54 protein-coding genes (1 of these 54 only partly in view) are annotated in these 50,899 nt (G+C 40.0%); 1 reads left to right on the plus strand and 53 read right to left on the minus strand.

The genetic code is table 11. From position 1 onward, the window contains the following. The 9 genes from lepA to dnaB form a co-directional block, all read right to left on the minus strand. A protein-coding gene (gene lepA, locus DW640_RS05750) for a translation elongation factor 4 (protein WP_008765513.1) crosses the window boundary here: on the minus strand, positions 1-471 show its beginning. Its footprint begins 1,311 nt before the window's first position; 471 of the gene's 1,782 nt are visible here — the first part of the coding sequence; its start codon is at positions 469-471; its stop codon lies off the left edge, out of view. A 128-nt stretch (positions 472-599) separates the two neighbouring features. Beyond that, positions 600-800, minus strand: coding sequence for a winged helix-turn-helix domain-containing protein (locus DW640_RS05755; RefSeq protein WP_008761257.1), 201 nt, complete (start codon positions 798-800; stop codon positions 600-602). 156 nt (positions 801-956) lie between these two features. After that, positions 957-1,415, minus strand: a complete 459-nt coding sequence (locus tag DW640_RS05760; protein WP_008765511.1) for a C-GCAxxG-C-C family protein — start codon at positions 1,413-1,415, stop codon at positions 957-959. Positions 1,416-1,429: 14 nt separating this feature from the next. Further along, positions 1,430-2,191 (minus strand): exodeoxyribonuclease III, encoded by a 762-nt coding sequence (locus DW640_RS05765; protein ID WP_016267370.1) that lies wholly within the window; start codon positions 2,189-2,191, stop codon positions 1,430-1,432. 30 nt (positions 2,192-2,221) lie between these two features. Then, positions 2,222-3,475 carry an Nramp family divalent metal transporter gene (locus tag DW640_RS05770; protein WP_054958806.1) on the minus strand — a complete coding sequence of 418 codons (1,254 nt, stop codon included), beginning with the start codon at positions 3,473-3,475 and terminating at the stop codon, positions 2,222-2,224. A gap of 164 nt (positions 3,476-3,639) precedes the next feature. After that, positions 3,640-3,885 (minus strand): TIGR03905 family TSCPD domain-containing protein, encoded by a 246-nt coding sequence (locus DW640_RS05780; RefSeq protein ID WP_008761253.1) that lies wholly within the window; start codon positions 3,883-3,885, stop codon positions 3,640-3,642. Between the two features lie 7 nt (positions 3,886-3,892). Continuing rightward, positions 3,893-4,636 (minus strand): YebC/PmpR family DNA-binding transcriptional regulator, encoded by a 744-nt coding sequence (locus tag DW640_RS05785; protein ID WP_008761252.1) that lies wholly within the window; start codon positions 4,634-4,636, stop codon positions 3,893-3,895. A 35-nt stretch (positions 4,637-4,671) separates the two neighbouring features. Then, entirely contained in the window at positions 4,672-7,134 is a 2,463-nt protein-coding gene (gene pheT, locus DW640_RS05790; protein ID WP_048692290.1) for a phenylalanine--tRNA ligase subunit beta, read from the minus strand. A gap of 321 nt (positions 7,135-7,455) precedes the next feature. Beyond that, the gene (gene dnaB / locus DW640_RS05800) at positions 7,456-9,009 is read right to left on the minus strand and encodes a replicative DNA helicase (RefSeq protein WP_008761250.1); all 1,554 of its coding nucleotides are present in this window, start codon (positions 9,007-9,009) and stop codon (positions 7,456-7,458) included. Between the two features lie 198 nt (positions 9,010-9,207). Between dnaB and ispE the strand changes: the two genes are divergently transcribed. Further along, on the plus strand, positions 9,208-10,032 hold the full coding sequence (gene ispE / locus DW640_RS05805) for a 4-(cytidine 5'-diphospho)-2-C-methyl-D-erythritol kinase (protein ID WP_008765506.1): 825 nt from the start codon (positions 9,208-9,210) through the stop codon (positions 10,030-10,032). A gap of 232 nt (positions 10,033-10,264) precedes the next feature. On the opposite strand, the gene galE is transcribed toward ispE, so the two are convergent. The 44 genes from galE to DW640_RS06010 all read right to left on the minus strand — a co-directional run bounded on the left by galE (position 10,265) and on the right by DW640_RS06010 (position 50,522). Further along, the gene (galE, locus tag DW640_RS05815; protein WP_008765129.1) at positions 10,265-11,299 is read right to left on the minus strand and encodes a UDP-glucose 4-epimerase GalE; all 1,035 of its coding nucleotides are present in this window, start codon (positions 11,297-11,299) and stop codon (positions 10,265-10,267) included. Positions 11,300-11,557: 258 nt separating this feature from the next. After that, positions 11,558-12,130, minus strand: a complete 573-nt coding sequence (rsxA, locus tag DW640_RS05820) for an electron transport complex subunit RsxA (RefSeq protein ID WP_008761247.1) — start codon at positions 12,128-12,130, stop codon at positions 11,558-11,560. 22 nt (positions 12,131-12,152) lie between these two features. Beyond that, positions 12,153-12,737 (minus strand): electron transport complex subunit RsxE, encoded by a 585-nt coding sequence (gene rsxE, locus DW640_RS05825; RefSeq protein WP_008761246.1) that lies wholly within the window; start codon positions 12,735-12,737, stop codon positions 12,153-12,155. 17 nt (positions 12,738-12,754) lie between these two features. Beyond that, positions 12,755-13,468, minus strand: a complete 714-nt coding sequence (locus DW640_RS05830) for an RnfABCDGE type electron transport complex subunit G (protein WP_032813361.1) — start codon at positions 13,466-13,468, stop codon at positions 12,755-12,757. After that, complete coding sequence (locus DW640_RS05835) at positions 13,465-14,457, minus strand: RnfABCDGE type electron transport complex subunit D (protein ID WP_008761244.1); 993 nt, start codon at positions 14,455-14,457, stop codon at positions 13,465-13,467. Before DW640_RS05835 ends, DW640_RS05830 begins: the two co-directional genes overlap by 4 nt. Positions 14,458-14,463: 6 nt before the next feature. After that, positions 14,464-15,801: an electron transport complex subunit RsxC gene (rsxC, locus tag DW640_RS05840; protein WP_008761243.1), complete on the minus strand. Its 1,338-nt coding sequence runs from the start codon at positions 15,799-15,801 to the stop codon at positions 14,464-14,466. A gap of 24 nt (positions 15,802-15,825) precedes the next feature. Continuing rightward, entirely contained in the window at positions 15,826-16,707 is an 882-nt protein-coding gene (locus tag DW640_RS05845) for a Fe-S cluster domain-containing protein (protein ID WP_008761242.1), read from the minus strand. A 6-nt stretch (positions 16,708-16,713) separates the two neighbouring features. Further along, the gene (locus DW640_RS05850) at positions 16,714-17,139 is read right to left on the minus strand and encodes a SoxR reducing system RseC family protein (protein ID WP_008765125.1); all 426 of its coding nucleotides are present in this window, start codon (positions 17,137-17,139) and stop codon (positions 16,714-16,716) included. Between the two features lie 230 nt (positions 17,140-17,369). Next, positions 17,370-17,462: a smalltalk protein gene (locus DW640_RS23535; protein WP_008765124.1), complete on the minus strand. Its 93-nt coding sequence runs from the start codon at positions 17,460-17,462 to the stop codon at positions 17,370-17,372. 34 nt (positions 17,463-17,496) lie between these two features. Continuing rightward, positions 17,497-18,018 (minus strand): HU family DNA-binding protein, encoded by a 522-nt coding sequence (locus DW640_RS05855; RefSeq protein WP_008761240.1) that lies wholly within the window; start codon positions 18,016-18,018, stop codon positions 17,497-17,499. Positions 18,019-18,174: 156 nt separating this feature from the next. Next, on the minus strand, positions 18,175-20,613 hold the full coding sequence (locus tag DW640_RS05860; RefSeq protein ID WP_117577564.1) for a tyrosine-protein kinase: 2,439 nt from the start codon (positions 20,611-20,613) through the stop codon (positions 18,175-18,177). A gap of 11 nt (positions 20,614-20,624) precedes the next feature. Then, on the minus strand, positions 20,625-21,422 hold the full coding sequence (locus DW640_RS05865) for a polysaccharide biosynthesis/export family protein (RefSeq protein ID WP_117577566.1): 798 nt from the start codon (positions 21,420-21,422) through the stop codon (positions 20,625-20,627). 18 nt (positions 21,423-21,440) lie between these two features. Beyond that, positions 21,441-22,517 (minus strand): GDP-L-fucose synthase, encoded by a 1,077-nt coding sequence (locus DW640_RS05870; RefSeq protein ID WP_117577568.1) that lies wholly within the window; start codon positions 22,515-22,517, stop codon positions 21,441-21,443. A 2-nt stretch (positions 22,518-22,519) separates the two neighbouring features. Then, on the minus strand, positions 22,520-23,608 hold the full coding sequence (gene gmd / locus DW640_RS05875; RefSeq protein ID WP_117577656.1) for a GDP-mannose 4,6-dehydratase: 1,089 nt from the start codon (positions 23,606-23,608) through the stop codon (positions 22,520-22,522). Positions 23,609-23,759: 151 nt separating this feature from the next. Further along, entirely contained in the window at positions 23,760-24,005 is a 246-nt protein-coding gene (locus DW640_RS05880) for a hypothetical protein (protein WP_117577570.1), read from the minus strand. Positions 24,006-24,108: 103 nt separating this feature from the next. After that, on the minus strand, positions 24,109-25,392 hold the full coding sequence (locus tag DW640_RS05885) for a DegT/DnrJ/EryC1/StrS aminotransferase family protein (protein WP_117577571.1): 1,284 nt from the start codon (positions 25,390-25,392) through the stop codon (positions 24,109-24,111). Positions 25,393-25,413: 21 nt separating this feature from the next. Further along, positions 25,414-26,067, minus strand: coding sequence for a sugar transferase (locus DW640_RS05890; protein ID WP_117577573.1), 654 nt, complete (start codon positions 26,065-26,067; stop codon positions 25,414-25,416). Positions 26,068-26,179: 112 nt separating this feature from the next. Beyond that, positions 26,180-26,665, minus strand: coding sequence for a hypothetical protein (locus DW640_RS05895; protein ID WP_117577575.1), 486 nt, complete (start codon positions 26,663-26,665; stop codon positions 26,180-26,182). A gap of 448 nt (positions 26,666-27,113) precedes the next feature. After that, on the minus strand, positions 27,114-28,106 hold the full coding sequence (locus tag DW640_RS05900) for a glycosyltransferase family 2 protein (protein WP_310593564.1): 993 nt from the start codon (positions 28,104-28,106) through the stop codon (positions 27,114-27,116). After that, the gene (locus DW640_RS05905; protein ID WP_158562589.1) at positions 28,103-28,507 is read right to left on the minus strand and encodes an acyltransferase; all 405 of its coding nucleotides are present in this window, start codon (positions 28,505-28,507) and stop codon (positions 28,103-28,105) included. Before DW640_RS05905 ends, DW640_RS05900 begins: the two co-directional genes overlap by 4 nt. A gap of 100 nt (positions 28,508-28,607) precedes the next feature. After that, positions 28,608-29,708 (minus strand): glycosyltransferase family 4 protein, encoded by a 1,101-nt coding sequence (locus DW640_RS05910; protein WP_158562590.1) that lies wholly within the window; start codon positions 29,706-29,708, stop codon positions 28,608-28,610. Positions 29,709-29,773: 65 nt separating this feature from the next. Further along, on the minus strand, positions 29,774-30,748 hold the full coding sequence (locus DW640_RS05915) for an SDR family oxidoreductase (RefSeq protein ID WP_117577581.1): 975 nt from the start codon (positions 30,746-30,748) through the stop codon (positions 29,774-29,776). Positions 30,749-30,834: 86 nt separating this feature from the next. Then, positions 30,835-32,103 carry a nucleotide sugar dehydrogenase gene (locus DW640_RS05920; RefSeq protein ID WP_117577583.1) on the minus strand — a complete coding sequence of 423 codons (1,269 nt, stop codon included), beginning with the start codon at positions 32,101-32,103 and terminating at the stop codon, positions 30,835-30,837. A 136-nt stretch (positions 32,104-32,239) separates the two neighbouring features. Beyond that, entirely contained in the window at positions 32,240-32,413 is a 174-nt protein-coding gene (locus DW640_RS24375; protein ID WP_117577585.1) for a transposase domain-containing protein, read from the minus strand. Beyond that, positions 32,380-32,595 carry a transposase gene (locus DW640_RS24380; RefSeq protein WP_117577586.1) on the minus strand — a complete coding sequence of 72 codons (216 nt, stop codon included), beginning with the start codon at positions 32,593-32,595 and terminating at the stop codon, positions 32,380-32,382. The genes DW640_RS24375 and DW640_RS24380 overlap by 34 nt, the downstream gene beginning before the upstream one ends. Beyond that, entirely contained in the window at positions 32,534-32,713 is a 180-nt protein-coding gene (locus DW640_RS23680) for a hypothetical protein (RefSeq protein WP_181989006.1), read from the minus strand. The genes DW640_RS24380 and DW640_RS23680 overlap by 62 nt, the downstream gene beginning before the upstream one ends. A gap of 130 nt (positions 32,714-32,843) precedes the next feature. Continuing rightward, complete coding sequence (locus DW640_RS05935; RefSeq protein ID WP_147326373.1) at positions 32,844-33,095, minus strand: hypothetical protein; 252 nt, start codon at positions 33,093-33,095, stop codon at positions 32,844-32,846. Between the two features lie 124 nt (positions 33,096-33,219). After that, positions 33,220-34,464 carry a group II intron reverse transcriptase/maturase gene (ltrA, locus tag DW640_RS05940; RefSeq protein ID WP_117577590.1) on the minus strand — a complete coding sequence of 415 codons (1,245 nt, stop codon included), beginning with the start codon at positions 34,462-34,464 and terminating at the stop codon, positions 33,220-33,222. Positions 34,465-34,982: 518 nt separating this feature from the next. Next, a complete protein-coding gene (locus DW640_RS24295; RefSeq protein WP_255420902.1) occupies positions 34,983-35,108 on the minus strand; it encodes a hypothetical protein in 126 nt (41 codons plus the stop codon). Between the two features lie 75 nt (positions 35,109-35,183). Next, positions 35,184-35,363, minus strand: a complete 180-nt coding sequence (locus DW640_RS05945) for a hypothetical protein (protein ID WP_117577592.1) — start codon at positions 35,361-35,363, stop codon at positions 35,184-35,186. A gap of 102 nt (positions 35,364-35,465) precedes the next feature. Continuing rightward, the gene (locus tag DW640_RS05950; protein WP_117577594.1) at positions 35,466-36,611 is read right to left on the minus strand and encodes a glycosyltransferase; all 1,146 of its coding nucleotides are present in this window, start codon (positions 36,609-36,611) and stop codon (positions 35,466-35,468) included. Beyond that, positions 36,611-37,183 carry a DapH/DapD/GlmU-related protein gene (locus tag DW640_RS05955; protein ID WP_117577596.1) on the minus strand — a complete coding sequence of 191 codons (573 nt, stop codon included), beginning with the start codon at positions 37,181-37,183 and terminating at the stop codon, positions 36,611-36,613. The genes DW640_RS05950 and DW640_RS05955 overlap by 1 nt, the downstream gene beginning before the upstream one ends. 73 nt (positions 37,184-37,256) lie before the next feature. After that, the gene (locus DW640_RS05960; RefSeq protein ID WP_117577598.1) at positions 37,257-38,345 is read right to left on the minus strand and encodes an EpsG family protein; all 1,089 of its coding nucleotides are present in this window, start codon (positions 38,343-38,345) and stop codon (positions 37,257-37,259) included. Between the two features lies 1 nt (position 38,346). Then, positions 38,347-39,600: a glycosyltransferase gene (locus DW640_RS05965; RefSeq protein WP_117577600.1), complete on the minus strand. Its 1,254-nt coding sequence runs from the start codon at positions 39,598-39,600 to the stop codon at positions 38,347-38,349. Continuing rightward, positions 39,597-40,628, minus strand: coding sequence for a polysaccharide pyruvyl transferase family protein (locus tag DW640_RS05970; RefSeq protein WP_118036811.1), 1,032 nt, complete (start codon positions 40,626-40,628; stop codon positions 39,597-39,599). Before DW640_RS05970 ends, DW640_RS05965 begins: the two co-directional genes overlap by 4 nt. Positions 40,629-40,638: 10 nt before the next feature. Then, positions 40,639-41,622 (minus strand): hypothetical protein, encoded by a 984-nt coding sequence (locus DW640_RS05975; protein ID WP_117577604.1) that lies wholly within the window; start codon positions 41,620-41,622, stop codon positions 40,639-40,641. A gap of 4 nt (positions 41,623-41,626) precedes the next feature. Continuing rightward, on the minus strand, positions 41,627-43,381 hold the full coding sequence (locus tag DW640_RS05980; RefSeq protein WP_117577606.1) for a thiamine pyrophosphate-binding protein: 1,755 nt from the start codon (positions 43,379-43,381) through the stop codon (positions 41,627-41,629). Next, complete coding sequence (locus DW640_RS05985) at positions 43,374-44,252, minus strand: SDR family NAD(P)-dependent oxidoreductase (RefSeq protein WP_117577608.1); 879 nt, start codon at positions 44,250-44,252, stop codon at positions 43,374-43,376. The genes DW640_RS05980 and DW640_RS05985 overlap by 8 nt, the downstream gene beginning before the upstream one ends. 29 nt (positions 44,253-44,281) lie before the next feature. Beyond that, positions 44,282-45,772 carry a lipopolysaccharide biosynthesis protein gene (locus tag DW640_RS05990; RefSeq protein WP_117577610.1) on the minus strand — a complete coding sequence of 497 codons (1,491 nt, stop codon included), beginning with the start codon at positions 45,770-45,772 and terminating at the stop codon, positions 44,282-44,284. 126 nt (positions 45,773-45,898) lie between these two features. Continuing rightward, positions 45,899-47,245, minus strand: a complete 1,347-nt coding sequence (locus DW640_RS05995; protein WP_117577612.1) for a nucleotide sugar dehydrogenase — start codon at positions 47,243-47,245, stop codon at positions 45,899-45,901. Positions 47,246-47,311: 66 nt separating this feature from the next. Next, positions 47,312-47,479, minus strand: coding sequence for a hypothetical protein (locus DW640_RS23540; RefSeq protein ID WP_158562591.1), 168 nt, complete (start codon positions 47,477-47,479; stop codon positions 47,312-47,314). 125 nt (positions 47,480-47,604) lie between these two features. Next, a complete protein-coding gene (locus DW640_RS06000) occupies positions 47,605-49,530 on the minus strand; it encodes a nucleoside-diphosphate sugar epimerase/dehydratase (protein ID WP_117577614.1) in 1,926 nt (641 codons plus the stop codon). A gap of 51 nt (positions 49,531-49,581) precedes the next feature. Beyond that, positions 49,582-49,935 carry a UpxZ family transcription anti-terminator antagonist gene (locus DW640_RS06005; RefSeq protein ID WP_117577615.1) on the minus strand — a complete coding sequence of 118 codons (354 nt, stop codon included), beginning with the start codon at positions 49,933-49,935 and terminating at the stop codon, positions 49,582-49,584. Beyond that, positions 49,935-50,522, minus strand: coding sequence for a UpxY family transcription antiterminator (locus tag DW640_RS06010; RefSeq protein WP_117577617.1), 588 nt, complete (start codon positions 50,520-50,522; stop codon positions 49,935-49,937). Before DW640_RS06010 ends, DW640_RS06005 begins: the two co-directional genes overlap by 1 nt. Positions 50,523-50,899: the final 377 nt, after the last annotated feature.

Genomic DNA, 50,899 nt, shown 5'->3' on the forward strand with positions numbered 1-50,899 from the left:
ACGGATAATCTCATCACGCTTGCAGCCCAACAGTTCTACGATTTCGTCCTCTACCTCTTCGGGCATGGCACTTGCCATATCACATTTATTGATAATGGGGATAATTTCGAGATCATGTTCGATAGCCATATACAGATTGGAGATGGTCTGTGCCTGCACTCCCTGCGATGCGTCTACGATAAGCAGCGCACCTTCGCAAGCGGCAATGGAACGGGATACCTCATACGAAAAATCCACGTGCCCCGGAGTGTCAATCAGGTTAAGGATATACTTTTCACCTTTGTAGTTGTACTCCATCTGGATAGCGTGGCTCTTGATGGTGATACCTCTCTCCTTCTCCAAATCCATATCATCAAGCATCTGCCCGTTAGTCACCTGAATAGTGTTGGTAAACTCCAGCAAGCGGTCTGCCAGGGTTGATTTACCGTGGTCAATGTGGGCAATGATGCAGAAATTTCGTATATTCTTCATTCTGAATTCTTATTATTTTGTCTTTTTGGTGTGCAAAGATACGTAAATGGCGGAATATAAAAAAATGCGTTGATAACATTATAATCATGTACCAACGCATTTTTTTATTGCTTAAGTGAGTTACTCGCTTAGATCAATTTGATGAAGAGTTCACCTTCTACTTCTTCAGCAGAAACTTTATCTTCTCTCAATAACCAGCCAAGGCCGAGGAACAAATCTTTGTCAACCAATTTAGTTGCTTTTTTCAGTTGCTTGGCAGTCATTCCTTCTGTTTCATTCAGTGCATTCCAGATATTACCTGCGATTACACCTGCTTTTTCTTTCAACATTTGCTTTTGAAATTATAGTTAGACATGCTTTAAAAATCATCCGGCCCGAAAGCTTTCAGATTTTATTTCGGGGACAAAGATAGTTATTTTTATGTTATATAACACTTTATTGAATCTTTTTTTGCTGATTTTGTAATAAAAAAGCATTTTATCCCCTTATTTAGGGTGTTTTTCGAGGTATTCTACCCAGATTCTTGCCGCTTCTTCCACCATTTTAGCACACGGACGTTTGCTATAATATTGAGTATTACGTTCTTCGGGAACAGTCGAAATCGGCTCTTTTTTCTTTAATCCCAACAATTCTCCGCAAATCAACGACCCGTTGCGTTTTTTAAATTCGGCAGCCAATTCCTGCACTACCGCATAGTTTGCAGCTTTTCCTTCACGATCTGTCGCTTCGGTAGCTCCGGTTTCCAGTCCGGCTATCAGGAACAGTCCGCAAGCAGCCCCGCATGTCTCACGCATCCGCCCGATTCCTCCGCCAAAAGAGGCTGACATACGCACTGCCTGCTCCTGTGTGAAACCATACATATCGGCAAATGCAGCTACTACAGACTGCGAGCAGTTATATCCGCTCTTAAAAAGTTCTACAGCTTTTTGTATTCTATCTTCCATGCTATTTTCTATTTTTATTCTATTTCCAAAGCCATTGGACAATGATCTGAATGTACGGCATCGTTCAGTATGCTGGCACTTTTCAGCATCGGACGTACCGGCTCACTGGTCATGCAATAGTCAATCCGCCAGCCTTTATTCTTGGCACGCGAATTAAAACGATAGCTCCACCACGTATACTCCTGTTTCTCCGGATAGAGCAGACGGAAAGAATCAATAAATCCTGCAGAAAGGAAACGAGTCATCCATTCCCGTTCTTCGGGCAGGAAGCCGCTGTTCGTGGCATTCCGGACAGGATCATGAATATCAATCGGCTCATGACAGATATTATAGTCACCGCAAAGGATAAGGTTCGGACGAGTCTTGCGCAGCTCTGTCACATATTTCTGAAAGTCTTCCAGCCACACCATTTTAAATGCCTGCCGTTCGTCTCCGCTCGTTCCCGAAGGATGATAAACACTGACTACGGACAAGTCGCCAAAATCCGCACGGATAAAACGCCCTTCATTGTCATAAGCTTCTATCCCCATACCATATTCCACATGATCGGGTTCCTGCTTAGTAAGGATCGCCACACCGCTGTATCCCTTCTTTTGTGCAGAATAGAGATAAGCCTTGTAACCCAAAGCTTCAAATACTTCTGCCGGATATTGGTCCGGCTGTAGTTTTGTCTCTTGCAGACAAAGAATATCCGGATTCTCCTGCACCAGCCATTCCGGCAAACCTTTAGAAACGGCAGCACGAAGCCCGTTCACATTATAAGTAATAATCTTCATCATTTTATAGTTTATAGATTTATGTTCGTTTTATGAAAACAGCAGCATTATATTCAATGCCGAAACAATGACTGCAATAGCATATAATACAAAAGTACTCCAACGGCTATTGACATAATTCCCCATTACCTTTCGGGATGAAGTCAACCCTACTTGCAGGAATACCGTGAAAGGCAACTGAATACTCAATATCATCTGCGAAATCAGTAATCCCTTGAATGGATCGCCAATAAAGAAAATCAGCAACAGCGCAATTCCCAACGAAAGGATTACTCCTACCTGCGAGTGACTGTCTTTAATATGATATGACTCTCCAAAGATACCTGCAAAGATAGAACCTGCCGCCATTCCGCTTGTTATAGTGGACGAAATACCTGCCATCAACAGAGCCAATGCGAATACGATTGCCGCATTACTTCCCAACAAAGGTTCAAGCAGTGATTTGGCTTGTTGCAATTCTTCCACCTGAATGCCGCTTTTAAAGAAAGTAGCAGCAGCCAGCAGAATCATAGCACTGTTAATTGCCCAGCCAACGATCATCGAGAAAAGCGTATCGAACAACTCGTATTTCAATACTTTCTTGATAGACGCATCGTCTTTCTTATTATACTCGTGACTCTGTATTACTTCCGAATGCAGAAACAGATTATGAGGCATCACAACCGCTCCCAGCACACTCATAATAATCAGCATACTACCCTTCGGGAAAGCAGGCGTCACCCAACCCATCGTCGCAGCCGGCCAGTCTATTTCTACCAGAAACAATTCATAAATAAATGAAAGACCGATCACCGAGACAAAAGCAATAATGGAACGTTCTATCTTTTTATAGGAGTTGGTAAAGAGCATGATGGAGACAAAAAGTGTGGTCAGCACCGCCCCCCACATAATAGGCATATCAAACAGCATCTCCAATGCGATGGCTCCTCCCAGAATCTCAGCCAATGAAGTAGAAATAGACGCCAATACCGCCGTACCCAAAATAGGACGGGATACCCATTTAGGAGTATATTTCGTAGCGGCTTCCGAAAGGCAAAGCCCCGTAACAATCCCCAAGTGAGCAACATTATGCTGGAGGACAATCAACATGATAGTGGATAAGGTGACCACCCAAAGAAGTGAATAGCCGAACTCGGAACCTGCGGCAAAATTTGATGCCCAGTTGCCCGGATCAATAAATCCGACAGTTACCAAAAGTCCGGGACCAATATATTTAAAAACATCCAGTCCGCCCAGATAACGTTTATGATCTTTCCGTTTTAAGTCTTGAAAAATATTCTTCATCATTGCATAATAGTTTATTCAGCACAAATATACTTATAAATAACGACCGAAGGTCGATTTTGGTTCAAAATACCGACAAATAGGGAAAGGTACGGCACAATAAAAAACCTCCGGCAAAATGAATTGCCGGAGGCCAGTGTATATTTTATAAAGGGAGACTTCCGTTAATATCCCATTTCATGCAGTGCATGGCACAACTGATCGGGACAGGACGTCGGTCTGCCACTGCAACGTACTCCTTCAAGTTTCTTGATAACCTCTTCTACCTTCATTCCCTTTACCAGACGTGAAAGTCCTTGAAGATTTCCGTTACATCCTCCCCAAAAGGCAACTTCCTTCACAACTCCATCTTCTACATTCAGTTCGATGTTTGTGCTGCAAGTACCCTGGGTTCTATAAACATATTCCATAATCCGCTTACTCCTCGTTTCCGCCTTCTTCCGGCTTCATGTTTGTATAAACAGTCTGCACGTCATCAAATTCTTCAAGACGTTCTATCATCTTATCCAAAGTTTCGCGTTGTTCCGGAGTTACCTCTTTCAGATCGTTCGGGATATAAGTAAAATCACCGCCGACATCCTCGAAGCCACACTCTTCAAGATGTTTCTGAATAGCGGCATAGCTCTTAGGATCACCGTAGATAGTGATTGTTCCTTCTTCGTCATCCTGTTCGTACTCATCTTCTACGTCGTAATCAATCAGATCAAGGATCAGTTCTTCCATATCCATGCCGTCCTTTATCTTGAAAGTGAACATACATTTATGGTCGAAAAGGAAAGCCAATGATCCCATTGTTCCGAGGTTACCACCAAATTTATTGAATACAGAGCGTACATCGGCTACCGTACGAGTCGTATTATCAGTCAGCGTATCTACAAAGACAGCAATTCCGTGAGGACCGTATCCTTCGTAAGTCATGCTCTTGTAGTCGCTCTGGTCCTTACCCATTGCATTCTTAATCGCACGTTCGATATTGTCCTTCGGCATATTCTCACGCTTACAAGTAGCGATGACCGAACGCAGTGTCGGGTTATTTTCCGGTTCCGGACCACCCGCCTTCACGGCAATAGCGATCTGTTTACCCAGTCTTGTAAATGTTTTAGCCATGTGGCCCCATCTTTTCAGCTTTGCGGCTTTTCTATATTCAAATGCTCTTCCCATTGGTTTGTATTAATTTTGAATTGTGAATTTTAAATTTATCTCAATTTTGCATTCAGCTTATCTTCCAGATTCTTCACCAGTTTAGACATGATCTTATCGATCATCTTATCGTTCAGCGTCTGAGTTTCATCCTGAAGCAGGAAGCTGACCGCATACGATTTCTTACCTGCTTCGATGTTCTTACCTTCGTATACATCGAAGAGTTCCACTTCTTTCAGCAGTTTCTTTTCTGTATCGTAAGCGATTTTTTCGATTTCGGCAAACTGTACGTTCTTGTCGAGCAACAATGCCAAGTCACGCTTCACAGCAGGGAATTTGGAAATTTCCTTGTAGCTGATCTTCACTGAACGGATAGCCTTCATCAGTTCTTTCCAGTTCAAGTCGGCATAATACACCTCATTATCTATATCGAATGCTTTCAGCAGTTTCTTCGTCACAACACCGAAAGAGGCAAGACGCTTCCCCCCCTTGGTATGAACAGAAAGTGCGGTAGCGAAAATATCGTCAGTCAGATTGCCAACTACCAGGTTGTGCAAATCCAGTCCCAGGCGCTTCAATATATTCTCTACATAAGCCTTCAATTCGTATACCGAACTGTTTTCATCCGGGTGTGCCCATGAGTTGGCTACTTTCTTTCCAGTCACCCACAAACCCAAGTGATAGTCTTCCGAATAGGTAGCCAGTACTTTTTCTGGATTCTTCTTGTCCGCATCGAAGTAATAGCAATTACCGAATTCGAAGAATTTCAAATCGGCATTCTTGCGGTTTGCATTGTGAGCGATGCTTTCCAGTCCACCGAACAGCAATGTCTGACGCATACAGTTCAGATCGGCACTCAGTGGATTCAGCAGCATCACCAGATGGTTGGATGGATAGTTCTCCAGACCGTCGTAGTAAGCGGCACGAGTCAGAGAATTATTCAGTATTTCATTGAAGCCACAGCCAACCAACTGTTCTGCAACCAGATTCTGTAATTTGTTTGATTTATCATGCTCACCCTTGGTTGTCAGACTGGAGTTCAGCGTAGTCGGGATTTCTACATTATTATATCCGTAGATACGTAGAATATCTTCGATCACATCGCAATCACGCTGTACGTCTACACGATAAGGAGGAACGGCTAATGTCAGTCCGTCAACTGTCTCATTCATGATTTTCATTTCCAGGCTGGTAACAATGCTCTTGATCGTTTCCACGGGAATCACTTTACCAATCAGCGAATTTACTTTCTCATAAGAAAGTTCTACCATAAAGTCTTGTGGAGCTGCAACGCAAACATCCTTAATTTCGGATGAGATAGTGCCACCGGCCAGTTCTTTCACCATCAGAGCAGCCAGTTTCAGACAATAGATTACTCCGTTCGGATCGATGCCACGTTCGAAACGGAAAGAAGCATCCGTATTCAGACCGTGACGACGGGCAGTCTTACGCACCCATGTAGGATGGAAATAAGCGCTTTCGATAAATACATCTGTCGTAGCTTCCGTAGAACCGGAATCCAGTCCGCCGAATACACCGGCAATACACATCGCTTCTTCTTTGTTGCAGATCATCAGATCGCGTTCGTTCAACTTGCGTTCCACTTCATCCAATGTGACGAATGGAGTGCCTTCCGGCAATGTCTTGACAATTACTTCATTGCCTTTTATCTTTCCGGCATCGAAACAATGCAATGGCTGACCGAAAGCATGAACGATATAATTAGTAATATCCACTACATTATTAATAGGACGTACACCGATCAGGCGCAATTTATTCTGCAACCATTCGGGGCTTTCCTTCACAGTAACGCCTTTCACCGTAACGCCGGCATAGTGAGGACAGGCTTCGCTGTTTTCAACCACTACTTCGATATCCAAATCATGATTTTCCACCTTAAATCCATCTACAGATGGACGTTGCAAAGTAGCCTGCTTGCCATTCTGAATCAGGTAAGCATACAAGTCGCGAGCCACACCATAGTGTGAGCAAGCGTCTGCACGGTTAGGAGTAATATCTACTTCGAGTACGTAGTCACTCTTGATATTATAATAGTCTTTGGCGAGAGTACCCGGAACAGCTTCAGCCGGCAACACGATGATTCCTGCATGATCAGTACCAATACCGATTTCGTCTTCTGCACAAATCATCCCTGTAGATTCTACACCACGGATTTTTGACTTCTTGATAGTAAAGCATTCATCACCGTCATAAAGTTTGGTACCCAAAGTGGCAACCACTACTTTCTGTCCGGCAGCTACATTCGGAGCACCGCATACAATCTGTACAGGTTCGCCGTCTCCCAGATTGACGGTAGTGATATGCAAATGGTCGGAATTCGGATGTTCTTCGCAAGTCAGCACTTCACCGATTACGAGTCCTTCCAAACCACCCTTAATGGTTTGCACTTCTTCTACACCACCTGTTTCCAAGCCGATTGAGGTCAGCGCAGCAGCCGTTTCATCGGGGGTCAAATCAAAGTTGACATACTCTTTCAGCCAGTTATAAGAGATATTCATATAATTAAATTTTTATTGTTTCTCAAAAAGTTTCGCAAAGTTAATAAGATTTTTCGGTTGACATAGAACGATTTGAGAGAAAAATGTCAAGAGAAGCTAAACTAACAAGGACCTGACTGTATTATTCCCCAATAAATTCATGGTTGGTGACAAAGTGGCAAAAAACAAAGGGGTATTCTTTGTCATTTTTGCCACCTATCCCTATCAGAATACAACTTGGCTATACTCTATAAAAAATAATCGACCGCTCGATTGGAGTAAATCGAGCGGTTATTTTCATCTGACTAAGCGGTCATTCTATTCAACCCAAAAGATGTTTTTTTAGAAAGGTAACGGTCCTTCCGTTGCACCGAACGGATTATTTCCCTGCGGAACAAAGTCCGGTTCCGGCGGAGGCGGAGGCATAGCACCGGCATTCAGTTTAGACCCCAGCATGGCACCTGCAGGTTCACCCGGCATCGGTATAACCATATCATCTTCCGGATTAGAGAATCGTGTAAACTCACCTTTGAATCGGAGCAAGACTTCACCTACCGCACCATTACGATGCTTGGCTATCACAATTTCCGCCATACCGCGCAGGTCGTTACCACGATCATCCTGATAAATCTTATAATATTCCGGACGGTGAATAAAACACACCATATCGGCATCCTGCTCGATGGCTCCGGATTCACGAAGGTCACTCAACTGAGGGCGTTTACCGTCAATACCTTCACGACTCTCCACACCACGATTCAACTGCGACAAGGCTATAATGGGAATGTTCAACTCCTTCGCCAATCCTTTCAACGAACGGGATATCGTACTAACCTCTTCCTGACGGCTACCGAATGCCATACCACTCGCATTCATCAATTGAAGGTAGTCAATAATAATAATTCTCACCCCATGTTCACGCACCAGACGACGCGCTTTGGTCCGGAGTTCAAACACAGACAAAGACGGAGTATCGTCCACATAAAGCGGAGCATCCAGCAGATCTTTCAGTTTGTAGTCCAACTGTTGCCACTCATAGCTTGCCAATTGTCCACTTTTGATCTTCTCACTCGGAATCTCACAAACATTGGTGATAAGACGGTTGACCAACTGGACGTTACTCATTTCAAGAGAGAACAACGCTACCGGATTCCGATAATCAACAGCAATATTTTTAGCCATAGAAAGTACGAAAGCTGTCTTACCCATGGCAGGACGGGCAGCGATTATAATAAGGTCGGAGTTCTGCCAACCGGAGGTCATCTTGTCCAGTTTCGTAAATCCACTTTCAAGACCACTCAGACCGTCCGTTCGTGCAGCCGCTTTCTGAATCAGCTTATACGCTTCGTCAATTACCGGATTAATCTGCGTATAGTCTTTCTTCATATTCTGCTGGGAAATCTCAAACAACTTGCCTTCCGCCTCCTGCATCAAGTCGTCCACATCCAGTGTCTCATCAAAAGCCTTGCTTTGAATATTACTGGTAAACGTTATCAATTCGCGCGCCAACGATTTTTGTGCAATAATACGGGCGTGATATTCGATATGTGCGGAAGAAGCAACCTTACTGCTCAACTGAGTAATATAGAACGGTCCACCGACCTCTTCCAACTCACCTCTTTTGCTCAACTGCTCTTTGACCGTCAGAATGTCCACCGGCTTCTGATTAACGGCAAGATCAGTAATGGCAGCATAAATCAACTGATGACGATGCTCATAAAATGACTCCGGGCGAAGAATCTCACTCACCAGCGAATAAGCATCCTTCTCAATCATCAAAGCACCCAACACCGCCTCTTCCAGCTCCGGTGCCTGAGGTTGGATACGACCATAATCATTGACCGGTTGTACTTTAGTTGATTTTGTGTTACGGGAATTTCTTCTTTGTTCAGCCATCTGCTTATATACAATTTTATGATTTACAATTTATGATCCCCGGCTTTTATACATAGTAAAATCCGAAAGGGATGACAAAGATAGAATATAATAATGAAGAAAAGATAAGGAAAAATGAAGATTTTAGTAACTTTGTCACCAATAGCATAAATTCGCAACCCATAATTTAAAATTCAAAAATAATAATTCAGAACGAATATGATCACTTTCCCAAACGCAAAAATAAACCTGGGACTCTCTATTACCGAGAAGCGTCCGGACGGATATCACAACCTCGAAACCGTATTCTACCCCGTCGCTCTCGAAGATGCGCTGGAAATCCGGACCAGCCCCGAAGCGGACAAAAAGTTCTCCCTGCATCAGTACGGAATGGAGATATCTGGTAATCCGGAAGACAATTTAGTGGTGAAAGCATATCTGCTATTAGATAAAGAGTTTCACCTCTGTCCTATCGAGATCCATCTGTACAAACACATTCCTTCCGGTGCCGGACTGGGAGGAGGCTCATCAGACGCGGCTTTCATGCTGAAATTACTCAACGAACACTTTCAGCTGAATTTATCCGAAGATCAGCTGGAAATATATGCCGCAACTTTGGGAGCAGACTGCGCTTTCTTTATCAGAAACGCCCCGACCTTTGCCGAAGGAATCGGTAACATATTCTCCCCCATTCCACTATCCTTAAAAGGATATCAGATTCTGATCATCAAACCGGATGTATTCGTATCAACGCGGGAAGCTTTCGCCAATATTCACCCTCATCATCCCGAATACTCGATCAAAGAAGCGATCAAACGCCCGGTAAATGAATGGAAAGAGATATTAATCAATGATTTTGAAGACAGCGTATTCCCCCAGCATCCGGTGATCGGAGAAATTAAAGCCGAGCTATACAGGCAAGGGGCTGTTTATGCCTCTATGAGCGGTTCCGGTTCTTCCGTATATGGATTGTTCGAGCCGGAAGGGACTTTACCTGAAACCGATTGGGGAACTAACGTATTCTGTTTTAAAGGCAGGCTGTAAAAGAGTAACAAAAAACGGTACCACGACTCCCGTCGTAGTACCGTCACAACACAAACACAAAATAAAACACGACAAAACTACTATGCAATCATACCTGTCTATGCCGGAGAGGCATAAGTACCATTTACTCATATTCACATACTCACAAACAGATCAAGCTGATTAGCATCTAATAAACAAATCGCATGAACGATTTGTTTAAACTTTTATGTTAATTAAAACAAATATCTTTTTACTGAATGCCTCTTTCACGGAGTTTCAGCTGCCAATTCCATGCAGAGCGTAAAGTATCTTCTAATGTTTCTACCGCTTTCCAACCCAGTTCCTGGTTTGCATAATCGGGATTAGCCCATACCTTTTCAATATCACCTGCGCGACGGCCTACAATCTGATAATTCAATTTAACGCCGGTAGCTTTTTCAAAGCCATTAATCAGTTCCAATACTGAAACGCCGCGTCCTGTACCGATATTGAATACTTCTACTTTTTCTTTCTGTTTTTGCTCCAAAATACGGCGGATTGCAATCACGTGTGCTTTAGCCAAGTCAACAACGTTGATAAAGTCACGGATACAAGAACCGTCAGGAGTATCATAATCGTCACCGAATACACTTAGTTTTTCACGGATACCCATCGCTGTCTGAGTCAGATAAGGAATCAGGTTTTGAGGAACACCGTTCGGAAGTTCACCCAACAATGCTGTAGGATGTGCGCCAATCGGATTGAAATAACGCAGCAAAATAGCATTGATCGGGGCACCGGAAGCTACTGTATCACGGATAATTTCTTCATTAATCTGTTTTGTATTTCCATAAGGAGATTCCGCTTTCTTGATCGGAGCCTTTTCCGTTACAGGCAACTCATCCGGTTGACCATATACTGTACAGGAAGAAGAGAACACTATGCCTTCTACTCCATGTTTAGGCATTAACTCCAGAAGGTTGATTAAAGAAACCAGGTTGTTACGATAATAAAGCAACGGCTTCTCTACCGACTCTCCTACTGCTTTGCTTGCTGCGAAATGAATAATCGCTTTAATTCCTTTATATTTGGCAAATACGGCATCAAGGCCAGCAAAATCAAGACAATCCAGTTTCTCAAAAGCTGGGCGGATACCGGATACTTTCTCTATATTGTCAACAACGTCAGCACTCGAATTTGATAAATTATCGATAATGATTACTTCGTATCCACTGTTTTGTAGTTCTACAACGGTATGAGACCCAATATAGCCTGTTCCTCCCGTTACTAAAATTCTTTCTTTCATATAATTTTAAAATATGGTTAGTTTTTCGGTTTTCAGTTTGTTTGAGGTACAAATGTATGGAAATAAAATGGAAATGCAATAAACTATCGCAATTTTATTCACAGGAAGATACTTACGGGACGATTTGAGGGCGTTTTGGTATGATAAAAAACATATTCGGTATGAACAGATATAAAGAAAAAGGCCGGAAACAAACTGCCTGTATGTTGCCATACGACAGAGTTTCCAGCCTCTTTATCTAATTATCAACTTAGTCTTTTACACGACGCCAGAGAAGCCCATGAATGCCATTGCCAGCAAACCTGCGGTAATCAAAGCAATCGGAGTCCCCTGCATTCCTTTCGGAATCTTCACCAGGGTCATCTGCTCACGCAATCCGGCAAACAATACCAGTGCCAGACCAAAGCCAAGAGCAGTAGAGAATGCGTATACAACACCTGTCAGCAGATCAAAGTCTTTCTGGATTACCAGGATTGCCACACCGAGAATACAGCAGTTCGTTGTAATCAACGGCAGGAACACACCCAGTGCCTGATACAAAGAAGGAGAAACTTTCTTCAGAATAATTTCTACCATCTGCACCAGTCCGGCAATAACCAGAATAAAAGTGATTGTCTGTAAGTACCCCAATCCGAAAGCGTCCAACACAAACTTCTGAATCAGGAATGTGACGATGGTAGCGATAGTCAGCACGAAAGCAACTGCCGCACTCATACCCATCGCTGTTTCCACCTTCTTGGAAACACCCAGGAACGGACAGATTCCCAGGAACTGCGACAACACAATGTTGTTTACAAAGATTGCCGAGATAAATATCAATATATATTCCATATTCTTTTCTTATTTAATAGAGTTAGGCTTTCTTCAGACTATTAATAATGGCAATCAGATAACCTAAAGCGATAAAGGCACCCGGAGCCAGAACAAAGATCAGCATTCCGTATTCTTCCGGCAGAATGGTCAGATTAAATATCTTACCTGTTCCGAGAAATTCACGTACGGCACCCAACAGAGTCAGGGCAATGGTAAAACCAAATCCCATACCGATACCATCAAACATAGAAGCCAGCGGATTGTTCTTCGCTGCAAAAGCTTCCGCACGTCCCAATACGATACAGTTTACTACGATCAGCGGAATGAAAAGACCGAGAGTAGCATACAGATCGGGCACGTATGCTTGCATTATCATCTGCAACAGTGTCACGAATGACGCGATCACCACGATAAATGAAGGGATGCGTACCATATCCGGAATCAGATTCTTGATAGATGAAATTACCACGTTCGAGCAAATCAGGACGAACATAGTGGCCAGTCCCATACCCATACCGTTGATTGCCGATGATGTCGTACCCAGTGTAGGACACATACCGAGCAGGAGCACAAAAATAGGATTCTCTTTGATAATCCCGTTCATCATTACTTTAAAATTATTCATAACTGTCTCCTCCTTTCTTAGTTATTAGTGTCATTAGCAGCTGCTTCACCTTCCGGCGCAACAGCCGGTTCATTTTTCTGGGAAGCTCCGGAATTCGTATCCACCTCACCGCCTTTATATGCCTGATAAGCAGCATTCACCGCATTCAGGAAAGCACGTGAAGTGATAGTAGAAGCCGTGATAGCATCTACCTGTCCATTCATGTCTTTGGTCACAGCCAATGGAGTCTCTCCCGGATTCATGCCCAAAATAGACTTTGCACTTTCTTCGTGAGATACCGGTTTTTCGTTCTTTGCAGGATCATAAGCTCCAAACCATTTGTCCGCTTTCGAACCCAATCCCGGAGTTTCAGCGTGCGCCAATAAAGAGTAGTTATAAATCTTGCCTTCAGCATCAAAGCCCACCAGCACTTTCAGTTCACCGCCAAATCCCATTGACTTGGCTTCAACGGCAGAACCTACCCACTTTTCGCCATTCTTGGCCGGATAGATAATGAAATCCACGATTTTCTTTCCGTCTTTCTCGCTGAAAACAGTATCGCTTTCGGCTACCGGATTATTGGTATATTCAGGAAGCACCTTTTTCAAGGCCTCGTTCAGCGTCTTTGCATTCGCTTCGGCAATAGGGCCTTTCGTCAGTTCGTTCACATAAGCCAGCAACGCTACGGAAACAGCTGTAACGCCCGTAAGTACCAGCAACATATTCTTTAAAGATGATTGTAACTTTTTCATTTCTTCTTCGCTACCTCCCCAAAGCGTTTAGGTTTACAATAGGTGTTAATCAGCGGAGTGAACGCATTCATAATCAGGATGGCGAATGACATACCTTCGGGATATGCACCGAACAGACGGATAACCACCGTCAGCAGACCGATACAAACACCGTAAATCAGCATACCTTTCTTGCTCATCGGAGAAGTCACATAGTCGGTTGCCATAAAGACAGCTCCCAGCATCAGACCTCCGGAGAGTAGTTGCAATATCGGAGAAACATACTTTTCGGGATCCACCATGTGCATAATGCCTGCAAATACAAATACAGTCACAATGATAGAAACCGGAATATGCCAGGTGATGATCTTTTTCCAGAGCATGTATACCAGTCCGAGCAACAGTGCCAGCGCACTTACTTCACCGATACATCCGCCGTTCTGTCCGATAAACAGAGTCAGCGCATCAGGTATCTGGCTCAAAGCACTTGCATCGCCGTGAATAGCCTGTTTCATCAATGCCAGCGGAGTAGCACCGGTGGTAGCGTCCATATAAGATGTCAGCTGACCTACTACCGGCCATGTTGTCATCTGCACCGGGAAAGAAAGCAACAGGAATACACGTCCCGCCAATGCCGGGTTGAATGGGTTGCAGCCCAGACCACCGAAAGACATCTTGCCTACACCGATTGCGAACAGTGCACCCAGAATGATAATCCAGATAGGCAGATTGGAAGGTAGATTGAATGCCAGCAACACACCTGTAATGACAGCAGAACCGTCACAAATGGTTGTAGCAGGTTTCTTCATTAAGAATTTAACGATCGCCCATTCGAAGAATAAACAGGCTGCTACCGAAGTAGCCGTGACAATCAGAGCCCCCAGCCCGAAGAAATAAAGAGACACCAGAAAAGCCGGAATCAGTGCGATCAGCACGCCATACATATTTTTCTGTACGCTGTCTCCGCCATGAACGTGGGGTGATAGTGATACGATTAATTTATTTTCCATACTTCGTTATTTTTTAGCTTGACGTGCACGAATCATAGCCCCTACTTTACCCTTACCCAAGCGGCAGTAATCAAGCAGCGGACGGTTGGCAGGACAAGTGAACTGACAGGAACCGCACTCGATACAATCCATGATTCTTTCTTTTTCCATTGTTTCAAAATCTCCGTTTTCGGACAAAGCTCCGAGCAAGTACGGCTCCAGTCCCATCGGACAAGCGCTCACACACTTTGCACAACGGATACAGGTTTGTGCTTCACCACGCTTGGCTTCCTTCTGATTCATGATCAGGATGCCGGAGCTGCCTTTTGCGGTAGGAACTTCGATATTCACCAAAGCCTTACCCATCATCGGACCACCGCCAATCACCTTTCCCGTATCCTCCGGCAGACCGCCGCAAGCATCAATCAGCTGTTTCATCGGTGTACCGATACGCGCCAGGAAGTTGGAAGGTTTGGTCACAGACTTACCAGTTACGGTAATCACACGCTCAAACAACGGTTTATTTTTCTGAACAGCTTCATAAACAGCAAATGCCGTACCCACATTCTGCACAACTGCCCCAGTAGAGATAGGCAGCGCACCACTTGCCACCTGGCGTTTGGTAATCGCATCAATCAACTGTTTCTCACCGCCCTGCGGATATTTCACTTTCAAAGGAACAACTTCGATGCCTGCATAACTGGAAGCAACTTTCGTCATCAGTTCAATAGCATCCGGCTTGTTATTCTCAATTCCGATAAATGCCTTATTTACCTTCACGGCTTTCATCAGAATGGAGACACCTACCATGACTTCTTCCGCGTGTTCCAGCATCAGCTGATGGTCGGCAGTCAGATACGGTTCACATTCCACCGCATTGATAATCACACATTCTGCCTTGAACGAAGGAGGCGGACAAAGTTTCACCTGTGTAGGGAAACAAGCACCACCCAAACCTACGATACCGGCATCGGCAATCTTCTTCACGATTTCTTCGGACGAAAGCTCACATTCTTTGACCAGTGTCTTGCTACGGTCAATGGTTTCTTCCCATTCGTCGCCTTCTACATCAATAAAGATAGCAGGTTTTGCATAACCGCTCGCATCGACTACTGTATCAATCTTCGCCACTTTTCCACTGACAGAAGAGTGAATTGCTGCCGAAACGAAGCCGGCAGGTTCGGCAATCTTCGTGCCTACCTTCACCATATCACCTTTTGCTACTATTGGTTTGGCAGGTGCGCCAATGTGCTGCCCCAACAGAATAACTGCCTTTGCAGGAACTTCCGCTGTGATGATAGGTTGATGTGCCGACAATTTATTTTCGTGTGGATGAACTCCACCAATTGAAAATGTCTTTAACATACAATTCTGTATTTTATTCTGTTATTATTCTGTTACCTTCGGAGCTTCTGCAGCAACTGTTTTCGGTGCTTCTTCCGCCTTCGGTTTACGTGGAGGGAAGTTCAGCTCGATAATTGTGTTCTGCGGACAAACTTCCACGCACTTACGACATGATTTACACTTGTTCGGATCGATGTAAGCCAGGTTGTTCTCCAGCGTAATGGCTTCGAACGGACAAGTCTTGACACACTTACCACAGCCGATACAGCTCACTGTACAAGCCTTACGTGCTACGGCTCCCTTGTCTTTGTTCACACAAGAGATGTACACACGGCGTGATTTCTTGCCTTGCGGACGAATCTCGATGATCGCCTTCGGACAAGCCTTCACACAAGCGCCACAAGCTGTACATTTGGCTTCATCCACTTCCGGAAGTCCCGTTTCAGGATTCATGTGGATAGCGTCAAACTGGCAGGCAGCCACACAGTCGCCACATCCGAGGCATCCGTAGCTACAACCTGTTTCTCCACCATACAATGAAGCGGCAATAGCGCAACTCTTCGCACCGTCGTATTGATTAATACGCGGACGGTTGGCACAGCTTCCGTTACATCTTACTACTGCTACCATCGGTTCAGCTTCAGTAGCTGCCAGTCCGAGAATATCAGCAATTTGTGCCATGACAGGCTGACCGCCTACAGGGCAGAATTTACCATCCAGCGAACCGGCTTTGACGCAAGCATCGGCAAATCCGCTACAACCAGGATAGCCACATCCACCACAGTTTGCCTGGGGCAACACTTCCCCCACCTGGGCAATCCGCGGGTCTTCATACACGGCAAATTTCTTGGAAGCTACATAAAGAATAGCGGCCAGCACGAGCGCTATAGCTCCCAATGAAATCACTGCAATCAGAATCAAATTCATAATGTTTTAGTTATTTATTGGTTTTATAGTAAATGAAAAATGTTGTTTCATTCGCGTTTTATTGAGCCACAATACGAAATAATAAGGAATAAGAACTGCCAGAGAAAGAAGAGCCGCATACAGTTCATTCCCTATCAACGCCATCCATGCGAACAGGGAAACAATCAGAAGTACAAAAGGAATTATGAATGCAAGGGTTACAGCCATCATGCCCATCGACGTTTCGCCGATCACCATCACCCGCTCTCCTACCTGATAGGAAGCAGCTGTAACATCCGTTATATCTATGATTTTGTCTTTACTATCCGCCGAAGAACAGTGACCTTTTGCGCTACAAGCCGCACAAGCCGACGTCTGAACGATTCTCACCGACAGATGAGAACCCTGTATGTTTTCCACAATACCTAGATGCTTTATAGTATTATTCGTCATTTTGCAAACTCAACATTACAAATCGCGGCAAATTTAATCATTATTTGTGAACTACGAAGCATTCCCTCATTTTTTTCTACATAATAAAATGTTATTTTTTGTGTTTTCGTTATCGCACACGAAAAAGTAACGCCAACTATTTGATATTTTAGCATACAACAAAGCAGGCGGAAAAGTTCTTCCCGCCTGCCTGTCTTATCTAACCAATTACTTTATTTACTGAATGCTGCTTACAATGATGCAGCCTGTACTCCCAGTACTCCGGCAATCGCACCGGCTACAGCAATGATTACTTTCAAAACTACACTCCAAGTTTTCTTCATAGATTTTTCCTCCTTTCTTTTTAAGCTTTTCAGATTATACAGTCGGATCCGGGGCTTCCTCGTCTCCTCCTCCTTCATTTCCACCACCGCCATTTTCACCATCATCCGGATCATTCGGAGTCACAGAGGCGTTCAACTTCTTCAGATATTCATCCAGACTGATCAAATCCAGTTTTTCATCTGCACGGGTAGCCGTCTTCGTGATACGCAGTTCCTTATTCGCCTGAAAAAAGATGCGTACGCTATCCACACTTTTAGCATTGACATCTTTCGCTGCATCCGCTCCTTTCGAACAAGCAGTCAGCATAAATACCCCCAAGCCTTCGATATTCACAGACTTACCTTCCAGAAGTTGCTCTTTCATTTTCTCCACAAAATTCTGAATCACACTCTTGATATCACCGATAGATAAAGAAGAATAGCCCTGCATTTTCTGCGCAATATATTTCAGATTGACAGACTGACCTAAAGTGATCAGATGCGGATAATATTTCTTGGGAGAATTGGGAACACGCGGGTCAGATGGTCGCGTAACAACTTTGTAAATTACACTCATAATACGTTTTTTTAAAGATTCAAATTCAAGTTATTTTATTCACGTTTTGTTGATCAACAATGCAAAGGTGAGGCTTTTATTTCAGATAACAAAAAGAAAAGCCCCTTGCGGGGCACTTTTTCTGAGAAAAGTTATAATTCATAGATATTCAGATATTTATCTTTTTGTATCTTGACCATATCCATAGCCGTAACCATAACGTTTACCATAGCCGTAGTGTTTGCCATACTTACCGTAGCCGTAGTAATAACCGTATTTTCGCTTCTTCAGGTCTACGCCGTTGATGACGGTACAAAGATTAGGTAGCTTCTTCTCAAAAGACAGTTCATTGATCAATGTATATTCCGCCTTATGAGTATAATCAGCACGGCATACGTAAACTGACAAGTCTGCTACACGACCTATTAATAAGGTATCTGTTACCATGCCGATAGGAGCAGTATCAAGGATGACATAATCGAAGTTCTTCTTCAAAGTTTCTATCGCTCTGTCCAGGCCGTTACGGGCTAACAGTTCCGTTGGATTAGGAGGAACAGTACCACCCGGAAGAATAAACAGATTCTTATTTACATCAGAAGGCTGAACAAGTTCCATCAAATCCGTTTCAGGATTGGAAAGATACTGAGTAATACCTCTCTCCTTATTAGAGAGCTGGAATACTTTATTCAACCCCGGCTTACGAATATCGAGTCCGACAATCACCACCTTCTTTCCCAAAAGAGAAAGACTGATAGCCAAATTCGACGAAACAAACGATTTTCCTTCACCACTGACAGTTGAGGTCACAAGGATCACCTTCTGATCATTATCGAGCATAAACTGAAGATTGGTCCGGATATTACGGAAGGTTTCACTCATCAGATTGTTCTTGTTCTCGAAGACAGCGATAGAACCATTCTTATCATTCTTCTCATCAGTTAATGGAATATCACCAACAACAGGCACACTTGTCAGTTTCTCTACATCAGCACGACCTTCGATCTTGAATTTAGTCAGATCAATCAAATAGATGATACCGACAGGAATTCCAATACCCAACACCAATGCAATCAGATAAATCATTTTGCCTTTAGGAGATACCGGAGTATCGTCAGCTATTGCTTCATCGATAATTTTTGCATTATTGGCTGTAGCAGCAAGAGCAATCGCATTCTCTTCACGTTTCTGTAACAGCATCAGATACAATCCGGCCTTGATCTCCTGCTGACGGGCAATACTTACATAAGCACGTTCCTGTCCCGGAGCGTTACTGATACGACGGGAATAACGACTCGCCTCACGGTCAAGACTCTCTTTGGTGATCATCAATCCCTGCAAGGTTCCTTCAAGAGTAGCCTGTACATTAGCTTTCATGGCACGGATACTCGTATCTAGATTCACAATCGTAGGGTTATTCTCTGTTGATGTACGCAACAGGCGTTTACGTTCCATCAACATCTCGTTGTAACGTTCAATAGCTCCTATCAAGGCGGCATCCTGCAAACCTACATTACTCGGCAATACTTCGTATTCATTGCCTCGCAAATACTTACGCAAGTCATTCACCAAACTGATTTGAGTACGGTTCTCTACGCTCTTCTTTTCATACTCAGCATTACCGGCCAAGGCTATCTGAGCTTCGCTTGTCAAATCCGTGATACCTGCATCACGCTTGAAAGTCTCTAGATTAGCTTCCGTACTACCCAATTCTTTTGAGATAATACCAATACGTTCATCAATAAACTCAGCTGTTTTCTGGGCAATCTCGTTTTTATCATTGTTCGTATTACGATTATACATTTCAAGCAACTGGTTGATAAAATCCTGTCCACGCTGCAAACTGGAGTTCTTCAATGAAATCACAGCAACAGAAGTCGTTTTAGAAGTAGGAGCAATAGACAGACTGTTACAATAGCCTTTTGCCACTCTCATTGGCTTACTTATTGTCGCAGTTATATGACGTACGTTCTTCTCTATCCGAGGAACTTTCGTTCCATCCTGTAAAGTTACCGAATCAGCTACCTGAAAGAAAGCCAATGTACCTTCATCAGTCGGAAAAATAGCAGGCAGCTTTTCAAAATGTTTCTGATAGCCCTTTTCACCTACAGTCACATTCACATCCATACTACCTTCAGGCTGTAAAGTCATCTCCACCATCATCGGTGCATTCAGTTTTTCAGCTTCTTGAGGTGTCAAACTTACTTGGATAGGAGATGTCTTATATAGACCTTTAGCAGGAAACTCATCCTCATCTTTATAAGTTATATACAGTCCCAACTGATTAACAACCTCTTTTACCAAGGTTTTCGAACGTAGAACTTCCAGCTCGTTATCAATGTTTTTAGAAGATGTCATCAGACCGCTTAACCCCATATCCTCCAATTCCGAAGAAAGTCCTGCACCTCCACCCTTCTTCTCGTCTTTTATCAGAACGGTAGCGGAAATATTATAGATCGGGGTAGCCCAGTGCAGATAAAACCACGCACCAACAAAACATAGCAACACCGCACCTACAAACCAGGGCCAGTGAATAATATATTTAAAAAGCAACGCCCGGAAATCGATCTGTTCCTCAGTCATTTCACGTTCCTTCACATTTTGATTTTCTTCCTTCATAGCTCTTCCTTTTATTTTAAAATATTAAACAACAAACTGGCAATAGAAACAAGGATCGAAGTAGCAGAGAACCATAAACTTGTACTAGTACCGATATCCGAATTTCGAGCTTTCGCCTTATTCGGAGTAACGTATATGATATCATTCTGTTGCAAATAATAATAAGGAGAAAGAATAGTCTCCGCCTTATTCAGATCCAAAGGAATAATTTCCTGCTTACCATTGGCATTCTCACGTATCAGCTTAACATCATCACGCAGACCATATACGGTCATATCACCTGCCATAGCCAAAGCTTCCAGAATATTCACCTTTTCATTGGAAATCGTAAATGTACCGGGACGGGCAACCTCACCAATCACGGAAATCTTATAATTCACCATACGTACCGTCACAATAGGTGTTTCCTTAATATAAGGTTTCAGTTTTTCCACAATCATCTGTTCAGTAGCCTTCTTTGTCAATCCACCCACATGAAGTTCTCCCAATACAGGAAAGTTGATATTACCGTCATTATCCACCAGGTATTGCTGCAGAACAGGCTGAGTAGTTGTATAATTCAAAGTTGCATTATTCTGCGTAGCCACCGTCAGGTTGAAAGGTGCCGCCAGTTCGGGACTGGTACATGATACTACAATCGTCAACAAGTCTTTGGGCATGATCTTTGCATCATACAACTGTTCGTTCTGAGTACTATACAGTACCACTTCAGCATCCTGCAAGTAAGGTACCTTTTTGTAAGACTGACAAGCTGTAAGAAGCAAAATCAACAACAGTATTAAAACATTCTTTCCGTTTAATTTTTCCATAATATATAAATTATAAATTTAGACACCTTTCAAATACCATTCATAAAGGCGCTCAATTCCTTCATCAATCTCAATCTTATGATGCCAGCCTAAACTGTGTAACTTCGATACATCTGTCAACTTACGCATCGTACCATCAGGCTTAGAACTGTCCCAACGAAGTTCACCCTTAAATTGAACTTCCTTCATGATCATTTCGGCAACTTCACGGATGCTGACTTCTTTACCTGTACCAACATTGATATGACAGTTACGAATGTCTCTACTACCTTCCGTATAGGTATTCTTGAAATCAACGTTCAATAATACATGAACACTCGCATCAGCCATCTCCTCACTCCACAAGAATTCACGCATGGGCGTACCGGTCCCCCAAAGAGTTACCAATTCAGGAGTAATACCAAATTTTGCCAATTTATTCAATATTTCAGCATCAGAATTACCACCGGTCACACCTTCTACAGGACGCAAGTCAAGGTCTCTGCGAACTGCCTTCCAGTCACCTTCGTTTAAACATTTAGCCAGATGAATCTTACGAATCATGGCAGGAAGAACATGACTGTTTTCCAAATGGAAATTATCATTCGGGCCATAAAGGTTGGTAGGCATCACAGCGATATAGTTCGTGCCATACTGAAGATTAAAGCTTTCACACATCTTCAAACCAGCAATCTTGGCAATGGCATAAGGTTCATTCGTATATTCCAAAGGAGAAGTCAGCAAAGCGTCTTCCTTCATCGGCTGTGCAGCATCACGTGGATAGATACAGGTACTACCCAGAAAAAGCAGTTTCTGTACGTTATGACGAAAACTCTCACCGATCACATTCTGCTGAATCTGGAGATTCTGATAGATAAAATCGGCACGATACTGCAAGTTTGCAAGGATACCACCGACGTGCGCAGCGGCAAGGACAACTGCATCAGGCTGTTCTTCATCAAAGAATTGTTTTACGGCTACGCTATCAAGAAGGTCCAGTTCTTTATGAGAGCGTCCTACAAGATTCGTGTAACCACGACGCTGCAAATTATTCCAGATAGCGGAACCCACCAAACCATGGTGTCCCGCTACATAGATTTTCGTATTCTTATCCATTCTTATTCTTCTCTATTCATCAGTTCTTTCATGTGAAGCTTCTTCACAAACTTCATATCATGCGATACCATAATTTTTACCAGTTCGGAGAAAGAAGTCTTGGTGGGATTCCAGCCAAGTAATGTACGAGCTTTCGTAGGATCACCCAGTAACTGTTCTACTTCAGCAGGACGAAAATACTTAGAATCGACTTCAACCAATACTTTTCCGGTCGATACATCAATACCCTTCTCATCCACTCCTTCACCGTCCCAACGAAGTTCAATGCCGACTTCTTTGAAAGCCAGTGTCGTAAATTCACGTACAGTGTGATATTCTCCCGTAGCAATTACAAAGTCTTCAGGAATGTCATGCTGAAGAATCAGCCACATGCACTCAACATAGTCCTTGGCGTATCCCCAGTCACGAAGTGAGTTCAGGTTTCCCAGATAAAGTTTGTCCTGGAGCCCTTGTGCAATACGGGCAGCAGCCAATGTTATCTTACGGGTTACGAAAGTCTCGCCCCTACGTTCACTTTCATGATTAAAAAGGATTCCGTTTACAGCATACATGCCATAGCTTTCACGATAGTTCTTGGTGATCCAGAAACCGTATTGCTTGGCTACTCCATACGGGGAACGAGGATAGAAAGGAGTAGTTTCCTTCTGCGGAACTTCCTGTACCAAACCGAATAGTTCGGAAGTTGAAGCCTGATAAATGCGTGTTTTCTTTTCCATTCCAAGGATACGGACAGCTTCCAGCATGCGGAGCGTACCGATGGCATCTGCTTCGGCTGTGTATTCCGGTACATCAAAAGATACTTTCACATGGCTTTGAGCGGCCAGATTATAAATTTCATCCGGTTGTACTTGCTGGATAATACGGATCAAAGAACTGGAATCCGTCATATCTCCATAATGAAGATTGACCAGACGGTCCTTCTTCATGTCACGCACCCACTCATCCAAGTAAAGATGTTCAATGCGTGCGGTGTTGAAAGAAGAAGAACGGCGAAGGATACCATGGACTTCATATCCTTTTTCTATTAGAAACTCAGCTAAAAATGAACCATCCTGACCAGTGATTCCAGATATTAAAGCTACCTTTTTCATTTTATTCATTAATATTTCATTTATAATATATACAATATCTTTATCAGCCATAACGCCATTTTATTTAGTCAATACGGCATATTGTTTTAAATTATCGAGTATTTTTTACTTCTTTTATATCATAATCGAATAACCAGTGAGCAAAGCGTCTTTACTGATCATCCTGCACCTTCTTTTTTCTCCCTCCGGTATGCTCATCCATATCCCTCATCCCCGCTATGTCGAGGAACATTTTCAGTTTCCACTCTTCCAGCGTGTCCTGATTGATTTTACGGCGGACTAATTTTATCTTATTCAAGAAACGGGTATGCTTATTCGGGAAGTGATGTTTTTCCAGGACATACGCCCTTAACTCATCACAGAAGGCGATAAAATTCTGATCGTTCTTTCCTGCCATTCATTCGCAATTAATGGTCATATCTCGTTTTATCTGTTTTCTGAGGCAAAAAAAATGTACACAACTGACACATTCCTCCCGCTATTTCTTGAATTTTTTATCATCACCTGACAATAGCCTCCTTTATGCAATCTACGATATAACGTACATCGCCATCAGTGACATATGGACCTGCTGGCAGGCAGAAACCAACCTTAAAGATTTCTTCTGATACCCCATTGGTATAGGCTACTGCATCAGTATAAATAGGCTGCTTATGCATTGGCTTCCATACAGGACGGCATTCAACCTTCTTATTAAGCATGAAGATACGAAGAGCCTCCACGTTATCATTCGGCTGACAATCAGTGACAGCAGAATCAACAGCCTTGATGACACCTGCTGCACCACCTACAGCTGTCCTGATGACTTCCTTATAAGCATTCTCCTGCTCCTGAATCTTGACCTCCGGATCGATAGTTGCAGCACAGAGCCAGAAGTTCGCATCGTAACGGGAATCCGCCGGCTGTTTGTGAATATGAACTTCAGGAACATCCTCCAGCAATTCCTCATAAAGTGCCTGAACATGCTTGTGATGAGCGATATGTGCATCCAGAATAGTCATCTGACCACGACCAATGCCTGCACATACGTTTGACATACGGTAGTTGTAACCAATCTCTGTATGCTGATAGTATGGATAAGCATCACGAGCCTGAGTTGCATGCCACATTACGTTGTTGGCATCTTCATCGTTCTGGCAGATGAGAGCGCCACCACCAGAAGTAGTAATCATCTTATTACCATTAAATGAAAGGACACCAAAGCGTCCAAAGGTACCGAGAACCTGACCGTTGAAGCGAGAACCCATGCCTTCGGCTGCATCTTCTATAACAGGAATGTCGTACTTATCGGCAATAGCCATAATCTTCTCACAATCGTATGGCATACCGTAGAGAGCTACTGGAATGATGGCCTTTGGATATGTACCAGTCTTCTCCTTACGGTCAAGGATTGCCTTTTCGAGGAGTTCCGGATCCATGTTCCATGTTTCACGCTCTGAGTCGATGAATACAGGCTTGGCACCAAGATAAGTGATAGGGTGGGATGATGCACAGAAGGTGAAACTCTGGACACAGACTTCATCACCGGATTTTACACCACAAGCTATGAGAGCAAGGTGCACTGCAGCAGTACCGGAACTCAGACAAACCACCTTATGATTTAACTTACTTCCATCAGAATTGGTATTAGCAAAATCTGACAATTCCTGCTCAAAGGCATTCACATTAGGGCCCATCGGAACTACCCAATTGGTATCGAATGCTTCCTTTACATACTTCTGTTCTACCCGCTCCTCACTCATGTGAGCTAGACAAAGGTAGATAGTCTTTCTTTCTTCAACCATAATATTCAATATGCTATTCTATTATACTTCTTCTCCTGCAAATTTCACCCTGAAACCTAATACTGTCGCAAATATCATCTCGATGTCCTTGATGAACGAGTAATGGCGATAGTAGTAGCAGTTCAAGCGTACCTTATCAGGATAAATTACATTATCATTATATTCTGTGGCAATCTCTTGCATTGGTCGTGTGTCACCCTCTGCTTGTCTCTTTACCACGTATTCAGAAATCATTTCATCTTCCAGGCGATACTTTAGCGTGGCAGGCCCTGTAATACCCGGACGCAATTTCAATACATCACGTTCATCACCCTCCAACTTGTCAGCATACCCCGGAACATCTGGACGAGGTCCCACAAAAGACATATTCCCAATCAATACATCCCACAACCCGGGTAACTCATCGAGCTTATAGTGACGCAGAATTGCACCAAATGGTGTGATGCGTGAGTCGCCAGCTACCGACACTGTAGAACCGTTATGGTTAACGGTCATCGTACGGAACTTATGGCAATTAAACAACCTACCTCCTTTACCCACACGCTTTTGTATAAAGAACACTGCTCCTTCCGGCATCTTTACTTTCACCATTATTGCTACAATAAGCAGTACTGGCCACAGGAACAGCAGGCCAATAAATGCAAGCAGTCGGTCAAAAATCCATTTCAATAACATATTGTATCGTTGTTTATTCTATTATAAGTAAGCAGTCGCTTTAAAACTGTTAAGGCCCTAAAGAGACAAAGTCTTAGTAAGTTTTAAAAACTAAGTTTGATTTAAACACAGATTATACGGCCAAAGACTGCCATTTATGTGGCAACAGATTGACCAACTCCTCTTTTGTAGTTTTCTTAATCCGGCGAAAAACATCACATAGATATTGTACCGCATTCAATTTATGATTGCGGATATTAACAAAAACAGACTGAAATCTTGCAAATCGAACCCCAGCTTCGGGGCTACAGAAACTATTGTTACGGTATTTAGCTATTCTACGGATTTGCAGTTCACAACAATTCTTTGATAAAGGGACATCAACCAACAAGGGTTGAAGCCCAATATTTGGTAATGTGTTTGTCGGTTCTTCCACTTCCGGCTTTTTAGGATCAGCAGAAGGTTTCCTATAAAAAGGTCGGCCCAAACAATTGCACATTTTAAAATAACTCACCCGCTCTGCTTTGCAGAATTCTTCCCAATTGATACCGCCATATTTATTAAGGAACAGGCGAACCTGGGAGGCATAAAAATCTCCTTCTTTGTTTTTACGATTCATTTTTTTGAATTCGCTGTAAAATTAAATCTATATATAAGGTTGGTCAAAACGGTCTAGAGTGACTGCTTACTTTTGTCACGATGGTGCAACGGTTCATCTACGTTACTCATATCGGTCAATCTAACAGCCTATACATTGGATATTTCTGTATAGAACCATATTGTCAAGAGGGATTCGCACCAAACAAATACTCGTAAAGCACACCTCTTTAGGTTACTATTGACGGAACAATAGGTTCAGACACCATACTGAACAATTACTTGTACGACTTCTTGTCTCACGTTCATGCATATAAGTAAATTTTAGTTTTCGACCAATCTTGGGGAGAAGTGGACGCTTACTGTCAACTTCAATATTTAACAATGAGGATCTAATAAACAAATACAAATGCTTATATAATTCTTCGGTCTTCATTACAGATTATGGGATAATTCAAAAAAATGATTACCTATTTCTTCATAAAGGGTAGATTCATAAGGGCAATTAGAGATCCACATCCATATGAAATATGAAGAACAATGAATGATACAAGAAGGTATATAAAATTTAGTTTCTTTGATAAAGCAAGCTTTGCGCTGACGGTTCCTAATGATAATAAATATAATAACAATACAGCTAAAAATAATATAATAGTTGGACGCCAGAAAAAACCTAAAAACAAAGGTAATAGCAAACCAATAACAAAACCGAGAGGAACAAAGTGGCGAACAGAGAGGGAACGCAATTCTCCTGTATAAAATACTGTAAGAATATTCCACTTCCCATTACCAAAATTATTCTTCGCTAACTTTGAATAAGTTTCACGTGCAAGATAAGTACTATATGTATCAGGAATAATAACAATCTTACCTCCGCCATGAATGATACGCTTATTAAGTTCTATATCTTGATTACGAACAAGACGCACATCATAATAGCCATATTTTTCAAATACTTCTCGCTTCCAACAACCAAATGGAACAGTTTCAACTTCCTGATCGCCTTGTATTCCTGTGCGAAATACTGAATTACCAACACCAAACTTATTACTCAATACCTCACGAATTGCTAATGTTTTGCTTGTTTTGCTCAACACATCAGTCTTACATACAGCACCGATGTTATCAGCTTCATATTTAGCCAGTCCATAAACAAGAGACGAAAAATAATTCGTCTCATATATAGCATGAGCATCCAAACGCATAATCACATCTCCTTTTGCCTCCTTGATTCCAAGATTCATTGCCCATGGAGCGATCCTATTAGGATTATCTATCAAACGGATGAAAAAATATTTTTCGGTGTATGATGCAACGATTTCACGTGTCTTATCATTACTCATGCCATCGACAAGAATTACTTCGAGATCGTTCTTTGGGTAATCTTGTTCTAATATACTTTCTAAGCACTTAGCAATATATTTCTCCTCGTTATAGATAGGGATTATTACTGATAACATCATAAAGATTTTATTAAATGCGCTGGTGATCCAGCGTAAAGTGAATTCTCTTCAAAATAGGCTTTATTTAATAAACTATTAGCACCTAGTACCGAACTTGGAGGTAAGATTGCCCCTTTTAGTACTGTGGAGTTCGCACCAATCCATGAACCAAATCCAATTCTGATAACTCCATTATCTGTTTTACCATATCTAAATGAACCATCCTTTATAGTGTGATTATCACTAATTATTACACAATGTGGTCCAATTTGAACTTCGTCAGCTAGTGAGATTTCTCCATTTATCGAAGCAAAAACTAATGAATTATTTCCAATAAAGCAATTCCTACCCACAGAGATTTCTTGTAAGGTAATAAGCCTCGCATCATGTGTAACCTGAAAGTCATAACCACAATGTTTCATTCCCAAACTATATAACCATCCTCTAAATCGCATTATTACCGGTATATCAGGTAGGAAAAACAATATAGTTCGAACAAACCATGTATAGATCAACAATACCTTATGCGTCATATTTAAACACTCTTGACAAAAATTTATCTATGGTAATTTCAGATTCTACTTTGGAAAATGCAATACGCCTTTGATTGTCGAATTTTTTAGTATTACAAAGAAATTCTTTAACTACTCTCAGTGCGCTATTCGAATCATTAAAATTAAAAAATCTAATCGATTTTTCGTCTTCGAAAGTATCGGGGAGTGAACCAACAGGAGTAGACAGTACAGGTATCCCTTGCGCCATAGCCTCAATAACTACACGAGGTGACCCTTCAGACAAAGAAGGGAAAAAGAAAAGATCTGACTCTCGAAGAATTGAATTCATCCTTGATTTATCATCAATATGACCATGCAATATTACAAATTCTTTTAGACCTTCCAATTCAACAAACTTTTTAACATCTTCGATCATTTCTCCATTACCTATTAAATTGAATTTATAATCAATATTTGCTTTGAAAAGTTCCTTGCAAAAATCCATCAAACAATTCATGCCTTTCGCAAACCTAACATATCCAATATATGTTATTACAACTTTTCCTTGCACATGAGGCAATTGTACAAATTCATAATTAAGGTCGGATTTCCGAACAGTAGAGGATACTACTGGAGTTGCCTTAATTCCATATCTAAGTAACTTATCTGAAATGTGATGTCCATTCGTATATACATGACTATTAAGAGCCGCAAGCAGAGTCAATGCATACTCAGGAAGATAACCTGCTAACATTACTTGTTTTTTAAACCAACTCCATTTCTCATTGTGTTTTGTTGCATCTATTGTATCTCCAACAAAGTGCATTATACTATTTGTTTTGAATAGCAACGTTGGCATCCATGAGAAGGGATCTGGGACTCTGCTATACACAATATCTACATTGGGGCAAACATTAGATAAAGCCTTATAATAAGCTCTAACATTTTTTATAGAGTCCAAATAACTGTTTGCATATGGTAGTGGTACAACAGAAACAGTAGAAAAATCTAATCGATGACGTTTACCAGGAGAATCGCCTACAGATAATTGACTTACCAAAAAAACATTTTTATATATCTTCACAATATAATCTAGATACAAATAGTGAGTAGAGGGTATATATATCATATCCCCTACCTGTACAAGATTCCATGAGGCGAGAATAGCAATGCTTTTACCGCAATTTTCCATCACTACAAATTAGCTTTATACCATTCAATAGCTTCATTCAAACCACGTGCAAAATCATATTCAGGATCATAACCAAGCAGTTGTTTTGCTTTAGAGATATCAGCATTTGAATGTTTAATATCACCTTTTCGATCTGGTCCAAAATAAGGTTCGATTTCTTTACCAAGAGCTTTTGTAAGAGTGTAGTAGATATCAATAAGATATTCACGTCCACCATAAGCAATATTGAAGGCTTGACCTGCCGCTTCGTGCGGCGCAAGACATGCCTTGAGGTTTGCCTCTATCACATTTTCAATATAAGTGAAGTCACGACTTTGCTTTCCATCACCATTAATTGTTGGCTGCTCATCATTCAAAAGCATCTTAATGAACTTTGGCAATACAGCAGCGTAAGCACCATCAGGATCCTGTCTACGACCAAATACATTAAAATATCGCATTCCATATGTATCAAGGCCATAAAAACGGGTGTACTGTTTTGCCCACTCTTCATCACAACGTTTAGTTAACGCATAAGGTGAAAGAAGATTTCCCTCACGTCCTTCCATTTTTGGAAGATTGGGCTCATCTCCATAAACTGAACTAGAAGAAGCATAAACGAATTTCTTTACGCCATTCTGACGTGCAGCTTCCATCATGTTTAGAGTACCCTGAATATTGTTTGCGCAATAGAATAAAGGCATCTCGATTGAACGAGGAACACTCCCCCACGCAGCTTGGTTAAGTACATAATCAACTCCTTCACATGCTTTCATACATATATTAAGGTCCTTAATATCGCCTTTAACAAATTCATAATTAAGATTGTCCAAAAACATATCAACATTTGCCTGCTTACCTGTAGAAAGATCGTCAATACAACGAACTTTATAACCAAGATTCAATATTGCCTCGCATAAATTAGAGCCAATGAAACCAGCACCACCAGTAACCAAAAATTTTGAATTCTCTGGAAATTTCAATTTTTTATATGCCATAATCACAATAATTTAATATTTATTCTGGCAGGTGTATCGAACCACAAGCATAAGCTTCACCTATGCTGCCAAAGCCATTTAATACATTAGAGACGACCGTCTACGATTGAACGATCAAGTGTGCACTTTACATCGAAAATCACATGATTCTCTTTCAAAAGTGAAGAAACATCCATACCTTCAAACTCCTTATGAGCTACGGCCGCTATTACAGCATCAAACTTTATCTCTGGAAGTTCATTGATAACCTTAATACCATACTCACGATCTACAATTGTTGGATTTGCCCATGGATCATAAACGGTAATATTAAGATTATACTCCTTCAAAGCATTGAAGATATCAATTACTTTTGTGTTACGAACATCTGGGCAGTTTTCTTTGAAAGTGAAACCAAGAATGATAATTTCAGAGTTCAACACCTGAATACCCTTCTTCAACATGTGTTTAATAGTTTCTGTAGCCACATACTCACCCATACCATCGTTCATTCTACGACCAGCAAGAATTATTTCAGGGTTATATCCATAACGCTGAGCACATTGTGCCAAGTAATAAGGATCAACACCAATACAATGACCTCCAACTAGACCTGGACGGAATGGAAGGAAATTCCACTTAGTACCAGCTGCCTCTAGAACGTCAAGAGTATCTATACCCATCTTGGTGAAGATCTTCGAAAGCTCATTAACGAAAGCAATATTAATATCACGTTGGCTGTTCTCAATAACCTTAGCAGCCTCTGCAACCTTCATGGTTGGTGCAAGATGAGTACCTGCAGTGATAACAGAAGAATATACTTCATTTACATATTTGCCAATCTCTGGCGTAGATCCTGAAGTAACCTTCTTGATGTGCTCAACCGTGTGGAGTTTATCACCTGGGTTAATACGCTCAGGAGAGTAACCTGCGAAGAAATCAACATTCATTTTCAAGCCAGAGACTTTTTCAACAACGGGAACACACTCGTCCTCAGTAACCCCCGGGTAAACTGTTGACTCATACACAACTACATCACCTTTGCTAATAACCTTTCCTACCGTTGTTGAAGCACCATAAAGTGGCGTCAAATCAGGGTTGCGATCATCGTCAACGGGAGTTGGTACAGCAACAACATAGAAGTTACAATCCTTAATATCTTCAAGTTGAGTTGTACATTTAAAACCATGATTGTTAATTGCATCCTGAAGCAAATCATCAGCTACCTCGAGAGTTGAATCATGACCAGACATCAAAGCATCTACACGTTTCTGATTCATATCAAAGCCTACTGTCTCATATTTAGTTGAGAAAAGGCGAGCGAGCGGAAGGCCTACATATCCTAGACCAATCACGCAAATTTTTGTTTCTTTCATCTTTTGTAGGGAATTATTAAAAAAAACTTAATACTTAAAAATCATTTTACAATAACCGTTCGGTGATAAGACACACCCAACAGTATCGATACAGCAAAGACATCGATACATCTGAAAAACGACTGAGTTTGATTGATTAAACAATAGATTGAGAATTGTTCTTGACCCAATTCTGCGGAAGCAACTCACTCAATTTTTCTTTGGGAGTAGATGGTATATTATAGAGAACATCCGTCAACCACTTCTCCAGATTTATATTTAAAACTTTGCAAGCAGCTAAAAAGTGTACATCACAGCAACATAATGGCATGATTGTTCATTCTGGCAAAACAAATAATTCTGCTTTCCCATAACCAAAGCACGAATCGCTAATTCCGTTGCATTATTATCCAACGGAACCACATCATAATCCATATATGCAGTCAATTCATCATAATGACGAATGAATAACGTAATTACAAACTTTATGCATCTGGCTCTTTTCCAGTACATCGTTTACGGTGAAGACACACCAGAGCAATAAAGACTGCCAAGCTATTTCTGCATTCGCTTTACGATAAGCAACCTTTTCCACACCGGTAAGACCTAGTTCTTTGATCTGCTCTTCCACGCTGTAAATGATTTGGTAAGAAACGAGACCAAAATTAGCCCAAAATACATTTTTCCGTTTTCGCCCGCTCAAACTCACGTCTAGATGTGTAGAACACCTTTTTTGATACCACATGACTGTAATAGTTTCCTCAACCGCATATCACAAGACTGAGTGTTCCTATCAGTTCCTGCTGCGAAAGTGCCTTGCCTTTGGTCAAAACCAACTCATGCAGCTTGTCAGTGAATCGTTTCTGACTCTTCTTGGATGGCTTGATTAACAATGTACCTTTGTACTTCCGTACATTGAACCTCAAGAAATCAAATCCGTCACTGACATGTGTTATCAATATCTTCTCCTCGGATAAGGTAACCCCTCTCCCCTTTAAAAAGGCAGTCAACATTTCCTTTATTTCAAACAATGTTTCCTTCTTGTCTGCTGTGACAATAAAGTGAGTAGAGCAGAGGAGCTCCCCCCCTGCGCCCTCTCAGAACCGGACGGGAACCTCTCAGTTCATCCGGCTCCCATTATCCAGCCGTAGGTAATACTCCATAGCGCCAATGCGCAAACAAATTATTGTCACGTCGTGCTATTCTACCCAACCAATATTCAGCTCGCCGTCGATGATTGAATTTCTTATATTTACGTCGGACCCATTTTATCAGACATTGATTAATATACCTTAGTAAGTATATCAGCTCAGACTTATAAAAGTGTCCGTAATAAGAAATCCAACCTTGTATCTGAGAGTTGAGTATATTCGCCAAATCAGTCAGACTTTTCGATACCTTCAGTTGTAGCTTCCATCTTCTCACCTCTTCCTTCATCGCCTTGATGGCTTTAGCCGACATGGCAGGAAGGAAGTTCAGGAATATGTTCCCATGTTTATTCCTTGCCAGTCGGGGACGAAATGTATAACCGAGAGAGTCTAAACTGATTTCCGAATAGTCTTCCGTACGGTCCGCATCCTTACAGTACACAATTCGTGTCTTCTCCTCATTCAGTTCTAAACCGAACAGACGAAAACGTTCACGCAGCACTGATTTCATGTACATAGCTTGTTGAGAGCTTTTACAATGTAACACTCCATCATCAGCGTAGCGTTCCCACCAAGCCTTGGGGTATTCCTTTGCCATAAAACTGTCAAAAGCGTAATGCAAAAACAAGTTAGCCAAAACCAGACTAATCACACCGCCCTGCGGGGTGCCGGAAGTGCGGGATTGTAACGTGCCGTCCTCTAACTGGAAGGGAGTAGTTAGCCAACGTTCCACATACAGGAGTATCCATTTATGCGGTGTGTGTCGACGAACCATCTCTAACAAATAGTCATGACGGATGTTATCAAACAGTCCCTTGATGTCATATTCAAGCACCCAGTCCCGATGCCAGCATCGCTTGCGAGTGACAGATAAAGCTTGAATGGCTGACTTGCCAGGGCGATAACCATAAGAATCTTCAAGAAAGAGTGGTTCTACGCAAGGTTCAAAGTACAGTTTGGCTGTCATTTGGGCGATTCGGTCTTCCACGGTGGGAATGCCAAGTACGCGTATTCCACCATTCTTCTTAGGGACAGATACGGCTTTCACTGGTTGGGGGAAATAGCTGCCAGAGGACATTCTATTCCAGATTTTATAAAGATTGTTTTTCAAATTCTTTTCAAAGTCTTCAATAGACTGCTCATCTACGCCATAACTCCCTTTGTTTGCCTTGACTCGTTCATAGGCGATATAGACCGCCCATTTGGAGATTTCGTAAGGCTTTGTTTCGATCATAAGTTCCTCCTTAGTTTCTAAGTTGTCTCATAATTCAAACGGATAATTTTGAATCCTTTACTCCATTCCCATTACAGGAACTTCATTGCTACTACAATTCAATCTGCCCCTATGACTGCATCGGTACTCTCTTCTTGCGGGGCTACCGCTTGAAGTACTCCCTTAACATCAGCCCGTAGGTTCCAACGTTCCATGCAAACGCCTGTATCAAGGTCATGCCTCCTCGGTGCCGCCTACCGCATAGCCAGTAAACAGGTGACCGCTATGCTAATCCCGGACTAACGACAACCTTCCGGTTTTGATGGATTTACTACGCTTTCGACACGTTCGTAAGAGGTTCACATGCTCATTCATCTCCTTAATACTTATCTGACAGTTCAAACTGCCTTTTCCTCTAACGCCCAATACCATGGCTTTTGACCACAGCACCTTAGAGTGATTTGAAACCTCCACTTGTATGGCGGTTCCGGTGGACCCGCCACCATCGTATGCACAGCATTGCTTGAAACACCTCGTTATCAACTCGGTGCTTCGCGCATTCGTTGCGTCCGGTCGTCGGCATATCTGACAAGATTGACCTTTAGATGGTATAGTTTACCATTCACATAACCAACCTTGTACTTTTCTTTAAGCATCCTTTCCATGCCGTCAAGAGCTACAATACATACACAGATAATAGGTAAAATCCGGAGTTAAATTACAAATACACCCCATAGAAATTATCGGTCAAGGTTAATGAAACGAGACAGATTTTTAGAAGCAATATCATAATGCAACAACAATGATACTCCATTAGGATAAAGCAAGCGTACATATTTCCAAGCAGAAGAACATGGTACTTCGCTTTGTGCCGATACAGACACTGCATTAGTGGTTTTAATTTCTGCAAATGCAGGCATAGAATGTGTTTTTTACCTCTCATAAGTTAATGCTTTTAGTGTACGACAAAGGTAAAAAGTCGGGCATCACACATCAAGTATTATTCACCAGACGACTACATTTTATAAGTTTTGAAGAAATATAGATACACTAGCTGTATATGTATGTAAATCAAAATATTTCAATCCTGTTGCATATGACTGTCTCTTAATATAATCAATATCATATTCCTTTGTTTCAATTTTATCAAATACTGAGGCCAAACTAATTGAATCGCAATTATCAGCTATTATTGCATTTTTGCCATCAGTAAAGAAATATGGGATCTCACCAACATTAGTTGTTACTAAGACTCCATTTGATGCTAGATATTCACAAATTTTATTTGGGAAACGGGCAACTTCGCTAGTAATATTTCTTAAAGGAATAAGTAAGCACTCAGCTCCTTTAAAGCAGGAAATCATATAGCGATAGTCTAGATGAGACATTATAGTTGCATCTGGATAATCTTCGGAAGCTCTTTCTAACAGTATTTTATTTCCAGATAACACAAGCACTAGACCACGACTACTAGAAATTGATGAATCTTTATAAGCTTTATAAATTATATCCACCACTTCTTTATATCCTATAGAACCACAATACAATAAATATTTATTAGGAATTGAAGTTTGAACCGGTAACGCAGAGAAAGTTTCAAAATCACATATAGGTGGAATCCTTAATGAATTAAGTTTTGGATTAATCCCAAGAGCCTTGGACTCTAGGTAATGACTAATCGGTAAAACCCCATCACATAATTTAGCAGCAACATTTTCTGCTATTTTTTGTAATAAAGAGTTTATTTTGAAATTTGATTTAAAAGAACTCCTGTCTTCCACATAGCTGTATACCAGTTTTGAACCAATAATTATAGAAATCATCCAATAAATTATATATACAAAAACTTTCTCAGTATAAATGTGTAAAACATCAATTTTCTGCTTTCGATGTAAATTCAAAAGAACAAACGGTTCTTTTAAGAAAGAAAGAATATAAAAGAAATAATAAGATAGTCCTGTTGATTTTCTTGTTTTTAGAACGTCTATTATACTGACCTTATCGTTAAGTTCACCTCTTCCCTGTTTATTAAGAGATTCAGGAGAAAACCAATTAACAATTGTTACATCATTGTCTTTTGCAAAGAGATTTGCAAAATATGTGAGTCTAGTATCACAAGCTCTTCCTCTATATGGAACGCCTGGAAGTCCAACAAAAACAATATGCATTATAAGTTTTCCTTTATTGGTTTACATGGAGCACCTACAGCTATTACATTTGAAGGAATATCCTTAGTAACAATGCTATTTGCTCCTATTATTACATTATTTCCGATTTTAACACCTTTCATAATAACAACATTCATTCCTATCCACACGTTATCACCTATATGAACAGGTTCTGGTAAGAATTGTGGATAATTATTTTCATGATCATTTCTATCACCAATCATCACATTAGTGCCACACATAACATTGTTTCCAATTATAACCCCAACACTTGAAACAATGCTCACACCAGAGAAGCCACAATTATCTCCAATTCTTATTGAACCATTTCTCCCTGTTTGCAAAATACAGCGATGATTAATACCACGAAAATTATATCTGCTTGAAGAATTAAAAGCACAATTGTTACCAATTCTTATTGAAGAATTTGGACCCTTGTAAAACAGAGTACTTCCTCGAAAAACTATTTTTTTGCCATATTCAATTCCCCAAACATGCATCTTAATCTTGCATGCTATCGTAGAAATATAAGCAAAGATTTTATTCCTAAAATAAAACAGATCTTCTATCATTTGACAAATATTAATCCTATAGCTAATTGAAAAATCTTATTGAAAGGCTAATTTTACATGCTTTTATTAAACATCACAACCACCCTAAAACGTTAAAAATCGTAGAATATTCATAAAACGAATGTCCCCATCCCGAACTTGTAACGAAAGTATAATAATTATATAATCTAATAACAATAAATACCGATAATAATGGTAGGGTATAACCATCTCTTTTTGCAACTTTAACTGCATTAGGAAAGCAAATGGGAAATAGCAGCATAAAATACAGTCCTATACGACCAACAAGCGGTGCAACAGGTTTCATCAAATTTGCAATCACGAATAAAATAAAAATGATAACATAAATTCTCACTTTTACATCACCTATTAATCTTTGGTAGAATAAAATAAAATATGCAATTAAATATGTAACGACGTCACTAATACCAAACACCAAGTTATCCTCTCTTCCAATATATTTCTCATATTTATCTAAATCCATGCTCTGAGAGTATAATGCAAAATAACTTCCAAAATACTTACTTAAGACAATTCCTAATAAAAAAATACCAAGAAATACAAAAATACTATTTCCTTTTGAAATACGGATATCCTTTAATAGACCTAGAAAAGGAATTGGAACACAAGCTAATGCAGAAGAATGCATAAGAGAGGCTATGTAAATAATCCCCATAGATAGGGGAATCTTGAATTTATACTTAGACAATGATAATTCAAAGGCACATAAGCATATACACATCGCTAAGTACTGTCTCATCATTGACGCACCAGTTAAGCATAAAGAATTCGTGAACATAAAAGAAAAAATAGCTAACCAATGTAACTCAGGAGTTACATATTTTTTTACCATCCTATATATTATAAAATTCTCAAGGAATGTTAGTATAAAAACCATCCCCCAAAAACCTATTGGCTTGAATAATCTACAAACATACACCCACCCCGGTTCAAATCTAGAATAATCTAAAGCTGTCGATAATGGTACGCTATTATCGATTTGAAAATGCATCAAATAGGTTGCATAATCGTTTCCGAAATTATATCTTATACCTAAAAACAACGTAATAATCAAAAAGGAATATTCAAGAGAATATTTATTGCTCCTATATGATAAAGATATTATTATTGCTATAAAAGCTATAAATAAATAAGCAAACATATTATTGACCTAAGATCTTTTTATAAATGCTCAACTGCTGATCAAGAACAAAACTTGAGGAATTCCTAACTATTGCCATGGAAATAGATTCCTCTGATATTTTTTTTGCCAAAGTACCATCAGTCAAAAGTCTAAATATTTGATATGCACATTTTTTATAATCTGTACTGTTATAGAATAGAGCAGACTCATTATTAACAGCTAACTCTGGCATAGCACCAACGAAAGAAACCACAGAAGGAACACCCAAAATCATTGCTTCAGCTAACGAAACTGAGTAAGACTCAACAAATGAAGGATGAACCATTACATCCGCATTCAACATTTCACCAATTAGAGTTGTGGAATCAAGAGAACCTAAGAATTTAACATTTGATTCTAATTTGAGTCTTTTAATCAATGAGAGTAAATATTTTGTATATCCAGGAATCATAAATCTATTACGCGTCACCCCAAAATTTCCCGCTATTCGAAGTTCAACATCATCATTATATATTTCTTTTAAGACACCAAGAGCTTTAATTGCTATATGAAGACCCTTGTATGGCTTGCCCTCAGAACTCATTGCAAAAATGATACGTTTACATCTATCTTGTCCACTCCATTTATTTGCAGTAACAAATTCTTCTCTGACACTAATTCCTGTATTGAAAATTTGGGCATTGTACTTTACGCGTGGAAGAATCCAAGATCGTATCCATTCTGATTGAGTAGAAACATTGTCTATATTACTTAATATTTCATTCTCGTATTTTTCCCATTGTGCATGTTGCCATTTCGAAAAAATTACAGAATGATTAAAAAATAATAATTCCTTTAAATGAATGCATTTAATAATTTCTTTGAATGACAGACCTCCGTAAAAAACAGGAACACAGGAAGATTTCAATCCTTGAGTATCTAGCACGCATTTATAGTCTTTCAGAAAGCCTCTAGCTATTAAAAGCCCCCAGAAAGATTCTGTACCCCAAACCTGAATGACATCAGGCTTTATCGAAGCTATAATTTGTAAAAGTTTATTTAGGATATTTTGAGTAGGCAATCCATTCTTTAACTTAAAAGTAGGGAAAACCCATTGTTCTGCTATATCTGATTTTTTATTGATGATATCAGATACATTGGACTGAGAAATATTATATAATTCTACATCAGCAGTTATTAGCGATACAGCCATTGATTGAAGCCATGTTCCTGTTGACTTCGTCTTTTCACTTGTAAGGACTGCATTAGAGAGCCATAATATCTTGGTTTTCATATATTTAAAACATTAAATGCTTGGACACGATATATACTGAGTAAATAATCAACAGAATGCCAGTCAATATCTTTTGAAAGTACATTTAAGTAATCGTCACCTTCATGACAGATTCTATTTTCTAATTTAACACGTTTCAATAGAGTATAAAAACGGTCGTTCATGCCAACAGCATGATTAGTTTCAAGAACTGCTACAAATGGAATGTGATTCAAAAGAGCAACTATCATCCCATGATAAGAATTCGTAACAAGCCCTTTGCTATTAATAATAGTATCAATCCATTTATCCATAGAAATCGCTTTTGAAGTTTCATCAATTATAATAATATTTTTAGTATTTAATGATAACCGTTTTCGCAAAACATATAAGCAAATATTATTACTGCTTTGATGAACTTTTTTTGCACCTAATTTTGAGAATAAAATATTTCCTAATAATATTGTAGGATCAGGAACAACATAAGATTTTCCTTTAAATCCCATATCGCTAAGCAGACTAATACCAGAATCTTCTCGTACTCCAATAGTAGAAAAATTATTTATCCAGTGCTTAGCATACTCAAGTGCTACATCAGGATACTTCGTACAACCAAAACTAACAGCATACCCGATTTTTTTAATATTATTTGCAAAATCCAAATAATATGCAGCGGACGGACCTCCCTCACCAGAAGTTGTAAATGACGGATTTAAGACTTGATCACTACCACTGATTAAAACATCATAAGAACAAGCTTTTTTTCGTAAATCAGCAATCGAAAAATATCTTTCAGTTAATTGAAGATGGCTATTTCTAAAACTTGACAATAAGCTCTCCTTTCTTCTCGCTTGAATAATTTTATTCAATCTAATTAGCTTATAAGGATGCTTAAAATAAGCAGACCACCTAAAATCATATTGTGTTGGCTTAAAATTAATTATGCAGACTGTATGACCTTGTTCTTTTAAATATTCCTGTAATGCATAGGTCTGCAAAATGGCTCCATAATTAGTTGCCCAATGAAATGTTATTATACCTATTTTCATAAAAAGACTATTACTTACCAAAAGAAGGGAACAACTTATATAATATCATTTCCCACTTGCGGAGACGTAACAATTTCTCAACTTTTGAACCATGCAAGATTTCTTCTTGTTTATTGAGATAATAATTATCACTGATAACATATTTTGGGTGTTTCAATGGTCGTTCTAATGTATATCTCTCACCAAAATAAATGCAACGCAGTTTTCGAGGCAACCTATATAGAGAAGAACTATTAGAATGTTCTCCAATAAGACCTATGTTAGATATTAGATTCATTTTTGGAACAATGCTAATCCTCGATTGAAGTCTACAACATGAAACATTACATTGCATGGACCACGAAGTCTGTTTTTCACCACTTTTCATGGATGCGACTTTCTTTTCTACAATACTCTTCAACCAAGCCCCAGTTACAATTGGGAATTTCAAATATGGCATTATACGCATAGTATAATGATCCTCAGTACATTCCCAATTCCACTCAAAATTTTCCCAAACTCTCTTCCAAGTGGCCCATCCCCAGACTGCGCCACCTCCTTCTGCAAAGAAATAACTATATGGGCAATCTTTATAATCCAACATATGATTCATGCCAGATATCTTATCGATTCTCTGGTCGTCTTTATATTTCTCTAGTAGTTCCGCGCAAAAGGGAAGCATATCATCACCAATAACGATATCATCTTCAACTATAACAAGACGATCAACAATCTTAAAGGCTTCAGTAATTCCACTATAAATACGATAACCACAACCTAAATTAATATCAGAATAGATCTTATGAACCTCGCAATCCCAGTCCACATTTTCAACTATTTCCCGACATATCGGCACATTTTTCAAGTCTTTAACATTACCCTCTCTTGCTCCATCTTGGATCAAAAATAACTTTGAAGGACGAGCTTTCCGTATTGCTTCAAAAACTTTTTTTAATGTATCTGGTCGATTAAAAAAGACCAATGCTACAGGGATATCTGTCTTAAAGTTCTCCATCTGATTATTTTTTTATATTACGTACTGCATCGACTATTTTTATAAGTCCAGAAGATTTTACTTTATTTTTAATACTATTTGATATTTCCTTTCTTTTATCAACCACGGTATTCATTATAAAATCCAAGCCGTCTCTTTCATCCTCCGTATCAGTAAACACTTCAAATACGATAGATTGTTTTATCTCTGGATCTACAAAATTATATATCGAACTTAGAAATTCTTCTTTATTAATAGCATGAATATATTTATAGCCTAGATCTTCCGCATAATGCTTTACCAATTGAGGCGACTGATTCCCATAATGCCCTGCTGCCGCCATATATTTATCTGCATCATCACCAAAAATATTACAAGGATGCATTGAAAGGCGAAATTCATTTCCCTTACCATTGTTAATCAACAATATCCTGATATTATTTCCTATATGGCGATTTCCCAATACATTCATATCGTAAAAGAAGGCTAAATCACCGAAAACTCCAAAGTAAATCTTGTCAGGATCTGATAAAGAAGCACCTACAAGACTAGATAGTCCTCCATCAATACCAAAGCCTCCTACATTGCAATTTGACTTAATGCTTTTATCTAGGTTAATAAAATCCCATGACCTTAATGAATTAAAAATTCCTAAATGAATCTCACTTCCCTTTGGAAGCTTATCATAAAGATTAAGGGCAATCCAAACATTACTAAAGGGAATATCTTGAATATGAGAATAAATGTAATTATATTCATTTTGACATTCCTCGAAAAATGAAGTATCTTTTTTTGATGATAGTGAGGAATAATAATCAAAAAACATATCTTCTGGCATCTCAAAAACATCAGTCAACTTTCCCCAAGAGTCCCTCAATTGTCCATCTTCACTTACTCGCCAAACTCTATTTATTGATATTGATTTTCCGAAAGCGTTTCCTGTTACTTCGCCAATATGTATCACTAAATCAAATATGCCTGATTTATTCTGCATGAATTTTTGAGAACCTATTAGTGCAAAATTCACCCCATATTTACCAGAATAGCCACTTGTTCTATCGTAAATAATTATTACATTATATCTTTCGCAAAATCTATCGATTTTGTCCAATTCTACTTGGGTAAATTTTCGGTGAGCGCCAATAAAAATAGCAATATGTCCATCTACTTTCAATTCCGGAAGCTTTTCAAATGAAGAGTGCCTCTTTATGGATCTAACAAAAGGTATCTCCTTTACAGAGAAATCTTTGCTATAACCAGTGATTAAATTTATATGAGCAGGACCACCACCTCTATGTGTTAAGGCTAATATTGCTTTATTAGCTTCAATTGTGCAATATTTTTCATCTTCACTGGTATGTACTAAAGGAATAGTTACACTCTCATTTGCTATATCGTTTGGAATAATTCTCCGATCGATCTGCTGATCCAGCAAGTGTCCAATACTAGCAACACCGCGATGAGAAGTAATAGCCAAAACTGGAAGTTTTCTGTAATATGCCTCTGTCAATCCTGGCATATAGTTACGAGAAGCTGTAGCTCCTGTACAACTAAGCACAACAGGCTCACCAGTTTCCTCTGCCATACCACAGGCTAAGTATGCTGCAGAACGTTCATCGACAGAAGACCAAATTTGAAACCATGGATCATTCTGAAGACTTCCAACTAATGTCATATTAGTCGTACCAGGAGAAGCAATAATACGATGTATTCCATGCTGCTTTAATAATGATATGACAATCTGAACATTGCGTTCATTAGTATAATACTTTTCACTCATTTTCAAATATATTATAATTCATATCTTCAAAACTTAACAAAGCAGAGCCACCAGTCATATATAAAATATCACCAACGACTGCTCGTCCTAAATCACTAACTAAAAAAAGCGCTCCATTTGCGATTTCTTCAGGGAGTATCCACCTTCCTAATGGACAAGTATTATTTGATAAATTATCCTTAGGAGCATGCAACATAGGTGTTGCTGTTTGACCTGGAGCAATTCCATTGACAGTAATACCATATTTTGCTAAAGATTTAGCTAATCCCATAGTTAACCCCCTTATACCCCATTTACTAAGTGTATAAGCAGAAACTGCTGGTCTTAAACTCGAAGAAGATGCAATATTAAGTATATTTCCTGGAATATGATTTTTAATTAAATATTTCGAGAAAATTTGAGATAGAAAAAAGACACCTTTTAAATTAGTGTCCAACACTCTATCAAAATCATGCTCAGTAGCATTTGGCAAATTTCCTCCGATCACACCAGCATTATTAACTAAGATGTCTATTTGTTTGACTCCTTTACATTCTATTTTTTTTTGTAATTCATCAAAAATTCCCTGAAATGTATGTACTTTAGTATTGTCTAAACATATTCCTAAAACTCGTGATTCATTATTCAATTTCTCACATGCATTCTTAATTTTCTCTGGATTTCTGCCTGTAATGATTACAAATGCACCGGATTTCAAGAAAGTTTCTGCTATACTATATCCTATTCCACCAGTTCCACCAGTAATCAGCGCACACCGACCTGCTAACAATGAGTTAGGCGATATAACTGCAACGTTCGGGTAAACATTTACTACTTTAAAAGCCGACCAAAATAATGTAACAGCTTTTTTTATTCTTGATATTGTTATCATATAATTAATTTTAACCGGACATTTAAATACTACTTTCTGATTTTTGAAAGAATATATATTCTTTCATTTCTACTTAATCCGACAAAAAACTCAATTACCAATAAGTATGGTAAGGATATTATAATCTTTACTACTTGGTGTATGGATGCAGGTAGAAGAAGTACTGGTAAGAATAAAGCTAATGTCAAAATTGAAGGAATATATGACTTGACATACAAATTGCGTGTGTTATAATGAAGCGTTTTGTACAAGCACCATTGTGAAGCAAGAATGCAGATTGAAGAGAAAACAATATAAGTAATGAAAAGTGAATATGGTTCAGCTCCAGAACTAAGCACAAAATAAGCAACAGCAATAGCCAACAACCTCAAACAATTTATTACAACTTGATACATGGCTATTTTCCCACTTGCAAATAAAAGTGTAGAAATACCGGAATTGAACGAAGAAACGAGATTGTCAATAATCAATAATATTGTAAAAGCAGTTGCATATGCTGGCACTTTACCTAACCATACACCCAATATCCAATCCGCACCGACAAAAAACGGGCAACCAATTAGAAGCATCAACATAAAGGAAAACTTCGTTGACATAATTAATAATTCATCAGTTCGCTCAATATTACCTACCGCATAACTTTTAGTTATTTGTGGCTGCATTGGTTGCGTAAGGCTATGAGCAAACATCGCTACATAGGTATTAAGAGAATTAGCTATTCCTAACGCAGTATTCATAACTGTATTAAAAAAAGTATTAACAAGCAAAACTGCACCTTGATTTCTTGCAACATAAGCGACAGCACCAAATCCAACCCATCCTGAAAACGAAAAAACCTTGGCATAAATTCCTTTATCTCTAACAAAATTCCACTTAACATACTCAGGAAAATAACGTTTACAATAGAGGCAGTAGATGATTGCAGGCAAGGCTGTCATTATAGCCATTGTCGCCGTATATATGAAAAGTTTGCTTTCAAAATGAGATACTAGAAGGTACGCGATAATGAATTTTATAACATAAACAAAAACTTCTACACTGCTAAAAACTATAAAGCGTTCCTTTGCCATTAATAGTCCATTATAAGGCGTTGCTAATGTCGAAAATATAGAGCCCCAAATAGAAAGCGTAAAAACCATCATAGCATTAGATATTGGACCATCATAGTTTATATATTTATGAACGTACCAATCTCCAACAGGATATGCTATTATAAACATTAACAGAGCAATACCTATAAAAATGACCAAATTTACATTAAATTGTTTGTTAATGTCTTCAATATTTCCTTTACCTATTTCTACAGCCAAAAAACGATTACTAGTTGAAAGCATTATGGTATTAAAAATACCAATAAACGAAATAATACTACCAAGAACAGAAAATAACCCAAAATCAGTAACACCTAAAGCCTGTAATGCATAGCGAGTTGTTAACAACACAAGAATCGTGTTAACAAACATCTTTCCATAATTTATCAACGAATTAATTGCAATGGTTTTGTTTGTATTTTCTTCCATATCAACAAATTAAAAAGGAAATATAGCGAACGTAAATTTTCTTATGGCTAGGAAACTCCACAAATATTCCTTATTAATTAGAACTTTTACACTCTTACCTGCGTTCTCCAAACTCAATTTTATTACTTAATCTCTTCTAAAAATATCTCTTGTATATACCTTAGTTTGAACATTATCCAAAACGGGATCGTAACGATTTGCTATAATTGCGTTACTTTGATTTTTAAATGCTTCAAGGTTATTAACAACCTTGCTACCGAAGAAGGAAGTACAATCCTCTAGGGTTGGCTCGTAGATAATAACATTTGCCCCCTTTGCTTTTACACGCTTCATTATACCTTGAATAGCGCTCTGGCGAAAGTTGTCAGAATTGCTCTTCATAGTGAGACGGAAGATACCAATAGTTACTGGCTCCTTACGTCCGTCATATTGATTATTGGTGGTATAATCATACCAACCTGCCTTACGGAGAACAGCATCAGCAATGTAGTCCTTGCGAGTGCGATTTGACTCAACGATAGCGGTCATCATGTTCTGAGGTACATCGGCATAATTGGCAAGAAGCTGCTTGGTGTCCTTTGGTAAGCAATAGCCTCCATAACCAAATGAAGGATTGTTGTAGTGAGTGCCAATACGAGGGTCAAGACCAATCCCCCGAATTATAGCAGCAGAATCCAATCCCTTAACCTCTGCGTAGGTATCAAGTTCATTAAAGTAAGATACCCGAAGAGCAAGATAGGTGTTGGCAAAAAGTTTGACAGCTTCCGCTTCCTTCAAACCCATGAAGAGAGTGTCAATGTTTTCCTTGATAGCTCCTTCCTGTAGAAGCTTGGCAAAGATCTCAGCAGATTCCTTTATGTGATTACCTTGGATCTGACGGATTGCCTCATTCTCAGCCTCCCACTCCTCTGACATCATTTTTGGGTAGCCAACAATAATTCTGCTCGGGTACAAGTTATCTTCAAGCGCCTTGCTCTCACGAAGAAACTCTGGTGAGAAGAGCAAACGCAATTCACGGCGCTTACCGTTGGGGAGCGGTCCCATCTGTACGAACTTTAGTGCATACTTCACATAAAGGGAACGGCAGTAGCCAACAGGAATAGTAGACTTGATGACCATCGTCGCCTCCGGATTGACAGAGAGTACAAGATCGATGACATCTTCAATATGGTGAGTATCGAAAAAGTTCTTGGCAGGATCATAGTTGGTAGGTGCAGCAATCACTACAAAGTCTGCATCCTTATAAGCAGATACACCGTCAAGAGTGGCAGTAAGTTTCAAATCTTTCTCTGCAAAATACTTCTCAATATATTCGTCCTGAATCGGAGATATACGATTATTAATCTTTTCTACCTTTTCAGGAATCACGTCAACGGCAGTCACCTTGTGGCGCTGTGACAACAAGGTAGCGATACTCAAACCAACGTAGCCTGTACCTGCTACAGCTATCTGTAAATCTTCAAAGTTTCTCATATCTTATCTTTCTTTTTACTTTTTGTTATGTGAATTACCGGTGGAAGATTCCCATAAAAAGTACTTTCAGTCCGAGATGACGAAAGGACAGTCATAGTCTTCGTATGCATCTATTCGTGAGACCTTGCTCATCGTTCCGACAGATATTTTAGATCTGATTCTGCCAACTCCATCTTTTACTTTCTCGACGATAGCATCAAACATATCTCCCCAGGTGTAGTAAGGAGTGTACATGTCATCAAAGTGACAATAAGCTAACCTTAAAAATAGTATGACAGACTCTCAATGATTTCATAGAATCCAACGTCCTTGCCAAGAAGTCCATTGTTGATTTATGTTAGTGTTATAGATTATTCTGCTTATTTATCTAGGACCTCAAATCGAGGCGAATTCTTGGATTTAAATTCCGGTACTACTTTCTTCATCAACCTCACTGTATCCATGATCTTTACCGTACGGGATAACTTCTCGAACTCTCCATAAGTATCAAGGATATCAGTATACTCATAATGACGTACCTTCGCTATCATTATCTTCTTATTCTCAGTCGGAATCGTATTCTCCTTATCACTCAAGACTTCTTCATAAAGCTTCTCACCGGGACGCAACCCCGTAAACTCTATCTCAATATCTTCACCGGGACGATAACCGGCCAATTCGACCATACGAGTGGCCAGATCAACAATCTTCACGGCCTTTCCCATCTCAAAGACAAAAATCTCATTGCCTTCACCCATCGTAGCAGCTTCCATTACCAAGCGACAAGCTTCGGGAATAGTCATAAAGAAACGAATGATATCGGGGTGAGTCACTGTGACAGGACCGCCATTCTCAATCTGTTCTTTAAAACGGGGAATTACAGAGCCGTTACTACCCAATACGTTACCAAAACGGGTAGTGATAAATTTGGTATGACCTTTCACTTTGCCCTCACGGATAGCACAGCCCAAGCTCTGTACATAGATTTCAGCTAATCGTTTCGAGCATCCCATGACATTGGTAGGATTTACAGCCTTATCGGTAGAAACCATGATCATCTTTTCAGCTCCGTATTCAACTGCCATATCAGCAACCTGGCGAGAGCCGACAACGTTGACTAATACAGCTTCACAGGGATTTTCCTCCATTAATGGAACATGCTTATAGGCAGCGGCATGAAAGATGATCTGAGGCTGATAAGTTTCGAAGACCATACGGAGACGTTCTTTCACACGGACATCTCCAATGACAGGAACAAAATCAAGACTAGGATAATTCTTCTCAAATTCCAAACGGACATTATGCAAAGGTGACTCAGCGGAATCAAACATGATCAGCTTCTTGATGTTCATCTGAGCCAGCTGCCGGCAAAGTTCGCTACCGATACTACCGGCAGCTCCTGTCACCAGCACAACCTTGCCACAAAACTCAGTCATCACCTCCTCCATATTGATATGAATTTCTGAACGACCCAGCAAGTCTTCAATTTTGATAGGGCGTACCCATTGGTGGAAACTTCCGTTTTCGTCAGCCTCACTGATACTCGGAGCAATCAACGTTTTCAATCCACTCCTTTTACAATATTGAAGCAGGCGGTCTTCCTCTTCACGGGTATTTTCATAACGGGCAAACAGGATGCCGCCGATACATTTCTTATGAATAAGCTTGTTAAAGCACTCTTCATCCTTAAATGAATAAACGGGAAGATCGGCCACGCGTCGGATGGAGTCGCCTGTTCCGTAGATACAGAAGCCTACCACTTTATAGTGGGAGCTGTTCATTAGCCGGACTTTCAATGCCACACTCTTATCATCAATACCATAGATCAGAATATGCATATTCTTCTTATTCAGCATATTCAGCAGGAGTTCATAAACCAGAATCAACTGAATACGGAAGCCTACCATGGCAATAAAAGTCAGCATACCATCAAACAATACAAAGACTATTTTCTGACTATTATGCAGTCCCGTCTGAGGCAGAAAAAGCCAGATAGCCATTGCGATACAGACAGCTTTTATCAGTGCACTTCCGGCAAGTCTCCATAATTCCTTCAACTGGGAAAAACGGATCGTATTACGGTAGGTATGAAATAAAAAGGAACCTAAGACACTGGAGATCACAGAAATCGCCAAAATATGAAAGAGAGAAGTGATTTCTTTAGAAGTCTCCGTTATATAATGAATGCCGATAAATGACACCCAGGTACAAATCAAAGCTATGAACGTATCAATTCCTAATACAATCCAATAACTAAAATAGTTTTTCTGCAAATATTGAACAAAACGGTCAAATGCGTGTTTCATAATTTAAATACCCCAATAAATTATAAAGTCTTTTTCCAAAAAGTGGATTTACTATGACAATAGTTTATCGTAGATTGTGTGTAACTGAATTTTCAATGGTGAAGGCAATTGGTTTTTCAGAATCATTTGCGAACGCCTCAGAACAGTTCTTTTCTTTACCTCATCCTCCGAATTGGCATAGATAGATACACTATATCCCATCAGAAGAGACAGACACAAAGCAGCTTCCTGCTCGGCTGTCGTACCGTGACAAGGATACAGATCATTGATCTGTTCATGGATTTCGTTGTTCAGTCGTGCAAGATCATCAACATACACACCCGCCATATAATTACTTTTATGGAGCAGAGCATGAACTGCATTTTGAAGTTTATCGATTTTTTCTTGTAAACAGGAAGTCGTCATCACTTACTTAGTTTTTTTTCACCAATAGGCTCAACATAGCCAATCGGCATGTCTACGCAGGCGCAACCAAGCATGTTCAGTCGAACAGCAATCTTACTTTTACCATCCACATTGACAAGCTCACCCACAAGCCCCTGCAGAGGTCCTTTAATTACTTGAACTTTCTCACCACGTACCAAAGGAGAGCTATTCATACAGACTGCTTCATCCGAATAATCAAGCATGAAGCGGAAACGGGACATCTGGTCGTCAGGAATAACAGCAGGACTGCTCTCACCGCGCATCACCATATAGCGGCTCACTGTTGTAAAATTCAGGACTTCCATACGTTCCCTCGGATCAGCGTGTACAAACACCATCATTGGAAGCAGTACGGATTCAACTAATTTACGGCGGTCACTCCATTGATGGATTTCCTTCTGAACAGGTACAAAATTCTCAATCCCCACCTTGTTCAAATACTCGGAAACCTTCTTTTCATGATGCATACGAACTAATGCAACATACCAGCGTTTTGAGTGTGCTACGCCTTCCCCTGTCCCATAAATAGGCCCAGCATTTAGTGATTTCTCTTTTGTTAAAATCATACTTTTTTACCCCATGTTTTTCCGTTACTTCTTAGGTAACGGATTTAAATTTGACGCAAAGATAGACAAAAACACATGTATTAAACAAATAAAAACCTACTTTTTTTCGATTTAACCCTGAATTTGAAAAAAAATGTATCTGAACATGAAAAAGGCCTATTTTCATGCTTAGGAATTTATATGCCCAATTTTCCTAAGAATCTCTACTTTTTCTAAAGCCAAGATGCTCTCAACCCTCATTAGTCGATACTTTTCGACTTTTTCCTTCCGATTTATTATGAAGTGTACTTTTCCGTTACCTAAGAAGTAACACACCAGCATCAGTGCTGATTATCAATTTTTTAACCATTCAAATTCGACCTAAAGGGCAAGTCTTC

The organism is Bacteroides sp. AM23-12, from assembly GCF_003434395.1.
Lineage (GTDB): Bacteria > Bacteroidota > Bacteroidia > Bacteroidales > Bacteroidaceae > Bacteroides > Bacteroides thetaiotaomicron.

Excerpts from the sequence above, each read along its gene's own strand:
- DW640_RS05755 (WP_008761257.1), bottom strand. The coding sequence starts at position 800 with ATGTTGAAAGAAAAAGCAGGTGTAATCGCAGGTAATATCTGGAATGCA.
- DW640_RS05760 (WP_008765511.1), bottom strand. The coding sequence starts at position 1,415 with ATGGAAGATAGAATACAAAAAGCTGTAGAACTTTTTAAGAGCGGATAT.
- DW640_RS05765 (WP_016267370.1), bottom strand. The coding sequence starts at position 2,191 with ATGAAGATTATTACTTATAATGTGAACGGGCTTCGTGCTGCCGTTTCT.
- DW640_RS05770 (WP_054958806.1), bottom strand. The coding sequence starts at position 3,475 with ATGAAGAATATTTTTCAAGACTTAAAACGGAAAGATCATAAACGTTAT.
- DW640_RS05780 (WP_008761253.1), bottom strand. The coding sequence starts at position 3,885 with ATGGAATATGTTTATAGAACCCAGGGTACTTGCAGCACAAACATCGAA.
- DW640_RS05785 (WP_008761252.1), bottom strand. The coding sequence starts at position 4,636 with ATGGGAAGAGCATTTGAATATAGAAAAGCCGCAAAGCTGAAAAGATGG.
- pheT (WP_048692290.1), bottom strand. The coding sequence starts at position 7,134 with ATGAATATCTCTTATAACTGGCTGAAAGAGTATGTCAACTTTGATTTG.
- dnaB (WP_008761250.1), bottom strand. The coding sequence starts at position 9,009 with ATGGCTGAACAAAGAAGAAATTCCCGTAACACAAAATCAACTAAAGTA.
- ispE (WP_008765506.1), top strand. The coding sequence starts at position 9,208 with ATGATCACTTTCCCAAACGCAAAAATAAACCTGGGACTCTCTATTACC.
- galE (WP_008765129.1), bottom strand. The coding sequence starts at position 11,299 with ATGAAAGAAAGAATTTTAGTAACGGGAGGAACAGGCTATATTGGGTCT.
- rsxA (WP_008761247.1), bottom strand. The coding sequence starts at position 12,130 with ATGGAATATATATTGATATTTATCTCGGCAATCTTTGTAAACAACATT.
- rsxE (WP_008761246.1), bottom strand. The coding sequence starts at position 12,737 with ATGAATAATTTTAAAGTAATGATGAACGGGATTATCAAAGAGAATCCT.
- DW640_RS05830 (WP_032813361.1), bottom strand. The coding sequence starts at position 13,468 with ATGAAAAAGTTACAATCATCTTTAAAGAATATGTTGCTGGTACTTACG.
- DW640_RS05835 (WP_008761244.1), bottom strand. The coding sequence starts at position 14,457 with ATGGAAAATAAATTAATCGTATCACTATCACCCCACGTTCATGGCGGA.
- rsxC (WP_008761243.1), bottom strand. The coding sequence starts at position 15,801 with ATGTTAAAGACATTTTCAATTGGTGGAGTTCATCCACACGAAAATAAA.
- DW640_RS05845 (WP_008761242.1), bottom strand. The coding sequence starts at position 16,707 with ATGAATTTGATTCTGATTGCAGTGATTTCATTGGGAGCTATAGCGCTC.
- DW640_RS05850 (WP_008765125.1), bottom strand. The coding sequence starts at position 17,139 with ATGACGAATAATACTATAAAGCATCTAGGTATTGTGGAAAACATACAG.
- DW640_RS23535 (WP_008765124.1), bottom strand. The coding sequence starts at position 17,462 with ATGAAGAAAACTTGGAGTGTAGTTTTGAAAGTAATCATTGCTGTAGCC.
- DW640_RS05855 (WP_008761240.1), bottom strand. The coding sequence starts at position 18,018 with ATGAGTGTAATTTACAAAGTTGTTACGCGACCATCTGACCCGCGTGTT.
- DW640_RS05860 (WP_117577564.1), bottom strand. The coding sequence starts at position 20,613 with ATGAAGGAAGAAAATCAAAATGTGAAGGAACGTGAAATGACTGAGGAA.
- DW640_RS05865 (WP_117577566.1), bottom strand. The coding sequence starts at position 21,422 with ATGGAAAAATTAAACGGAAAGAATGTTTTAATACTGTTGTTGATTTTG.
- DW640_RS05870 (WP_117577568.1), bottom strand. The coding sequence starts at position 22,517 with ATGGATAAGAATACGAAAATCTATGTAGCGGGACACCATGGTTTGGTG.
- gmd (WP_117577656.1), bottom strand. The coding sequence starts at position 23,608 with ATGAAAAAGGTAGCTTTAATATCTGGAATCACTGGTCAGGATGGTTCA.
- DW640_RS05880 (WP_117577570.1), bottom strand. The coding sequence starts at position 24,005 with ATGGCAGGAAAGAACGATCAGAATTTTATCGCCTTCTGTGATGAGTTA.
- DW640_RS05885 (WP_117577571.1), bottom strand. The coding sequence starts at position 25,392 with ATGGTTGAAGAAAGAAAGACTATCTACCTTTGTCTAGCTCACATGAGT.
- DW640_RS05890 (WP_117577573.1), bottom strand. The coding sequence starts at position 26,067 with ATGTTATTGAAATGGATTTTTGACCGACTGCTTGCATTTATTGGCCTG.
- DW640_RS05895 (WP_117577575.1), bottom strand. The coding sequence starts at position 26,665 with ATGAATCGTAAAAACAAAGAAGGAGATTTTTATGCCTCCCAGGTTCGC.
- DW640_RS05900 (WP_310593564.1), bottom strand. The coding sequence starts at position 28,106 with ATGATGTTATCAGTAATAATCCCTATCTATAACGAGGAGAAATATATT.
- DW640_RS05905 (WP_158562589.1), bottom strand. The coding sequence starts at position 28,507 with ATGAAACATTGTGGTTATGACTTTCAGGTTACACATGATGCGAGGCTT.
- DW640_RS05910 (WP_158562590.1), bottom strand. The coding sequence starts at position 29,708 with ATGATATATATACCCTCTACTCACTATTTGTATCTAGATTATATTGTG.
- DW640_RS05915 (WP_117577581.1), bottom strand. The coding sequence starts at position 30,748 with ATGGCATATAAAAAATTGAAATTTCCAGAGAATTCAAAATTTTTGGTT.
- DW640_RS05920 (WP_117577583.1), bottom strand. The coding sequence starts at position 32,103 with ATGAAAGAAACAAAAATTTGCGTGATTGGTCTAGGATATGTAGGCCTT.
- DW640_RS24375 (WP_117577585.1), bottom strand. The coding sequence starts at position 32,413 with ATGCCATTATGTTGCTGTGATGTACACTTTTTAGCTGCTTGCAAAGTT.
- DW640_RS24380 (WP_117577586.1), bottom strand. The coding sequence starts at position 32,595 with ATGTACTGGAAAAGAGCCAGATGCATAAAGTTTGTAATTACGTTATTC.
- DW640_RS05935 (WP_147326373.1), bottom strand. The coding sequence starts at position 33,095 with ATGTTGACTGCCTTTTTAAAGGGGAGAGGGGTTACCTTATCCGAGGAG.
- ltrA (WP_117577590.1), bottom strand. The coding sequence starts at position 34,464 with ATGATCGAAACAAAGCCTTACGAAATCTCCAAATGGGCGGTCTATATC.
- DW640_RS24295 (WP_255420902.1), bottom strand. The coding sequence starts at position 35,108 with ATGGAAAGGATGCTTAAAGAAAAGTACAAGGTTGGTTATGTGAATGGT.
- DW640_RS05945 (WP_117577592.1), bottom strand. The coding sequence starts at position 35,363 with ATGCCTGCATTTGCAGAAATTAAAACCACTAATGCAGTGTCTGTATCG.
- DW640_RS05950 (WP_117577594.1), bottom strand. The coding sequence starts at position 36,611 with ATGCATATTGTTTTTGTTGGACTTCCAGGCGTTCCATATAGAGGAAGA.
- DW640_RS05955 (WP_117577596.1), bottom strand. The coding sequence starts at position 37,183 with ATGATAGAAGATCTGTTTTATTTTAGGAATAAAATCTTTGCTTATATT.
- DW640_RS05960 (WP_117577598.1), bottom strand. The coding sequence starts at position 38,345 with ATGTTTGCTTATTTATTTATAGCTTTTATAGCAATAATAATATCTTTA.
- DW640_RS05965 (WP_117577600.1), bottom strand. The coding sequence starts at position 39,600 with ATGAAAACCAAGATATTATGGCTCTCTAATGCAGTCCTTACAAGTGAA.
- DW640_RS05970 (WP_118036811.1), bottom strand. The coding sequence starts at position 40,628 with ATGAAAATAGGTATAATAACATTTCATTGGGCAACTAATTATGGAGCC.
- DW640_RS05975 (WP_117577604.1), bottom strand. The coding sequence starts at position 41,622 with ATGGAGAACTTTAAGACAGATATCCCTGTAGCATTGGTCTTTTTTAAT.
- DW640_RS05980 (WP_117577606.1), bottom strand. The coding sequence starts at position 43,381 with ATGAGTGAAAAGTATTATACTAATGAACGCAATGTTCAGATTGTCATA.
- DW640_RS05985 (WP_117577608.1), bottom strand. The coding sequence starts at position 44,252 with ATGATAACAATATCAAGAATAAAAAAAGCTGTTACATTATTTTGGTCG.
- DW640_RS05990 (WP_117577610.1), bottom strand. The coding sequence starts at position 45,772 with ATGGAAGAAAATACAAACAAAACCATTGCAATTAATTCGTTGATAAAT.
- DW640_RS05995 (WP_117577612.1), bottom strand. The coding sequence starts at position 47,245 with ATGAGAAACTTTGAAGATTTACAGATAGCTGTAGCAGGTACAGGCTAC.
- DW640_RS23540 (WP_158562591.1), bottom strand. The coding sequence starts at position 47,479 with ATGTACACTCCTTACTACACCTGGGGAGATATGTTTGATGCTATCGTC.
- DW640_RS06000 (WP_117577614.1), bottom strand. The coding sequence starts at position 49,530 with ATGAAACACGCATTTGACCGTTTTGTTCAATATTTGCAGAAAAACTAT.
- DW640_RS06005 (WP_117577615.1), bottom strand. The coding sequence starts at position 49,935 with ATGACGACTTCCTGTTTACAAGAAAAAATCGATAAACTTCAAAATGCA.
- DW640_RS06010 (WP_117577617.1), bottom strand. The coding sequence starts at position 50,522 with ATGATTTTAACAAAAGAGAAATCACTAAATGCTGGGCCTATTTATGGG.